Raw genomic sequence first — 50,261 nt, 5'->3', positions numbered from 1 at the left:
CGGCCATCGCGCCGACCAGCGCCGGCTCCGGCGCGGCGACGACCTCGACCACGCGGCGCGCGACGACGACCCCGGGCGTGCGGCGCTCGGCGTCCCGGCGGCGTCGCCAGCCGAAGCCGGCGACCGCGCAGGCGAGGAGCAGCAGCCAGGCCACGGCGAACGCCGGCGGGGTGAGCAGCCGCAGCGCGCCCAGCAGTTCCACCGTGAGCACCGCGTACGCGCCGGTGACCAGAGCCGCCCGGACCAGCGCGAGGCGGAGCGCCGCCGTCGTCCCGGCCGCGACCGGGCGGAACGTGACCGCGAGCAGTCCGATCGCGGCGACCGGCGCCAGGGCGAACGGGTAGCCGACTGCCGACATGGCGGCAGTAAACACCATGAACCTGAGGCCGCCGCGCCCAATGCCCGCAGTGCTGAGCAACGCGTCGCTGGCAGCCAGGTTAGGCTAGGACCGACATGCCGTCGCCACCGTGGAGATTCCCGTGAAGCTCTCGATCCTCATGCCGGTCTACAACGAGGAAGAACGCATCGCGGATGCCCTCAAGCAGGCATTGGCAGTCGACTATCCGTGCGAGATCGAGCTGGTCGTGGTCGACGACGGCAGCCGGGACGGCACCGGCGAGATCCTCGGCCGGGCCGACGACGCGCGCCTGCGGGTCATCACCCACCAGCGCAACGCCGGCAAGGGTGCCGCCATCAAGACGGCGGTCGACAACGCCGAGGGTGACTACATGGTCATTCTCGACGCCGACCTGGAGTACGACCCGCAGGACATCCCCAAGCTGCTCGACCCGGTGCTCGACGGGCGGGCCACGGTGGTCTACGGCAACCGCACCTTCGGCAGCCACAGCGCCTACAGCTTCTGGTACGTGATGGGCAACAAGGGCGTCACGATGGCCGCGAACGTCCTGTTCAACTCCTACATCGGCGACCTGGAGACCTGCTTCAAGCTGATGCCGGTCGCGCTCTACCGCTCGCTCGAGATCCGCTCGCGCGGCTTCGGCATGGAGGCCGAGGTGACCGGCAAGCTGCTGCGCCAGCGCATCCGCCCCTACGAGGTGCCGATCAGCTACCGCGCGCGGGGCCGCGAAGAGGGCAAGAAGATCACCTGGAAGGACGGCGTCGAGGCGATCTGGATCCTCGGCCGCGAGCGCACCCGCCGCCGGACCGGCGCCCCGACCCGCTGACCCTCCCGCGTCGCCCGCCGGCGCGGCCCCTCGCCGCCGGCGGGCGTCGACGTCCGGCGTGCCTCAGCGGCCGGCCGGCACCAGCGCCGGGTCCAGGAACCCGGCGACCGAGCGGCGCAGCCCGGCGGCGTCCAGCCCGTGCCAGCGGGTGTGGTCCTCGGCCGAGCCGTAGCGGCGCAGCTCCTCGCGTCCCACGCCGAGCGCCAGCAGCCGGTGCGGCCGGTCGGCCAGGGCCGCCGCCACCACCCGGGCCGACGTGCCAACCAGGTAGGGCTCCACCAGGATCACCGCGTCGCCGGCCAGCGCCCGCAGCCCCGCCGTGTCGAACGGCCGCGGCCGGTGGGTGTAGGCCACCGTGACCCCCAGGCCGGCGACCGCCGCCAGCGCCGCGTCCAGCACCGGCCCCACCGCGACCAGCAGCGGCGCACCCGGCCCCGCGTCCCGGACCACCCGCAGCGCCCCGTCGCCGCCGTACGGCCGGGCGTTGTGCAGGGTGGACAGCCGCAGGTACGCCGAGCGTTCGCCGGCCACCGCGTCCCGCAGCAGCGCCGGCACCTCGTCGGGGTGGCCGGGAACGTGCACGGTCCAGCCGTGCAGGGAGTCGATCAGGGAGACGTCGGCCGGGGACAGGTGGGTCCGGCCGGCGGCCGCCCGGTCGTACGACGCGCCGATGCTGACCAGCACCGCGCTCGCGCCCTGGTGGTCCAGGTCGAGCTTGAGCTGCTCGTACGCCCGCTCGACGAGGAACGGGGCGTAGCTGTGCACGATCGGCCGGAGCCCGGTCAGGGCGAGCCCACCGGCCACGCCCACCATGAGCTGCTCCCGGATCCCGACGTTGAGCACCCGGTCCGGGTGCCGGTACGCGGCCGGCGCGAACGCGGCGGCGGAGATGTCGGCCAGCACCAGGGCCGTACGCGGATCCTCCGCCAGCAGCGCGGTGGTGGTGTCGATGAAGCGGTCCCGCACGGTCACTCCCCCTGGTCGACGACCGCGACGACGACGTGCGGCCGGTGGTTGTCGTGCCCGGTCAGGGCGGTGTGCAGGGCCTCGTGGTCGTGCCCGTCGACGGTGGTGGCGGTCCAGCCGTTGACGGTGAACCGCGCCGCGGCGCCCCCCGGCCAGCCGTGCGTGGCGGAGCCGTTGTCGATCACGATCGCGGTCAGGCTGCCCAGCCCGGTCGCCCCCGCGTACGCGATCGCCTCGTGGTTGGAGCCCTCGTCCAGCTCGGCGTCGCCGAGCAGCACGTGGACCCGGGGCGTCAGCAGGCCCTGTGCGCGCAGCCCGAGCGCGGTGCCCACGCCGAGCCCGAGCCCGTGGCCCAGCGAGCCGGAGCCGATCTCGACCCCGGGCACCAGCAGTCGGTCGGGGTGGTCGCCGAGCCGGCTGTCAGGCCCGCCCTGGTCGTCCAGCCAGTCGGCGGGGACGAACCCCTTCGCGGCGAGCACGGCGTAGTAGCCGGCGACGGCGTGCCCCTTGGAGAGCAGGAAACGGTCCCGCCCGGGGTCGTCGACGGTCTCCGGGGTGACCCGGAGGACCCGGTCGTAGAGCACCCAGAGCACGTCGACGGTGGAGCGGACGTTCGCGCCGAACTCCCGACCCGCGCGGATCCGCTCGTACGGCGGCGCGACGGGTCCCGGCAGCGGCGGGGCGGTCGGGTCACGGGGCGGCGGGGCGCTCGGGTCGCGGGGCGGCGGGGCGCTCGGGTCGCGGGGTGGCGCGGCGACCGGGCCCGCGCTGGCGGTGGTCGTGGTCATGCCGCTAGCCTGCAAGTTGAAGTCCACTTCAACTCAAGGCGACGTGATGCACGAGTCTCTGACCATCGGCCAGCTCTCCAGCCGCAGCGGCGTGGCGCCCTCGGCGTTGCGCTACTACGAGCGGCTCGGGCTGATCCGGGCGGAGCGGACGGGCGGCAACCAGCGCCGCTACGCCCGCACGGAGCTGCGCCGGGTGGCGTTCGTCCGGATCTCCCAGCAGGTCGGCATCTCGCTGGAGGAGATCCGGGAGGCGCTGGACTCCCTGCCGGCGTCCCGCACGCCCAACGCGGAGGACTGGGCGCGGCTCTCGGCCACCTGGCGGGAGCGGCTGAACGAGAAGATCCGGCTGATGACCAAGCTCCGCGACGACCTCGACGGCTGCATCGGCTGCGGCTGCCTGTCCCTGCAACGTTGCACCCTCTACAACCCCGACGACTCGCTCTCCGGCGAGGGCCCCGGCGCCCGCCTCGTGCTCCCCCGCGCGGCCGAGGAGCCGACGCCGACGCCCTGACCAGGGCATCTCCCGTCGGGGAGAGCCCGCCCACGGGCGGACCTGCCTCAGCCGGTGGTGAGCAGCACCTTGCCGACGTGGTCGCTCGACTCGACCAGGCGGTGCGCCCGCGCCGCCTCGGTCATCGGCACCCGCCGGTCCACGACCGGCCGGACCGCCCCCGACTCGACCAGCGGCCACACCTGTTCGCGGACGCCGCGGACGATCTCCGCCTTCTCGTCCAGCGGCCGGGACCGTAGCGCGGTGGCCGCGATCGTGCCCCGCTTGGCCAGCAGCGCCCCGAGATCGAGCTCGCCCTTGCGGCCGCCCTGCATGCCGATCACCACCAGCCGGCCGCCCGTGGCCAGCGCCGCCACGTTCCGGGGCAGGTAGGCGGCACCCATGATGTCGAGGATGACGTCGGCGCCCCGGCCGCCGGTGACCCGCCGGACCTCCTCGACGAAGTCCTGCTCCCGGTAGTCGATGGTGTGCGTCGCGCCCAGCTCACGCAGTCGTTCGTGCTTGCCGGACCGGGCGGTGACCGCCACGGTGGCGCCGAGCGCGACCGCGAGCTGGACCGCGAAGGTGCCGATCCCGCTGCCGCCGCCGTGCAGCAACAGCGTCTCGCCCTTGCCGAGCCGACCCACCTGCACGACGTTGGACCAGACCGTGCAGGCGACCTCGGGCAGCGCCGCCGCGTCGACCAGGTCGACGCCGGCCGGCACCGGCAGCAGTTGCCCGGCCGGCACCGCCACCCGCTCCGCGTAACCGCCGCCGGCCAGCAGCGCGCAGACCTCCCGGCCCACCTCCCAGCCGGTCACGTCGGGGCCGATCGCGCTGATCACCCCGGAGCACTCCAGCCCGGGGTACGCGGGCGCGCCCGGCGGCGGCGGATAGTGCCCCTGCCGCTGCAGCAGGTCGGCCCGGTTGACCGCGCTGGCCCGCACGTCGACGACCACCTCGCCCGGCCCGGGCTCGGGATCGGGCACCTCGCTCCAGACCAGTGCGTCGGGTCCGCCGGGCTCCGGGATCGTCATCGCGCGCATGTTCCGTGTCTACCCCACCCGTCCGTCGGTCCACGCCCGGGCCAGGATCTCGTCCACCGTCTGCGCCGGGGTCAGTGCGGAGGTGTCCAGCCAGAGCCCGATCCGGGGCGTCTCCGCCCGGAAGTCCGCGTCCAGCGCGGCGACCGGCCAGTCCCCGTACCCCTTCTTCTCCCGCGCGTCCTCGCGGGCGGCGACGACCTCGGGGCTCGGCGCGAGCACCACGACCGCCAGCGGCCGGTGCCGGATCCGGTCGACCATCGCCGGCAGGTCCGCGCCGAGGATCACGTCCTGCAACACCACGGTGAAGCCGGCGGCGGCGTACCGGTCCGCCGCCGACGCGGCGAGGTCGTAGCGCAGCCGCAGCTGCCGCCACGCCTCCGCCGACGGCTCGGCGGTCATCTCCTCCCGGCCGCTGACCACCATCCGCCGGAACACGTCGCCGCGCAGGTGCACCGCGCGGGGCAGCCGCCGGGCCAGCGCCTCGGCCACAGTGGACTTTCCGGCGGCCATGATTCCGCTGATCAGCACCACCGACGGGATCTCCCACACGCCGCCGATCATGCCAGCGCGGGTGCGGTGCCCGCTCGCCCGGCGCGGGTCCGTGGCAGACTAGGCACGGTCGCGCACCCCACGGGGGCGTGGTCCGGGAGGGTTCGCCTAGTGGCCGATGGCGCTGGTCTTGAAAACCGGTAAGGCAGCGATGTCTTCGTGGGTTCGAATCCCACACCCTCCGCCACAGTCGGGAACGCTTCCCGGCCACCGCGAATGCCGCGCCTTTCCGGTCACCGTGGTTCGTGTGGCGTGGCGAGGGGGGCTGTCAGCAGCGGAGGTAGGTGCCGCACAGCGGCGGGGCGTCGACGCGACAGACCTTCCAGCCGCCGCTGATGCCCCGCTCCTCCGTCGTCTGGAAGCGCCACCTGTGAGTGGCGCCGGTAAAGGTGACGCCTCCCGTCTGCGGGTCGATCACCGTGAACCGGAGGTCCACCATCGCGGAGACCGTGCCGTCCGAGTCGTCGGTGTGCCAGTCCGTCGTCTCGACCTTGACGCCGAAGGTGGCATGTGGCTCGACCTGTTTGCGTAGGTCACGAGCTTCCCGAAACAACTCGTCTCGATTGTCGCTGCACAGGCACCGGTTGATGTCGGGGTTGTCGTCCGGTTCGAAGACAGCCAGAAGGTAGGACTCGACCGCCGCAGCCGGCGTCTTCTCGCCTCGCCCCGCCTCGACCGCCCCGATCACCGCCTGCCTGATCGGCGCGCCTATGCAGGCCACCGCGAAGGCGACGGCAGCGACAACCGCCGCCCGGCGACGCCATTGCCGAGCGGTCAGAGGCATCTCGATCACCGGGCGAGACTACGTGCCCGAGCGACGACGGGCGGTAAGCGGCTACGGTGTCGGCGGCGAAGTCGTGATCTTCCGGAGGTGTCGATGACCGCGATGGAGGAGTGGGGACCGATCTTCCGCCGGGTCGTCGACGGCGGCGGCGACATCACGGACATTGCGCGCGCCATGAGGGCCGGCGCGGGATCCGGGTCCCTCATCTGGGCCGGCAGGGCCCTGCGACAGGAGTTCGGCCTGACCGTCAGGGAAGTGGTGGACGTCATCGCCTGGGCCGAGGCGCCGGAGAGCGACGGGGACGAGGAAGTCCTGGCCCGGTTGCGATCCGAGGTGCGTACGCCGTTGAGGTAGGCGTCGGGGTGGACGGTCGGGACGGGACGCGCGGCGCTGCCGGTTCGATCGCGGGCGTCGACGGGGTAAGAAGGGGCGAGGGAACAACCGCTCACCGGAAGGACCGCCCCGATGACCTTGGAACGACCGATCGCCCCGGACCCGTACGAGCTGCTGCCGACCGTTCCGTCGTTCACCCTGACCAGCGAGGACGTGCAGAACGGCGAGCCGATGGACGCCGCGTACGCCCACGGCAGCGTCGGGGGCGGCAACGTCTCGCCGCAGCTCGCCTGGTCCGGCTTCCCGGCCGAGACCAAGGGTTTCGTGGTGACCTGCTTCGACCCGGACGCGCCGACGGGCAGCGGCTTCTGGCACTGGGTGCTGGTCAACGTACCGGCCGACGTGACGCGGCTGCCGCGCGGCGCGGCCGGGGACGATCTCGGCGGCGCCTTCACGGTCCGCAACGACTACGGCGACCAGGGCTACGGCGGCGCCGCCCCACCGGCCGGCGACCGGCCGCACCGCTACGTCTTCGCGGTGCACGCCCTGGACGTGGAGGGCCTCGACGTGACCCCCGACGCCACCCCCGCCTACGTCGGCTTCAACCTGGCCTTCCACACCCTGGCCCGCGCCGTGATCCGCCCGACCTACCAGGTCAAGGAGTAACTCGGAACCCGTCCGACCTCTCCGCGATCTTGCACTTGTCGCCCCGGCGGAAGCGGTGACCGCCGCAGCACGGGGGCCGAGAGTGCAAGATCGCGGATGGGACGGGGCCTGAAGGGTCAGGAGGGGACGCGGGCCACCGCGAAGACCGACTGGCCGAACGGGGGGAGGACGCGCTGTTCCGCCGCCTTGGTGGCGGGAAGCACGAGGGTGTCGTAGACCTTGACCATCGGGCCCTCCTTCGGCATCAGCCGGAAGACCTTGGTCGCCATGAAGTAGCCGATCAGGCCGAGCGCGTTCGCGTAGTGGATCTTCTCCACCGTCAGGCCCGCGTCGGTCATCGCGGCGCCCAGGGTCTTCTTCGTGTAGCGGCGTACGTGGCCGGTGGCGATGTCCGCCGGGCTCATCGCGAACTGGAACGCCGGCACGATGATGATGACGTTGCCGCCCGGCCGGACCAGGTCGCGCATGCTGCGCAGCGCGCCCACGTGGTCCTCGATGTGCTCCAGCACGTTGTACGACACGGCGGCGCTGTAGTCGCCCCGGTCGGAGTGCGGCAGCAGCATCTGCCGGACCTCGATGCGCGGCTGGTCGGCCAGCCGCTCCTTCAGCGAGACGAGCCGGTCCGGGTCGGCCTCGGTGGCGGTGAAGCGGGGCAGGTGCTCCGCCCACTCCAGCGCATAGTCGCCGAGCCCGCTGCCGATCTCGATCGGGTTGTCACCGAGGTACGGCAGGGCCAGCTCGACGAACCAGCGACGGTGGTTCACCGCCGTCGCGAGGCCCTCCAGGACCTCGGACTGCACGCGCTGATCCCCAGTGATTTCTGCCATGCGTCGATTCCTCACGATATGAACTCGACCCGCGCCTGGACCGACAGAGTGAATCATCCGCACTGGCGGCAGAAGAATCGGGGCACCCGTGGTGGCCGAAATGCGGTCGGGGGTGGGCACGTGATCGGCGGTCGGCGAACCCGGCACATGGTACGCCAGTACCCCGAAACATGTCACGGCGGCGTCATAGCCTGACTACTCTACGAATCGTCATGACTACTCCTGAATCGGGCCTCCCCGCCGGCGACTCGGGGCCCGGGGCGTCGGTGGGCGGGCCCGACCGGGGCGTACGGCCCTGGAAGGGGTGGTGGACGGACGTCGCCGCGGTGGCGAGTTTCGTCGCGCTGGGCTTCTGGGTGACCGCGCGGCTCTGGCTGCGCCCGTCGCACGGCATCCGCGACAACCGGACGGACCAGTCGCAGTTCGAGTGGATGATGGCGCACGGCGCGCGCGTGGTGACCGATTTTGTTGATCCATTCACGTCGGACCGGATGAACGTGCCGGAGACCGTCAATCTCATGGCAAATACGTCCGTATTATCCGTATCTCTGCCAATGACGCCCGTCACGCTCCTGCTCGGTACCCGCGCCTCGTTTCTGCTCTTTCTCACCCTGGGCATGATCGCCACGGCGACGGCCTGGTACCTCCTGCTGTCCCGGGTGGTCGTCGGGGCCCGCGGGCCCGCCTGGCTCGGCGCGGCGTTCTGCGCGTACGCCCCGGCGATGGTGTCGCACGCCAACGCGCACCCCAACATCGTCTCGCAGTACGTGGTGCCCCTGATCGTCTGGCGCACCCTGCGGCTCGCCGAGCCGGGACGCTGGCAGCGCAACGGGTTGCTGCTCGCGCTGGTCATCGTCTGGCAGGCCTTCATCAACCTCGAGGTGCTGCTGATGACCGCCATCGGGCTGGGCGTGGTGGTCGGGGCGCTCGCCCTCGGCCGGCCCGAGCTGCGCCGCCGGGCCCGGCCGTTCCTCGCGGGCCTGGCGGTGGCCGCCGCCGTGGCGCTGGTGGTGCTCGCGTACCCGCTTCACGTCCAGTTCTTCGGCCCGGGCGCCTACAACGGCCTGTCCTGGCTGATCCGGGGCTACTCGACGGACCTCGCGTCGTTCGTGGCGTACTCGCGCGAGTCCCTGGCCGGCGACGCCCGCAGCGCGCAGGGGCTGGCGAAGAACCCCACCGAGGAGAACGCCTTCTTCGGCTGGCCGCTGGTGGTGCTCGTCGTCGCCCTGGTCTGGTGGCTGCGCCGGCACGTCGTCGTACGCGGCCTCGCCGTCCTCGCGCTCCTCTTCGGCCTGCTCTCCCTCGGGCGGGAGGTGCAGCTCAACGGCAGGGGGACCGGGATACCCGGCCCGTGGGCGGCGTTGGAGAGCCTGCCCGTCCTGCACTCGGTGGTGCCGACCCGGTGGGCCCTGGCGATCACCCCGATCGTCGGGGTGCTGCTCGCCTACGGGGCGGACCACGTGCGCGCCCTGGCCGCGCGGCACCCGCGGGCGCGTCCGCAGATCCGCTTCGCCACCGCCACGGTGCTGGCCATGGCCCTGCTGCCGATCCTGCCGACCCCGCTGCCCACCACCCGGCTGGACCCCGTGCCCGCCTTCGTCACGTCGGGCGCCTGGCGGGCGTACGCGGACGGCGGGCGGAGCATCGTGACCCTGCCGCTGCCCGACACCCACTACGCCGATCCGCTGCGCTGGTCGGCGCGGACCGGCCTGGACATGCCCATCGCCCGCGGCTACTTCCTCGGGCCGGACACCCGCCCCGGCCGGGACCGGGTCGCCCTGTTCTCCGCGCCGCCCCGCCCCACCAGCGAGTTCTTCGCCGAGATCCGGCGGACCGGCGCGGTGCCGCCGATCACCCCGCAGGCGCGGGTCGACGCGGTCGGGGACCTGCGGTACTGGCGGGCGGGCGCGGTCGTCCTCGGGCCGCACCGGCAGGCCGACGCGCTGCGCCGGGGCATGACCGAGCTGACCGGCATCCGCCCCACGTACACCGGAGGGGTCTGGCTCTGGGACGTCCGCCCGTTCACCGACTGACGGCCGCGGCCCGCAGGCCGGGGCCGGTCAGGCCTGGCGGACGCAGCAGCCCTGGCAGATCTTGGGCTTGGGGAGGGTGAACGCGAGGCAGCAGGTGCGCCGCTGCACGGTCGGCTCGCCGTTCGGGCCCGGGACCAGCTCCACCAGGTCGGCGAGGTCGAGCGCGCCGAGCAGCGTCTCGATCGTCTCGACCGACGAGCCGGGCAGGCCGTCGGCGGCCCGGAGGATGCCGTGGGCGATGCCCGAGGCCACCGAACCGAGCAGGGTGCGCGCGCCGATCCGGACCTCGGCCTGGATCGCGGCGACCATCGGGGCCAGGTGGGCGTCGAGCAGCGAGGCCCGGAGCGCCTGGAGCAGTTCCGCCTCGTCCGCGACGACCCGCACCTCGGGCAGCCCGGCGAGCGCCAGCGGGTCGCTCGGCAGCACCGCGACGGTGGTCGAGCGGCGCAGGCCCATGGTGAGCAGCGGTCGGTGGTCCTCGAAGTGGATCAGCACGTCGGCCGGGTCGAGCAGCGGCACCCGTCGGGCCGAGGCCCAGCCGAGCGCCACGGGCAGCGCCGTCCAGTAGCTGTACGACTTCCAGGCCAACGCGGCGCAGGCGTGCGGGGTGCCGCCCCAGCGCGAGCTGGCCGAGCGCAGGAACTCCGGCAGGAGGGTGCCGTGGACCAGGGTGGTCGCGGGGCGCCAGCCGAACTCGTCGCGCACCAGCAGGCCGGGCGCGAGGCCGGGCACGTCGTCGGTGCCGAACATCGCGCGCAGGGCGGCGGTGACCGGCGCCAGCGGCGCGGCGACGACGTTCCGCTTCGGCAGCACCGCTGTCACTGGACCCACCCCGCTCCGTCATCGCCGTCGGCGGGCCGCACGCCCGTCCTAGAGTAAGGCTAGCCTAACCACAGCTTGCGGGATAAGGGAAGCCTCACCTGTGTCGGATCCGGAGGGGTCGGTCACTCTGTCGCGTCGGCGTACTACCCGGAGCCCGGGGCGGGAAACGGGCGACCAGTATCGACAATCATCTCTTTCTGTCAAGATTCGTGTCGGCAAGGTGCCAGTTCCGTGTGTGCGTCGCCACAGAACGTGAAACTGATACTCCCGGCCACGAGGAAGCTGATGACCTCACCGCTCGATCGGGCTGCCGAATCCTTCGCCGCCGAGATCGCCCGGCACCGCACGGGGCGGGGGCTGTCCAAGAAACAGCTCGCCACCCTGATGGGGTTCGACCCGTCGTACGTCAGCCACGTCGAGGGGCGGCGGCACCGCCCCACCGAGGACTTCGCGCGCCGTGCCGAGGCCGTGCTGGAGGCCGGCGGCGCCATCTGGCAGCGCTTCAAGGAGTACGACGAGCTGCGCCACGCCCGCTCCGAGCGGGCACACCGGGACCCGCCCGTGCCCGGGCAGTGGATGCCGCCCGGCACCGGCCTGATCGTCGAGCGGGAACTCGCCACCCTCACCCACCTGGACGACGCCTACCGCTGCGTCATCCGGCGCGAGCTGTACAACGCCGGCACCGAGCCGGTCACCCGCTACCTGGTGCGCGTCGCCGTCGACCGCTACCCCAACGACCCGGGCCGCTCCAACCTGCACCACCGGGAACACCCGCTCACCTTCGCCGAACTGCGGCTGCGGGCGTACCGGGAGGAGGGGGGCGAGCGGGAGGCGATGCACTGGCGGGCCAAGCACGACCGGGACGCCTTCAAGGAGCTGTGGCTGCTCTTCGAGAACGCCGACCGGCGCTTCCCGCTCTACCCGGGAGACCGGGCCACCATCGAGTACGCGTACTGCGTCGGGCACGACAAGTGGGGCCCCTGGTTCCAGCGGGCGGTCCGGCTGCCCACCCGGCAGATGGCCGTACGCCTGGACCTTCCGGCGGCCCTCGACCCGCAGGTATGGGGCGCGGAGACCTCGCTCTCTGCGGAGGAGGGGCCGCTGCGCACGCCCGTGACCAGGCACGAGGACGGCGACCGGGTGCTCTTCGACTGGGCGACCGAGGGCCCCCCGCTCAACGCGCGGTACCGGTTGCAGTGGCGCTACCGCAGCCGGCCGGAGGCCGAGCCGGAGGAGGCCGGGCGGGTCCGGCCCAGCGCCCGGATGCGCGGCATCGGCATCGTGCAGCGCGGCGCCGACCTGCTCCGCCAGCCGGCGCGCCCGTTCGACCTGCCCCGCGAGGAACGGGCGGCCCGGGACGTGGCCGACCGCCTCGCCGCGACCCTGGTCCGCCTCGACGAGCTGCACCCGTTCCGCAAGGGGGTGGGCATCGCCGCCCCGCAGCTCGGCCTCAACCGGGCGGTGGCGGTGGTCCGGCCCCCCGACCGGTCGGCCGACCCCGTCGTGCTGCTCAACCCCCGCGTCGTCGACGCCTCCCCCGACAGCGACGAGCAGTACGAGGGATGCCTCTCCTTCTTCGACCACCGTGGCCTGGTGCCCCGCCCGCTCCGGCTCGACGTGGAGCACGCCCAGTACGACGGCAGCCGGATCATCACCTCGTTCGAGTTCGGCATGGCCCGGCTCGTCGCCCACGAGATCGACCACCTGGAAGGGCGGCTCTACGTCGACCGGATGGCGCCGGGGGTGCCGCTGGTCCCGGTCGAGGAGTACCGCGAGACCGGCCGTCCCTGGCGCTACTGACCTCCACCCACCGTGCCCGACGGCACGACCACGTCCGCGCGGGTGGGAAGGACGGCCGGGCGGACGTGGTCGTGCGGGGCGGTGCCGGTCCGCCCGTCGGGGGGACCGGGGCGCGTGCCCCAGGGGGCAGGGGCACGCGCCCCGGTTCGGGGGGAGGAACGCTTCTAGAGGTTGCCGAAGGTGTCGTAGCGGGTGTGCTCCGGCGGAACGCCGTCCTCGGCGAGGACCCGGAGGGTGGCCCGGACCATGCGGGCGGAACCGGAGACGTAGCAGTCGTGCGCCGTCCACGGGCCGTACCGGCTGACCACGTCGGAGACGTCACCCAGCTCGCCGTCGAAGTCGGGGTCCTCGCTGCACGCCGCAGTGACCGACAGCCACGGGTGGGCGGCCACCAGCTCCTGGAGCCCGGGCAGGCCGTACAGGTCCGCCGCCGTGCGGGCGCCGTAGAAGACGTGCACCCAGCGGGTCCGGTTGTAGCTGGCCAGCTCCTCCACCAGCGCCTTGATCGGGGCCAGCCCGACGCCACCCGCCACGCAGAGGATGTCCCGCTCCGAGGAACGGTCCAGCGTCATCGACCCCATCGGCGCCGCCACCCGCAGCAGGTCGCCGGGCTTCACCCGGCGGACCAGCGCCCCGGACACCCAGCCGGCGCCCTCGGGCGTACGGACGTGGAACTCCAGCAGGTTGTCGTCGTTCGGGGCGTTCGCCACCGAGTAGGTGCGCCACACCCGGGGAAGGTGGCGGGGCACCTCCACGCTCACGTACTGGCCGGCCCGCCACGGCAGCGGGTGCTGCAACGCCCGGCAGGTCAGCACCGCCGTGTCCCTGCCGTACCGCTCGTGGGTCAGCACCTCCGCGTGCCAGAACGGCGGGTTGTCGTCGGCCGCCGCGCCGGCCAGCATCTTCTCGGAGATCGCCGCGTACGCGTCCCGCCACGCCTGGTCGTACTCCAGGTTCCAGCCGTCGCCGGCGACGCTGCGCAGCGCGTCCAGCAGGGCGACGCCCATGGTCTCGTAGTGCGCCGCCTCGACGTGGTACTTCCGGTGGTCCCGGCCCAGCGAGCGCAGGTACTCGTCGAAGCTCTCCGGGTCGCCCACCGTCTGGGCGGCGGTGACGATCGCCTCCAGGAGCCGGTCGCCCTGCCCGGTCATCTCCACCGGGAAGAGCTTGCGCAGCTCGGGATCGAGGAGGAAGAGCCGGGCGTAGAAGTGACCGCTCAGCCGCTCCCGGTGCTCCTCGACCAGGGTCCAGCTCTCCTTCAGCAGCCTTGCGAAGTCGTCCACGGGGCGCGCTCCTTCTCCTGACGGCGGATCGGGCACCCATAGAATGTCCACGGAGCGTGCCGACCGGTCGCACAGAATGTGCGATCGGCTCGTGAGGCTCGTTCGGGCGGTGCCGGCGACCGTCGCCGTCGGGCAGAGTGGTGCGGTGACCGTTGAGCTGGAACGCCCGGCGACCCGCCGGATGCTCGGCACCGAGACACTGCTCGTGCTCGGCCTCTCGCTCGGCCAGTCCGCCGTCTACGCGACGGTGTCGATCGTGGCGAAGCTGACCGCCGACGGGCCGCTGTCGAAGCAGACCGCCGCGCTCAACACCTCGGCGTCACCCCGGCCGTGGCTGGACCTGACGTACCAGCTGCTCGGCATCGTCTTCGCGCTGCTGCCGGTGCTGCTCGCCGTACACCTGCTGGCGCGGGACCCCGGCGACCCGGCACGGGCGCTCGGCCTGGACGCCCGGCGGCCCGGTCAGGACCTGGCCCGCGGCGCCGGCCTGGCCGCGCTGATCGGCCTGCCCGGCCTGGCGCTGTTCTGGGCGGCGGCCCAGCTCGGCGTCAACGCCACGCTGGTGCCGGCCGCGCTGCCCGAGCTCTGGTGGACGGTGCCGGTGCTGATCCTCGCCGCCGTGCAGAACTCGGTGCTGGAGGAGGTGATCGTCGTCGGCTACCTGGTCACCCGGCTGCGCCAGCTCCAGTGGCGGATCGGCGCGATCGTCGCCACGAGCGCCCTGCTGCGCGGCTCCTACCATCTCTACCAGGGCTTCGGCGCCTTCCTCGGCAACGTGGTGATGGGCGTCGTGTTCAGCCTCTTCTACCTGCGCACCCGCCGGATCATGCCGCTGGTCGTCGCGCACACGCTGCTCGACCTCGTCGCCTTCGTCGGCTACGCCCTGCTGCCGAAGGAGTGGTTCGACTGGCTGTGAGCCGAGAGGTCCGCCGAAGGGCTCCTCGGCCGCCGGCCGCCGGTCCCGCCCCGCCGGTCACTCCCGGTTAGTCGGCCGCCGGTCCCGCCCCGCCGGTCGCTCCCGCTCGGTCGGTCGGCGGCTGCCGGTAGGCGGCGACCGCGCGGGCGGCGAGCCGCTCGGCCGCCGCCGCGTCGCCGGACGCCGCCACGAGGACCGCCGCGCCCGGCAGCAGCCGGGACGCCAGCCGCAGCGCCAACCAGCCGCCCGCCTGGGCGACCAGCGGCGCCGCCAGCCGCCACGCGGCCTCCGCCGCCCGGGGCCAGCCCGCCGCACCGGGCTCCTCCGCCGACCGGGCCGCCGCCAACGCGGCCCGCGCGCTCTCGGCGTCCGGGTGCACGCGGGTCAGCACCAGCAGCTCCACCGCCCGGTCCGGATGGGCCGGGTCCCGGCCGTACGCCGCCGCCAGGTGCAGCACCAGGTTGGCCTGCGCCCACAGCACGGCCGCCAGCTCGGCCAGCGGCGCGAAGAGCCCTGCCAGCGCGGCGGTCGCCCCGCCTGCCCCGGCCTGCCGGACGAACCGCCGGGTCGCGAGCCGCGCCAACCCGTCGGCGCCCGCGTCGGGGTACGCGTCGCGGAGCCGCTGCGCCCAGTCGCGGGCACGCGGCCCGATCGCCTCGACGGCGGCCAGGGCCAGCAGCTCCGGCGCGAACGCGGGATGCTCCAGCAACCGCGCGGCGGCCAGCCGAAGGACCGTTTCCGGCGTACGCGCCAGCGGGGCGCCCGCCGCCTCGACGCCGACGCCGGTGCCGGTGTCGAGGGGTGCGGCCTGAGCCGGGGCCTGAGCCGGGGCCGGGGCCGGGGCCGGGGTGAGCGTCGCCGGGGTGGCCTTCTTCGCGGGCGCCTCCTTCCGGGCGGGAGTGGTCCTCCCTGCGGGCGCGGTCCTCGCTGCGGGCGTGGCCTTTCGGGCGGGCTCGGTCCTGGCGGCCGGGGTGGCCTTCTTCGCGACCGCCCGCTTTCCGGGCCCCTTGCGGGCGGGGGTGGCGTCCCCGCCGGAGCTTCCGGTGTCCGGGGATGGCCGGCCCTTGGCCGCCTTCCGCACCGCGGGAACCTTCCGCGCGGCGGCGGCGCTCCCTCCGGAGGTCTCCGTGTCCGGGGCGGGCGGGTCCCCAGCGGAGGCGGACGCCGGCTGGTCCCCGGCCGCCGCGGGCGCGCCGCCCTCGGTGTGCGGCACGTCACGTCCGCCGGTCTCCGCCGGCTGCCCGGGCCGCTTCCGCGGCCCCGGTTCGGCCGCGCGGTCGGCCTGGCGGGGCAGCGGCGAATCGGCCGAGGGCGGCTGGAAGAGCACCGCAGGCGCCGGCCTCGCCCGCCGGGGTCGCTTCCCGGAATCCTCCGGCTCGGCCGGCTCCGGCGGCGCGGGAGGCGGGCTGAAGGTCGCCTTCGGGGAGCGCCGGCGCGCTCCCTCAGCAGGCTCTCGGCGGGTCGGCTCGCGCGGCGGCTGCTCCTGCATATCGATGGAGCGTAGTCCTGATCACGCCGGCGCACAGCAGAGAAAGGCGAGGCCGGGGCGAGGACGGGCCCTCTCCGGGACGGCTCGGCGCGCGGGTGCGCCAGGCGGCGGCCGGTCGCTCCCGACCAGACGGTGGGGGCGGACCCGGGGAAGTCGCTTTGCTCCCGATGGGTGAGGCCCTGTATCCTCGGGCGCGGTGGTCTGCAGGGCCACCAGGGAGACTTCGCCTAGTCTGGTCTATGGCGCCGCACTGCTAATGCGGTTGGGGTCTTAAAGCCCCTCCCGGGTTCGAATCCCGGAGTCTCCGCGCGAAAGCCGGGTGTGTAGACTGGCCAAGCACCGAGCGCCCGTAGCTCAATGGATAGAGCATCTGACTACGGATCAGAAGGTTAGGGGTTCGAGTCCCTTCGGGCGCACAACTGATCAAGGCCGCTACCAGCCAAAAAGCTGGTAGCGGCCTTCATCTTTCCCGGGATGTGCCGTGATCTTCCCCGAGGTGGGAGGTTGGTTGCTCGCCGGACCGGCTGCCGCGCCGCAACTCGTATCGTTCCCTTCCGGCGAATCCATCGTGATCCAGCCCTCGTTTGACCGGCTTATCGGTGGCGTTGCTGCAACGATGCAAGACGTGGGAACTGCGAAAACTACGACGCCTGCCATCTCGCCCCTTGCTGGCGAGCCGATCAAGCGCGCCGACGCCGAGCGGCTCGCGGGAGTGCTGAAGGCATTCGCCGACCCGGCCCGGCTGCGACTGCTCAGCCTGATCCAGTCGTCGCCGGAGGGCGAGGCGTCGGTGACTGACCTCACCGCGCCGCTCGGTCTCTCCCAGCCCACCGTGAGTCACCACCTTCGGATCCTCACCGAGGCCGGCCTGCTCGAGCGTGAGAAGCGGGGCGTCTGGGCGTACTACCGCCTGGTGCCGTCCGCGATCGCCGCGATCGCCGACGTGTTGACGCCACCCCGCAAGCGGGCGACGAAGAAGGCGCGCTGACTGGCACCGTCGAAGACCGGCGCCATGCCGGCTGACCCGACACCGACCCCGCGCACCTCGACCGGCTCGGGTGACGGCGTTCGTCCACGAGGGATGAACTGCTGACGCTGTAGCCGCATCTCCCGACCGCGATGAGGCAGATGGGTGGTTCCAGGTGATCGGCCGCCCCTGATCCGCGGGGAGAGTCCGGGCGAGCGGCGATCACTCGCCGGCCGTCATGGCGGCCCAGGTCCTCCGCAGCTCGGCCAGGTGACCCAGCCCCGCCAGGGCTGCGTCGGTGTCGTCGACGAAGTCGATGAGGCACGCCACCTCGTCCACCCCGATGTCGATCAGCCGCTCCAGCATCCGGGTCCCGTCCGCCACCGTCCCGAACAGCCCGCTGGTGTCGAAGTACCGGTCGAACGACATCTTCACCATCGAATCGACGCGGGCGCTCGGTCGTGACGTCCGGGCGATCCGATGGGATAGCATGGGAGCGCAAGGCGCAGATGGGGACGAGTACCGCCGCACGCAGCCGGTAGCGACCTGGGGATGGTGTGAGCCCGGGGGTGTGCGCGACGGGAAGATCACCCCGGAGCCGTCGGAGGAAAGGCCGCGAGGCCGAGTAGAACCGACCGCGAACCCTAATGAGGGGGCCGTACGCGGCCAAGAAGGGTGGTACCGCGGGGCCCGCGACGGCCTCGTCCCTTCGCCGGAGCAAGACACCGTCCGACGGAGGAGCCATGTACCGTCCCGTTGCCAACCAGGTCGACCTGACCGCCCTCGACCACGAGGTGCTGCGGTTCTGGAACGACGAGGGCATCTTCGCGCGCAGCATGGCGCAGTCCCAGGGACGCCCCGAATGGGTGTTCTACGAGGGCCCGCCCACCGCGAACGGCATGCCCGGTGCCCATCACATCGAGGCGCGGGTCTTCAAGGACATGTTCCCGCGGTACCGGACGATGAAGGGCTTCCACGTCGCACGCAAGGCCGGCTGGGACTGCCACGGCCTGCCGGTGGAGCTGGCCGTCGAGAAGGAACTCGGGCTCAACGGCAAGCAGGACATCGAGCGCTACGGCATCGCCGAGTTCAACGCCCGGTGCCGCGAGTCGGTGACCCGGCACACCGACGCCTTCGCCGAGCTCACCCGACGGATGGGCTACTGGGTCGACCTGGGCGACGCCTACCGGACCATGGACTCGGAGTACATCGAGTCGGTGTGGTGGTCGCTGAAGCAGATCTTCGACAAGGGCCTGCTGGTCGAGGACTTCCGGGTGGCGCCGTGGTGCCCGAAGGACCAGACCACCCTCTCCGACCACGAGCTGGCCCAGGGCTACGAGACCGTCGTCGACCCGTCGGTGTACGTGCGTTTCCCGCTGACCTCGGGGCCACTGGCCGGGCGGGCGTCGCTGCTGGTCTGGACCACCACCCCGTGGACGCTGGTCTCCAACGTGGCGGTCGCCGTGCATCCGGAGGTGACCTACGTGGTCGCCACCGACGGCACCGAGCAGCTGGTGGTCGCCGAGCCGCTGCTGGCCCCGTTGCTCGGCGACGGGTGGAAGGCCACGGGGGAGTCCTTCACCGGCCGTGAGCTGGAGCGGTGGACCTACCAGGCGCCGTTCGACCTGGTCGACGTACCGGACGCGCACATCGTGATCCTGGCGGACTACGTCACCACCGACAGCGGTTCCGGTCTGGTGCACCAGTCGCCGGCCTTCGGCGCGGACGACCTTGCGAGCTGCCGGGCGTACGGACTGCCGATGATCAACCCGGTGCGCCGCGACGGCACCTTCGAGGCGGACCTGCCGCTCGTCGGCGGGCTGTTCTTCAAGGCCGCCAACGCACCGCTGGTCGCCGACCTGACCGCCCGTGGGCTGCTGTTCCGCGAGACCGCCTACGAGCACAGCTATCCGCACTGCTGGCGCTGCCACACCGCGCTGATCTACTACGCGCAGCCCTCCTGGTACATCAGGACCACTGCGGTGCGTGACGCCCTGCTGCGCGAGAACGAGCGCACCACCTGGCACCCCGCCACAATCAAGCACGGCCGGTACGGCGACTGGCTCGTCAACAACATCGACTGGGCGCTGTCGCGGCAACGCTACTGGGGCACGCCGCTGCCTGTCTGGCGCTGCACCGAGGGCCACCTGACCTGCGTCGGCTCGCTGGCCGAGCTGGGTGAGAAGGCAGGCCGGGACCTGTCCGAGCTCGATCCGCACCGGCCCTTCATCGACGACGTGACGTTCGCCTGCCACTGCGGCGCCGACGCGACCCGGGTACCCGAGGTGATCGACGCCTGGTACGACTCCGGCGCCATGCCGTTCGCCCAGTTCGGCTACCCGTACCGCAACCGGGAGCTGTTCGAGAGCCGCTACCCGGCGCAGTTCATCTCCGAGGCGATCGACCAGACCCGGGGCTGGTTCTACACGCTGATGGCGATCGGCGTGCTGGTGTTCGACCGGTCGGCGTACGAGAACGTGGTCTGCCTGGGCCACATCCTGGCCGAGGACGGCCGCAAGATGTCCAAGCACCTGGGCAACATCCTCGAGCCGATCCCGCTGATGGAACAGCACGGTGCCGACGCGGTGCGCTGGTTCATGGCCGCGGTCGGATCGCCCTGGTCGGCGCGTCGGGTGGGGCACGGCGCTCTGCAGGAGGTGGTGCGCAAGACCCTCCTGACCTACTGGAACACGGTGGCCTTCCAGTCGCTGTACGGCCGTACCGCCGGCTGGTCCCCCTCGGCGGCGGACCCGCGCCCGGCCGACCGCCCGCTCCTGGACCGGTGGCTGCTGTCCGAGACGCACAGCCTGATCCAGCGGGTGGACGCGGCGATGGCGGCGTTCGACACGCACGAGGCGGGCAAGCTGCTCGCCGCCTTCGTCGACGACCTGTCCAACTGGTACGTGCGGCGCAGCCGCCGCCGGTTCTGGCGTGGGGACCGGGCGGCGCTGGCGACCCTGCACGAGGCGCTCACGGCGGTGACGCTGCTGATGGCGCCGATCACGCCGTTCATCACCGAGCGGGTCTGGCAGGACATGGTCGTGCCGGTGACACCGGACGCGCCGACGTCCGTCCACCTCGCCGCGTACCCGGTCGCCGACGACTCCCTGGTCCACCCGGAACTGGCGGTGCAGATGGCGCTCGCCCGGCGGCTGGTCGAGCTGGGCCGGGCGGCCCGCGCCGAATCGGGGATGAAGGTCCGCCAGCCCCTGTCGCGCGCGCTGGCCTCTGCCTCGGGCTTCGACGACCTGCCTCCGGAACTGCTCGCCGAGGTTGCCGCCGAGCTCAACGTCGGGTCGGTGTCGTCGGTCGTCACGGCCGGCGGATCGCTCGTCGACACCACCGCCAAGGCCAACTTCCGGTCGTTGGGCAGGCGGTTCGGCAAGGAGGTGCAGGCCGTCGCCAAGGCGATCGCGGGCGCCGACGCCGCGGCGCTGAAGGACGAGTTGCGCAGCACCGGCACGGCCACGGTCGTCGTCGGTGGCGAGAGCGTCACGCTGGGCCCGGACGAGGTGATCATCACGGAGAACCCGCGCGAGGGCTGGGCGGTGGCCTCCGACAGCGGGGCCACCGTGGCACTCGACCTACAGCTCACGCCCGAGCTGCGGCGCGCCGGGGTGGCGCGCGACGCGATCCGGCAGATCCAGGAGGCCCGTAAGACCAGCGGCCTCGACGTCGCGGACCGCATCGTGCTGCGCTACCAGGCGTCGGTGGACGACACCGCGACGGCGCTCGCCGAGCACGGCGAGCTGGTCGCCGACGAGGTGCTCGCCACGGACTACGCCGCCGGTACGCCCACGTGGGCGGACGCCGAGGCGTTCAGCGACGAATCGCTGGGTCTGACGTTCTGGCTCCACAAGGCCTGAGGGATCGTCGCGGCGGGACAGGTCGAGCCTCGCTGCCCCCGGTGGCGGCCCGTCATCGAGCGCTGGACCGCGAACTGCGGAAGGTGCGGCGGTAGGTTTCCGGGGGCACGCCGACGGTGCGGTTGAAGTGTCGGCGTAGCGTCGCGGCGGTGCCCATGCCGGTGGCCGCCGCGATGGCGTCGATGCTGTCGCCGGTGGTCTCCAGCAGCTCCTGGGCGTGCCGGATCCGCTGGGTCAGCAGCCATCGCAGCGGGGTCGTGCCGGCCACCGACCTGAAGTGGCGACCCAGGTTGCGCGAGCTCATGTTCGCCTGGCGGGCCAGGTCCTCCACGGTCAGCGGGTGGTCGAGCCGTTCGATCGCCCAGGCGAACAGCGCGGCGAGCGGATGGTCGTCCCGGGCGGGCACCGGGGCGGTGACGAACTGGGCCTGGCCGCCGGCCCGGTGCGGGGGCACGACCAGGCGGCGGGCGAGCGTGTTGGCGATCGCCGCGCCGTGGTCGAGGCGGACCAGATGCAGGCACAGGTCCATCGCGGCGGCCTTGCCGGCGGAGGTGAGCACGTCGCCGTCGTCCACGTAGAGCACGTCCGGATCGACCTCCACCCGGGGATGGCGGGCCGCCAGGGCCTCGGTGTGCGCCCAGTGCGTGGTCGCCCGTCGGCCGTCCAGCAGGCCGGCGGCGGCCAGCACGAACGCGCCCGTGCACAGGGAGGCCACCCGCGCGCCCGCCTCGTGGGCCGCGCGCACCGCGTCGACCAGGTCGGCGGGCGGGTCCTCGTCGACGTCGACCCAGCCGGGGACGATCACCGTGTCGGCGTACGCGAGCTGGTCGAGCCCGCAGTCGGGCTCCAGCCGGAACCGGCCCACCCGCACCGCGGCCGGTCCACACACGGTGAGGCGGTACCAGGGGTCGGCCAGGCCGGTCAGGTCGGATCCGAAGACCTCGTACGCCAGGGACAGCTCGAAGTGCAGCATCCCGTCGGTGACGGCCAGCGCGACGGTGCCCATGTCCGAAACTGTACGGGGCATGGCGTTCCAGACACTCGCGTCGGTGCGCCACCACGGCCAGGATGGTCACAGTTGATCAATCGGGCACGGGGCTGGGAGAGCTGATGGGATCGGATCGGACGGTGGCGGTCTTCGGCGCCTACGGGCACACCGGGCGCTTCGTGGTGGCGGAGTTGCGCGCTCGCGGGTTCGTCCCGCTGCTCTCGGGACGCGACGCGGACAAGCTGCGGGCGCTCGCGGGGCTTCATCCGGGGCTCGACACCCGGCCGGCCTCGGTCGACGACCCGGCCTCGCTCGACCGCGCGCTGGCCGGCGCGGCTGCGGTGGTCAACTGTGCCGGGCCCTTCGCCGTGACCGCCGCTCCCGTGATCGAGGCGGCACTGCGCGCCGGCATCCCGTACGTGGACGTGGCCGCCGAGATCGAGGCCAATCTCGACACCTTCACGCACTTCGCGGAGCGCGCCCGCGCCGCGGGGACCGTGGTGGTTCCCGCGATGGCCTTCTTCGGCGGCCTCGGCGACCTGCTGGTCACCGCGGCGATGGGCGACTGGACGGCGGCCGACGAGGCGCATGTCGCGTACGGGCTGAGCGGTTGGCACCCCACGCCCGGGACCCGCGCGGCGGGCACGGTCTCCCGGCAGCGCAGGGACGGCCGGCGCGTCCGCTACCGCGACGGGCGGCTGGAGTACCGCGACGACGCCCCGCCCACCCTGACGTGGCCCTTCCCGGACCCGATGGGGACCCGGGCCGTGATCGGCGAATTCAGCATGGCCGACGTCGTCACCGTCCCCAGCCACCTGGCCATCCCCGAGGTCCGCACCTACATGACGGTCGAGGCGGCCGGCGACCTGGCGGCTCCGGACACACCGGCACCGGCCGCCGCCGACGATCGCGGGCGGTCCGCGCAGACCTTCCTCGTCGACGTCGTCGTGCGCTCCGGCGGCGCGGAACGGCGCGCCGTGGCGGGCGGCCGGGACATCTACGCCGTCAGCGCGCCGCTCGCGGTGGAGGCCGTCCACCGCATCCTCACGGGACGGACCAGGACCGTCGGTGTCGCGTCCGCCGGTGCCGTCTTCGACGCGCCCGCCTTCCTCCGCGCCCTGTCCGCGCAGATGTCGCTCGAACTGCGTCAGTAGGCCCTGAGCTCCCCTCTCGGACTCCCACCCACCGGGCCCCGAGCGCCCGGGCGACGACGGAGATGCCACCGTGCCCCCTGCGGAGCCTCGGGACGACCTGACGTCGGGCGGTGCTGCGTGCCCTCGCGGCAGTGACCGCGCCCGGCGGGCCTCGGGGCGGTCCCGGCCGCAAGCTTCTCGGACGACGGCGGGCTCGTCACACCCCACGGGCAAGGTGTGCACCGGCTACGGCGGACACGGCGTCCGCCGCGGAACTGGAGGAAACAGTGGCGGTCACCGCCGATGATCTCGATGTCGCAGTGTCCTGCGTTGTCGCCAGCCTGCGACCGGCGACCGGCCTGGACTGGTCCGCGCGGGCAGGCGGCCTGGAGTGGGACTGCTGGCACGCCGCCGAGCACGTCGGTGACTGCCTGATGTCGTTCGCGGGCCAGCTCGTCGCCCGGCCCGAGAAGCGGTTCGTGTGCTTCGTGGCGAACGCCGACAAGGACGCCTCACCGGCGGAGGTTCTGGAGTTCGTCGAGGTGGCTGGCCGTCTTCTGGCGGCCACGGTACGCACGTCCGGCCCGGATGTCCGGGCCTACCATCCCACCGGCCAGGCTGACCCGGAGGGCTTCGCCGCGATGGGCTGCGCGGAGACGTTGCTGCACGGCGACGACATCGCGCAGGGCCTCGGCCTGGCCCTCCGTCCACCACGTGACGTGTGTGCCCGGGTCCTCGCCCGGCTGTTTCCGGAATCGGCGCGGGAACTGGCCGGGGTGGACCCGTGGGCGGCGTTGCGGTGGTCCACCGGCCGGATCGAGCTGCCGGGACGCCCCCGGTCGCCGGAATGGCGCTGGCGCGGTGCTCCGCTGGGCGAATGATCCCGGCGGACTCGACGGCGCCCTCACGTCGTAGGCGTCGCGCGTTCCGCGGTCAGTTCGCTGGGGCTCGTTGCTGGACGTCCGACGGGCGTGGCGATCGCGAGGCTCCGTCGAGTGTCCGGTTTCCGACGCCGGGCCGCCTCGGGGCGCTCCGGCGGCTGCGGGAGCCTCCGGAAGTGGGCCGATCCCGACGTCGACCGAGGCGGCCCGGCGCCCGGCCGCCCTGCCCCGGCGGGTGTCCCCGCCCAGGTGAGGACGCGATTCGGTCGGCCGGACGACCACCGGACGGGACACGCCCCAACCACCTCTTGCTCGGACATCCGACGCGGTCCGCGTCGTATGTCGCGGACCGGGACAAGTGGAATTCCCACAAACTCCGGTATGCGCGTTCCTATCTGTCCACGCCAATGGAAAAGCGCAATCCGAAAGAAGATGACAGCGGAACTCCCATTGAGGATCATGGTCTTCGATCAGACCGAAGGGCAGGTCCTATGTCGTTGGGAACCGAGCATCTCGAGACCTCTCAACCCGGCCGGACGAGCGGTGGAGAGCTGGTCAGCCGCGTGGCGCGGGAGGGCGGGACTGTGCATGACCGGTGGTCCGCCGCCCTCGTCGTCGACCCGCACGACCCCTACTTCTTCGACCATCCGCTCGACCATCTGCCCGGCATGGCACTCGTCTGCGGTCTGTTCGAGCTGCTCAGGTCCGCCGACGGCATCGAAGGGACCCGGCGGCAGATGCTCGTCTCGCTGCGCTTCCCCCTCTTCTGCGAGCTGGGCGAGCCGGTCGGCCTCGAGGCGGTCGTTCCGGCACCCGCGCGCTCGGTGGCGTTCGTGGGTCACCTGGCGGCGAGCGGTGGCGACGGCGCCAGCACCGCCGGCGACATCGGATTGCGGGCGTTCCAGGGCGAGACCACCGTCTGCGAGGGGACGGTCGGTTTCCGGACCGGAGAGCCGCCCCGACCCGAGGTCCCCCGTACGCGGGTGTCCTCCCCGGTGCCCCCGGCGGACCCGGCGTTGGTCCACCGCCAGCACCCCGAGAACGTGCTCATCTCCGGGATGGACGCCAACCACTCCGTCGCCGTCCGCCGGCCGCCGATGGGACATCCGCTCGCCAGTCCCCCTGGTGCGCCGGCCCGGATCGAACTCGTCATCGACGCCGCCCGCCAGTTCGCCACCATGATCAACCATGTGGCTGGCCGGTCCCGCCCGGGCGCGACGTTCGTCCTCCTCGACCTGGACGCGGACCTGCCCGGCGACCTGTCCGGCGACATCGAGCTGAACTGGACGCCGGAACCGCCCGCCCGGGGCCGGCTCAGCCTGACCATCAGGGTCCTGGTCGACGGCGCCCCCCGTGGGCACGTGGGCTTCCGCTACTACGTGGCGACCCCCGCCGTCTACGACCGGCTCCGGCGTCCGACCGCGAGCACCGGGGGGCAGGCGTGACCCGGCCCGAAGCCACCACCAGTCCCCGCGCCGGGATCGACCCGGTCACCGTGCTGACCCGGCTGCTCTTCGTGGTCGCGTTCACCGTGCTCGTCGTCCGGGGCGTCTGGTACCTCAGCTCGGCAGGGGAGCCGTCCCACCTGATCTCCGGGCTGCTCGCGGTCGGATACCTGATCTGGCTGAGCGTCGAGATCCCGGTGACCTTCCGCAAGCCCGCGCAGCCCGCGGCGGAGATCCGCACCCTGGCGGTCTACGCCTGCGCCCGCCTGACACTGGTCGTGGTCGCGATGGTGCCGGCCGCGCCATGGTCCCGGTTCTCGTGGTGGATGATCCCCCCGATCGTGCTCTTCGTCGCCGGGATCGCCCTGCGGCTGACCGCGATCCGGGCCCTCGGGGCCCTCTACACCCACCACGTGCTGCGCCGGGACCGGCACCCCATCGTGACCGGCGGGCCGTACCGGCTGGTCAGGCACCCGGCGTACGCCGGAATGCTGCTGGCCAACCTCGGCTTCGTGCTCTACTTCCTCAGCCCGGTCAGCGTGCTGGCGCTGCTGGCGTTGCTGGGCGGCCTGATCTGGCGGATCCGCACCGAGGAACGGGTGCTCTGGTCGGCGCCGGGCTACCCGGAGTTCGCCACCGGGCGTGCCCGGCTCGTGCCGGGGGTGTGGTGATGTCGATCATCCACGCCGGGGACCCGCGGCTGTCCGATCCGACGCTGGTCGGGCACAAGTTCGCCCGGCAGGAGCAGCTCCGCGCGGCCGGCTTCCCGGTGCCCGGGTTCTGCTGCCTGTCGGTGCTCGCCTTCGACGAGGCCACGGCCGCGCTGATGGCGACCGCGCCGGACGCGGACGCGGATCCGGACCAGCTGCTGGACTGGGCGAAGCGGACCGCCGACGAGCTCCGGGCGGTCACCCTGCCGGCGGAGGTCACCGCCGAACTCGACGCGGCGGTGGCCGCGCTCGCCGCCCCGGACCACCTGCTGGCGGTACGGGCGTGCGTGGTGGCCGACGCGGACGGCAACGGCGAGGACGGGGTGAACGACGCCTTCGCGGGCCTGACCGACTCGTTCCTGTACGTCGCGCCGGCCGACGTCCGGCGGCGGGTCCTCGACTGCTGGGCGTCCGGCCTGAACCCGGAGTCGATCCTGTACCGGGCCCGGCGTGGCCTTCCTCCCGTGTCGGCCCGGGTGGCGGTGGGCGTGCAACGGATGATCCCCGGCACCCGCTCGTTCGTGGCGTTCAGCCGCGATCCCCGTACCGGGGCGGACTCCTGCGTGGTCGCCGCCGCCCACGGCATCGGCGAGGGGGTCGTGCAGGAACGCGCCGACGTGGACCACTTCTTCGTCGACAACGCCACCGGGGCCGTGCGCGCCGAGACCGTGGTCAAGAGGGACATGGTCGTTCCCGCCGCGGACGGTACGGGACCGATGGTCCAGCCAGTGCCGGCGGAACTCGCCACCGCGCCCGTGCTCACCGACGAGCAGGCCCGTCAGGTCGCGGACCTGGCCGCGCGGGTGCAGGGGTTCTTCGGCCCGCCGCAGGACATCGAGGGCACCATCACCCCCGACGGCACCGTGCACCTGCTCCAGGCCCGGCCGGTGGTCTTCGCGAGTTCCTCGCCCGAGCGCCCCGGGTTGGCCGACGCGGCCGACGACGACGCCGTGCCCTGGAGCAACCACAACATCACCGAGAGCTATCCGGGGGTGTCCGGCGCCCTGACGTACTCCCAGGCGCGGGTGTTCTACCGACTGATCTTCCGGGACGTGTACCGGCGGATGGGCGTGCCGGAACACCGCCTGCGGGCCAACGAACACCACCTCAGCCGCATGGTGGGGCTGTTGGGCGGGCGGGTCTACTACCGGCTGGACGCCTGGTTCGTCCTGCACCACCAGATCCCCGGCTTCGTGCTGGTCCGCCCCTGGTGGGAGCGGTCGATGGGGCTGGCCGGGGACTACCGTCCGTCGCGCGCCGAGGTGCTGCGGGCGCTGCCCAGCGTGCCCGGGCTGGCGCTGCGGCTGGCCCGGCTGCCCGGCTCCGTGCGGCGGTTCCTCCGGTGGTGGGACGCGCTGGTCGACGACTCCCGCGGCATCGACGAGTGGACGCCGGAGGAGCTGATCGCCTGCTACCGCCGGCTCTGGAGCGAGGTCGGCCACCGGTGGGGGGTGACCCTGGTCAACACCTTCTTCATGCTCGGCACGGCGACCCTCGCCTCGGCGCTGGTGCGCCGCTGGGTGGACGGCGACGAGCAGCGGACCCTCGGGGGCCTGCTGACGGGCGGGCGGGAGAACCGCTCGGTGCTCGGCGTGCGGTCGGGAATCGCCCTCGCCCAGCTGTTCGGCGAGAACCCGGAACTCGCCGAACGGGTGCGGCACTGCGACGACGACGCGGCCGACGCGCTCTGGCGCGAGGTGACCGACGGGCGGTACGGCACGGAGGTGGCCGACGCCGCGCGTGAGCATCTGCGCCGGTACGGCGACCGCGCGCCGCACGACCTCAAGCTGGAGGAGGCCTCACCCCGCCAGCGACCCGGAATGATCATCACGATGCTGCGGCCCCTGGTGCAGAGCGGCCTGACCGTCGCCGAGAGCCGGGCCCGGGAGCTGGGGAGCCGGGCCGAGGCGGAGCGGGAGCTGCGGCAGAACTGCCGCTCGGCGGGTCGCCGGCTGGTCATCCGGACCCTCGCGGCGGGGCTGCGCTTCTTCGTCCGGACCCGGGAGGACACCCGCTACTGCCGCAGCCAGCTCTACGGGCTGACCCGGCACGTCATGTGGCGGCTCGGGGCGCTGCTCACCGAGGCGGGACAGCTCGACGACCGACTGGACGTGCTCGACCTCACCGTCGAGGAAGTGCTTGGAGCGTACGACGGGACGGTGGTCGACACCGACCTGCGCGCGATCGTCCGGCGCCGCCGCGCGGAGCGACTGGCCGCGGCTGACGGCCCGGATCTCGGCATCCGCCCCGCGACCCCGTACAACCGGCCGATGCCGGCCTCTCAGGCCGCGCCCGTCGCCAGCGCCGCGGTCGGCGCCGGCGGGCCGGTCCGGTTGCAGGGGCTGCCGTCGAGCAAGGGAGTGGTGCAAGGGCAGGCGCGGGTCGTGCTGGACCCGTCGACACCGGCGGAGACCTGCCGTGACCGGATCATCGTAGCTAAGGAGACCGACCCCGGATGGTTGATGTTGATGATGGTGGCGCGCGGCATGGTGGTGGAGCGGGGCACCCTGCTCTCGCACACCGCGATCACGGGCCGACTGTTGGGCATCCCGACGGTGGTCGCGGTGCCGGACGCCACCACCCTGATCGAGGACGGCTCGTGGATCGAGGTGGACGGGGCGAACGGTACGGTCCGCAGCGTCCCGGCCACCAGCCCGGCGACGGTCTGATCCGGCGGCTGTCGCGCTACGTCGCCGGCAGCTACCCGCCGAAGGCGTACGTGCCGTACGCGGTGCTCTGGGCGCTCGGCGGCGCGGCGGTGTGCGCGATCGCCGACGTGCGGATCGACGGCTGGCTGCCCGACGTCGGCACGCTGGTCAGCGCGCTCACCCTGCTGGTGAACCTGCTGATGATGCGCGCCATCGACGACATCCGGGACCTCGACTACGACCGGACGCACAATCCGGACCGGCCGCTGGCGCGGGGCGTGGTGGGGGTCCGGGACCTGGGCGTCATGATCGCCGCCGGCACGGTCCTGGTCCTGGCCCTGAACGCCTGGCGGTGGCCGGTGCTGTGCGTGCTCGCCGCCCAGCTCGGGTACGCCTTCGCGCTGCTCTGGGCGGACCAGCGGCTGCGCTGGCCGGCCGGCGACGCGCTGCTGGTCGGCTTCGTGGTGAGCTTCCCGGTCCAGCTTCTGATCAACGCGTTCCTCTACGCCGGCGTGCTGCACTCGACGGGGCTGGCGCCGTCCTGGTCGGGCGCGGTCGGCATTGTGGTCTCCGCGCTGGCGTTCCTGCACCTGGAGTTCGGCCGCAAGACGACCCGGCAGCCCCGGCCGGGCGAGCGCACGTACTCCCAGGCGCTCGGCGCCCCCGCCACGGCGGCCCTGGCGGTCGGTGCGGCGCTGGCGTCGGTCGTGCTGCTGCTGGTCACCACCGCGCGGGACGACGCGCCGTACTGGCCGGTCTGGCTGGTGGTGCTGCCGCTGGCGCTGCCGGCCCTCGGCGCGCGGCGGTTCTGGGCCGACCGGCAACCCCGTTGGCCGTACGCGTCGGCGGCGATGTTCCTGCTCGGCACGTTCGCCACCTATCAGCTCGTCAGCATCCTGCAGGAGGTGGCAAGCGCATGAGCGACCTGCCCTCGTTTCCCTTCGCGGTCGACCCCTCGGTGGAACCACCGGCCGAGTACGCCGCGATGCGCGCCCGGCCACGGCCGGGGCGGGTCCGGTTGCCGAACGGCCGGGAGGCGCTCCTCATCACCCGGTACCCGGACGTCCGGCTGGTGCTCTCCGACCGCAGGTTCAGCCGTTCGGCCTACACCGCCGGGACGCTCTTCGCCCGCAGCGCCGACTCGCTGCCCCTGATCACCACCGACGCGCCCGTGCACACCCGGCGACGGGGCACGGTGGCGCCGGCCTTCACCGCGCACCAGGTGGGCCGGCTGCGGCCGATGGTCGAGGACCTGGCCCGGCGGCAGCTCACCGAGTTCGCGGCCGGGCCGCGTCCGGCCGACGTGGTGGGTCGCTTCACGGAGCCGTTCACGCTGCGGGTGATGTGCCGGCTGATGGGCGTGCCCGAGGCGGACATGCCGCGCTTCGGCCCGTGGGTCGACTCGATGATGTCGATCAACCGGTTTCCGGGCGAGGAGGTGGACCGCTGCCACCGGGAGATGCACGGGTACTTCGCGGACCTGGTGGACACGCTGCGGACCCGGCTCGACCGGGGCGAGGCGCCGTCCGGGCTGATCGTGCGGATGCTGACCCAGCAGCGGCCCGACCGGCAGTTGAGCCGCGCCGAGGTGGTCGTCCTCTCCGCCGGGGTGCTGATGGCCGGGTACGAGACGACCAGCAACATGCTGGCCGTCGTGCTGTACCACATCCTGCGTCGACCCGATCTGGTCGAACGGGCCCGGGGCGGTCCCGCCTCGCTCGAACCGCTGCTGGAGGAGCTCCTGCGCCACGTCTGCGCCAACGGCAGCGGCGGCGTGCCCCACGTGGCGACCACCGACGTGACGCTCTCCGACGGCTCGGTGGTGGCCGAGGGCGAGGTCGTGGTGCCGGTCCCGGACGCGGCGAACCGCGACCCCGACGTCTTCGCCGACCCGGACCGGATCGACCCGGACCGGGCGGAGAACCCGCACGTCGCCTTCGGGTTCGGCGCGCACCACTGCCTGGGCGCGGAGCTGGCCCGCCTGGAGCTGCGGATGGGCGTCGCCATGCTGCTGGAGAAGCTGCCCGGGCTGCGCCTCGCGGTGCCGGAAGAGGAGCTGCGGTGGCGTACGGACATGTACGTCCGTGGCCTGTGGGAGCTGCCGTTGGAGTGGGACGGTGCCGTAGGTGGCTGACCCGCTGACCCCGGACGCCCTGCTGACGACCACGCGCGCCGTGCGCCGGCGCCTGGACCTGAACCGGCCGGTGCCCCGGTCGCTGGTCGAGGAGTGCCTGCGCGTCGCCCAGCAGGCGCCCTGCGGCTCCGGTCGCAACGCCCTGCACTGGATCACGGTCACCGACCCGGGCACCCGAGACCGGCTCGGGACCATCTACCGGGCCGCCTTCGAGGAGCAACTCGCGGCGGCCGGTGGAGGGGCGGACCGGCAGCCGCCGGACGGGAACCGGTCGCTGGCCAGCGCCGTCCACCTGGCCGGGAACATGGGCTCGGTACCCGTCCTGGTGCTGGCCTGCGTGGTGACCCCCGACCCGCTGCCCGCCGGCAACCAGGCCGGGCTGTGGGGGTCGGTGATGCCCGGCGTCTGGAGCTACATGCTGGCCGCCCGCAGCCGCGGGCTCGGCACCGTCTGGACCACCGCCCACCTGCGTCGGGAGGCCGAGGTGGCCCGGCTGCTCGGCATTCCTGCCGGGGTGCACCAGGTGGCGCTGGTGCCGACGGCCTGGTACACGGGCAGCACCTTCCGGCCGGCCGCCCGACCGCCACTGTCCACCGTGCTGCACGACGAGCGTTGGTGACCCGGGCGGCCGACCGCGCCGGGGGACGACCGGGCCGGGGTCGGGGCGGAGCCCCGGCCCCGGCCGTCACCTCAGCCGCTGGTACATGACGTGCAGGCCGACGAGGCCGTCCTGGGGGTGGTCGAACGCCTCGGGGACCGTGCCGATCACGTCGAAACCGAGGGAACGCCACAGGTGCACGGCTGGGTGGTTCGACTCGACCACCGCGTTGAACTGGATGCCGTGGAATCCCTCGGCGCGGCACCAGTCGAGCGTGTACCGACCGAGTGCCCGGCCCACGCCCCTGCCCTGGTGCGCGGGATCGACCAGGAAGGACGCCGTGGCCACGTGCGAACCCCGCCCGGGCCGGTTGGGGCCCATCTTGGCCGAGCCGATGACGACGTCGCCGTCCACCGCGACGACGGTCCTCCCCGGGGGCTGCTCCATCCACCAGGGCCGCGCCTCCTCGAGGGACTGGTCCGGCGGATAGGGATAGGCCTTCCCCTCCGCCATGATCGCGGCGTAGAAGGGGTAGATGTCCGTCCAGTCCTGCTCGGTGGCGACCCTGATGATCATCACCTCAGGCTACGGGTCGCGCCCAGCTCCGGGCGACCGCGTGCGCGGTCGAGGGAGCGTCCCTCCGACACCCCGCGGCGGCGGGGTCCGGCCGCTCGCCGGCATCCGACGCTGCGATACTGTCCGTGCTGTCTCCGTCACGCTGTCGTCGTTCGAAGGGGAACCATGGTGGGTCGTGAGCCGGTCGCGGAACCGTCCTTCGCCAGCGAAGGCTCCAAGCCGATGCCCTGGTCGCAGGCGCGTGAGCGGCTGACGGAGGCGGGAGAGTTCTTCCTGTCCACCGTCCGGCCGGACGGCAGGCCGCACGCCGTGCCGTTGCTGGCGATGTGGCTCGACGACGCCATGTACTTCTGCTCCAGCGGGTCCGCCCACAAGGTCGACAACCTGGCCACCAACCCGCACTGCGTCCTCACCGTCGGCAGTCCCGAGCTCGACCTGTCGATCGAGGGCAGGGCGTCCCGGATCACCGACCCGGCGACGCTGAAGCGCGTCGCCGAGGCCTACGGCGAGAAGTACGGCTGGGAGGTGACCCCGGTCGACGGTGGGATCGACGGAGACGGGATCGGCCCGTCGCCGTACCTCGTCTTCGAGGTGACCCCGGCCAAGGTGATCGGCATGGACAAGGGGTCCGGCTTCGCCGCCACCCGGTGGCGGTTCGACCCGGCTCGGTACGCCGGCACGTAGGTCGCGCCGGTCTCCCGCACGTCCACGGCGCGGTCCGGAGCGCCGACTCGACGCCACTCGACGCCGGGGCCCGCAGTCGTCGGTTGGTATCCTTCGCCCTGCCGGCCCACCTGGCCGGTGCGACCCCCGCTCCGCGCGTCACCGCTGCCCCGGGCGCGGCCGTCGGCGACCCGGAGCAGCTCAGGACAGTCGAGAGCCGAGGCGATGATGACCACCTTCAGTTGGTCGGAACTTCGGCGCGAGCCCGTCCACGAGGACGACCACCTGCTCGTGCTCGACAAGCCGCCGGGCATCTCCGTGATGGGCGAGCGGCACACCGAGTCCCTGACCGACCTGGCCGCCGCCGCCGGGGAGCCGGTGCACTGGGTGCACCGCATCGACAAGGTCACCTCGGGGCTGCTGCTGCTGGCCAGGACGCCGTCGGCGCACGCGTCGCTGACCCGGCAGTTCGCCAACCGGGGCGCCGACAAGCGCTATCTGGCCTGGGTCGAGGGGGCGCGGCTGCCCGAGCGGGGCACGATCGACCTGCCGCTGCGGCCGGGCCGCAAGGGGACCATCCGGATCGCGGGAGAGCGCGACGCCATCCGCTACGACGCCGACCGCTGCCGCTTCGCGCTGCCGGAGTCGGCCGTCGACCGGTCCAGGCCCTCCTACGAGTCGCGTACCGACTTCGCCACGGCGCTGGTCAGCGGCGACCGTACGCTGCTGGTGCTCAAGCCGGTCACCGGTCGGCGCCACCAGATCCGCGTCCACCTGGCGTGGCTCGGCTTCCCGATCGTCGGCGACCCGCTCTTCCACCGCGGGCAGGCGGACCAGCGGACGTACCTCCACTCCTGGGGCTGCGAGATCACCTGCGACTGGCGGGACGAGCCGCGCACCCGGTTCTGGGCCGCGCCCGGCGAGGAGTTCCTCGACGTCTTCGCCGACGGCCGGAAGCCCCAGCTCGACGACGCCCTGGAGGCGCTGGCCGCCTGACCGGCGCCCCCGCCCGCCCCGAGCCGCCGGGTCCGCCCCGACCCGCAGTGGCCCGCCGGGTCCGCCCCGACCCGCGGCGACCCGCCGGGTCCGCCCCCACCCGCGGCGGCCGGCCAGCCCGCCCCCGACCCGCCGTGGCCGGGCCGGACCCGCCCGGTGCGGACCCGCCACCGGCGTCCCGGTCGAAGGGGTCGCCGGAAGTTCCAGCCGACGTGGACCGTAGGTGTCGTTTCCGACAGATCCGGCCCGTTGTTCCCGCTCGGCATAGCGGCGCGGCGGGCCCGACCATTAGGCTCGATTGCTGAGTGGAGCCGTCAGACATCGTCTCCACTCGATGCCGGGTTGCGAGTATTGGCTGGTTGCGGCACCGAAGGGCAGGACGGAGTGACCCGAGACGGCGAGCCAGGGGCCGACTTCGCCGAACGCGAGGACAGCAGACGCGTGGCGTACGAGGTGACCGGCGCGCCCGACGGCTTCCCCGTCTTCCTGCTCCACGGCACACCCGGCAGCCGCCGTGGCCCGAAGCCCCGCGGCATCGTCCTCTACCGCATGGGCGTCCGGCTGATCGCCTACGACCGGCCCGGCTACGGCGACTCCGACCGGCGCGAGGACCGTGACGTCGCCGACGCCGCCCGCGACGTGGAGGCGATCGCCGACCACCTGGGCGTGGAGAGGTTCGCCGTCGTCGGGCGCTCCGGCGGCGGCCCGCACGCCCTCGCCTGCGCGGCCGACGCCCGGCTGCGCGGCCGGGTGACCCGGGTGGCGGTGCTGGTCAGTCTCGCCCCGTGGAACGCCGTCGAGCTGGACTGGGTCGGCGGCATGAACACCGGCAACGTGCGCGGGTTCGGCGTCGGCAGCCCCGACACCGCGGCCGTGGTCGAGGAGATCCGCCAGCGCGCCGAGCGGGCCGCCGCCGACCCGCGGCTGCTCCTGGCGGACCTGAGGACGGAGATGAGCACCGCGGACCGCCGGGCGGTCAACGACCCCGCGCTGCGCCGGCTCATCACCGACACCTACGCGGAGGCGCTCCGCGCCGGGCCGTACGGGTGGATCGACGACGTGCTGGCGTTCCGCCGCCCCTGGGCGTTCGACCTCCGGGCGATCGACACCTCGGCGACGCCGGTGCGGCTGTGGCACGGCGCCGACGACAACTTCGCCCCGGTCAGCCACGGCCGCTGGCTGGCCGCGCAGATCCCCGGCGCCGAGATGGAGGTCCGGCCCGGGGCGGCGCACTTCGACGCGGTCGAGGAGTTGCCGCGCATCCTGCGCTGGCTCGTCGACCCCGACGCGGCGCTCGACGCCACCCTGTTGATCGGCGCCCGGCCCGGTCAGTAGGGGTGCGGGTCGAGCACCCGGCGCACGTACCGCCCGTCGCGTAGCACCACGACGCTGGGGTGGTGCTGCCCGATCCGGTTGGCGAGCCGGTCGGCGATCCGCATCCGGCCGATGCTCACCCGACCGCCGGACAACGCCTGCTGGGCGGTCTCCAGGTTGCCCCGGCTGCGCAGCGTGTCCGGGTGCTCGGGTCCGAGCACCTCGGTGAGCTGCGCCACCACGGCCCGCAGCCCGTCGCGTCCCTTCTCCGGTTCCCCGGCGAGGACGGTGAAGACCGCGACGTTGTTGGCCGCCGCCATGGCGAACGGGTGCCGGTCGCCGAGCGTGGCGAGCATCGTCCGCGTCGTCGCCTCGGTGAGCGACCGGCCGGTGCCCGTGTCGCCGGCGTCCCACAGGGCCACGCCCAGGTTGATCCGGCAGACCAGCGTGTACGGGTGCTCGGCGCCGAACACCCGGACGAACATCTGCTCCACCTCGCCCAGCTCCGTCAGGGCCTGCGCGCTCTGCCCCTGCAGCATCAGGTTCGCCGTCCGGCTGAGCCAGCTGAACAGGGTGTCCGGGCTGGCCGGCCCGAGGGTGGCCAGCAGCCGCTGGTAGGTCTCGTCGAGCAGCTGGGCCGCCTCGGCGATCTCGCCGGTGCTGCGCAGCGACACGGCCAGGTTGGCCTGCGCGGTGAGCAGGTCGCGGGAGTGCTCGCCGAAGAGGTTCTGGTAACCCGTCACCGCCTCCCGCAGCAGCGCCACGGAACCCTCGTAGTCGCCGGTCTCCCGCAGGTCGCGGGCGAGGTTGTTGGCCGACGCCAGGGTGTTCGGGTGCTCCGGCCCGAGGACTACCCGCAGCCGACGGTAGGTGGCCTCGTCGCCGTCGACGGCCTTGTCGAACATCCCCATCAGCCGGTAGGACGCGGCCAGGTTGTTCGCCGCGGTCAGGGTGCGCCGGTGGTCCTCGCCGAAGACGTCGACCGACGCGGCGTACGTCCGCAGGTCGCGCTCCAGCGCCTCCCGGTAGCGGCCCAGGGTGCGCAGGTCGGCCCCGTAGCCACCGGCGGTCATCAGCGTGTGCGGGTGGCTGTCGCCGATCAGCTCCTCCTGCTGGCGCAGGGTGTCCTCGTCCAGCCGGTGGGCCTCCTCGAAGCGGCCGAGGCTGCGCAGCACGTTGGCCCAGTTGAACCGCAGGTGCAGCAGTTGGACGCGCAGCCTGCGGTGTTCCGGCCCGTCCGGTGCCAACTCCGTCAGCAGCGCCGACCAGACGGCCTCGGTCTCCCGCGCGTACCGCTCGCCCTGCTCGTAGCCGCCGTTGACGTAGATGTAGCGGACCCGGTCGATGACCAGCTGCCGGACGTTGTCGTCCCGGCAGGAGATCGCGTCGGAGCCGTCGAGGTGCGGCCAGAGCATCCGGAACCGCTGCCGGTTCGCCGGGTCCTCCACCTCGCCCGGCGGTCGCGACCCGGCGAGGATGCGGTGCACCTCGTGCTTGGCCGTGACCAGTTCGTCGTCGGACATGCGGGCGCGCAGGGCCGTCTGCAACAGCCGGTGCACCTGCACCCGGTGGGCGTGCGGGTCGAGCTTGATCAGCGCGAGCTTGTTCATCCGCTGCACCAGCGCGGCCGCGATGTCGCGTTCGGACACCCGGTCGGCGACCCGGGCGGCGACCACCGGGTCGTGCGGGGCGATGACCTGGGCCACCTCGTCGCCGTAGAGCAGGTCGAGGGAGATCTCCGGGGCGAGCACCGACGCGAGCTGGAGCAGCCGGTACGCCCCCGGCGAGCCCTCCCTGAGCCGTTGCAGCGGGAGGTCCCAGACCTCCGTCTCCAGCCCGGTGCGGCGGAGCCCGGCCAGGTACTCGTCGACCGGCGTCCGGGTGTCGGCCAGCCACGCCCCGACCGTGGCGACGAAGATCGGCACGTTCTCCACGGCGTCGGCGACCTGCTCGGCCTCGGCGACGCTCATCAGGTGCTCGCCCAGGCGGGCGCGCAGGTGCGCCACGCTCTCACCCCGCTCGAACGCCTCCACGTCCACCGCCCGCGCCAGGTCGCCCCAGTCCGGATTGCGGGTGGTGACCAGCACGTGGCCGTTGCCCTGCGGCAGGTAGGGCCGGACGTCCTCGTACTGGTCGGCGTTGTCGAAGATGAGCAGCCAGTGCGGCGGCGGGCTGCCGTCGGCGCGGCGTTCGGTCTGGCCCAGCCGCTGCCGCAGGGCGCGGTTGGTCTCCGGGATCGTCGTCTGGCTCGGCAGGCCCAGCTCCTCGCTGAGCTCCGTCATGATCACGTCGACGAACTGCGGCGGGTCGGCGGCGACCCACCAGATGATGTCGTACGCGCCCCGGAACCGGTGCGCGTACTCGATGGCGAGCTGCGTCTTGCCGAGACCGGGACCGCCCCGCAGCGCGACCGGGGTGCCGCCGCCGCCCGACGCCTTCAGCTCCTCCCGGAGCCGGCGCAGCAGGTCCTCGCGCCCGGTGAAGCGGGCGTTGCGGGCCGGCGCGTTGAAGACCGTCGCGCGTACGCCCGGGAAGCGGGCGGGACGCAGGCCGGCCGCGCCCACCGTGCGCCCCACCAGCTTCAGCAGGTGGTTCGCCGCGTCCTCGGCGGTGAGGTCGTGCACGGCCGTCCAGCTGCCGACCGGGACGTCCGGCACGGGCGGGGTGTCGTCGACGTGCACGGCCAGCCAGCTCGGCGCGCCCCGGTCTCCGTCGGTGTCGGGGCGGGCGCGCCGGGCCGCCAGGTATGCCCGGGAGACCAGCCGGACCTCGCGGAAGGCCGCGTCCGTCGGCTCGGGCGCCGGCCCGTCCAGGGCGGCGGTGACCACCCGCAGGTCGGCCGAGTTCAACACGGCCTGCGCCCACTCCGCCCAGACCTGGTCCTCGGGCACGTGCCGCAGCACGATCAGCTCGTCCACGACCGTCGGCTTGCGCTCGAAGCGCTGCACCGTCCGGCGGCGCAACTGGTCGTCCATCCGGGGCAGGCCCGTGATCCTGCCGTTGGTGATGTGGCTGGTCAGCGTCTCGTACGCGGACAGCAGCGTGGTCCGGCCGCCCGGTTCGTCGCCGAACGTCGCCAGCGTCTCCTCGTAGGCGTAGTACGCGCGGTAGGGCACCTCGACGGTCAGCCAGTAGGCCTGCCGCTCGCTGTCGGTCATACCCCCCGGCAGGCCGGCGAACCGCTGCATGGCCAACGACCGGCCGGCGTCGCGCTTGCCCTTCTCCCCGTCGTCGACCCGCATCGGCACGGGCAGCACCCGCCGCGCCCGCCGCCCCTCGTAGTCGCGCACCCGGGCGGCCACCGCGGCGGCTCCGTCGATGCCCTGGTCGCTGAGGGTGAAGCAGTCGACCAGGACGTCGGGCAGGTGGATGGTGCAGATCTCGGCGACGTCGCTGATCCCGGTGCGGCTGTCGATCAGGGCGTAGTCGTAGTGCCGCTTCATGTCCTCGCGCAGCGCGTCGAAGAACTGCGCGCCGCCGAGCCGGTTGTAGAAGTTGTCCCAGTTGAGGCCCGTCACGCTGGTGGCGTAGTCGGGGTTGTGCCGGCCGGCCAGCAGCAGGTCGAGGCTGCCGCCGCCGGGGAACTCCCAACCCACCGAGAACGCGTACCGGTGGACCCGGGCGTACTCCCGGTGCCAGTCGCCGGGCCGGGGGTCGGCGCCGGCCTCCTCGCGCCGGCGGGCGTTCTCCCATTCGTAGTCCAGGATCAGGTCCATCACGCCCCCGGTGGTGGCGACCTGCTCGGGGTCGAGGAACGGGGCGTAGAACCGGTGCAGGCCGGGAGACTCCAGGTCCCAGTCGGCGACGAGCACCCGCTGGCCGTTCGCGGCGAGGATCCAGGCGGTGTTGGCCAGCGCCATGGTGCGGCCCGTACCGCCCTTGTAGGAGTAGAAGGTGACGACCTGGCCCTCGCGCGATGGCGTCATCGCTCGTCCTTCCCTCGCGTCGTGTCGAACGGCCGCACCGGCGGCAGGCCCGGACCGGTGCCCGGCGGGTCGTCGGACGGCCGGGACGGCCGCAGGCTCGGCTTCGGGGTGGCCGGGCCGTCGGGCGGGTCCACCGGACCGTGCCGGAGGAACTGCTTGCGGGCCTCGGTCACCAGCAGCGGCGCGTAACGCTCGAACTCCTCGATCGCGCGCGCCGGCAGGACCCGGGGGAATCCGGCGTCCTGCAACGTACCGGCGATGGACTCGGGCGCCGACTCGCCACGCTCGTGGTCGGCGGCGATGACCAACGGGACGACCCAGCGGGGCAGGCCGGCCAGCGCGGCCCGGGCGGCGGCGGCACCGGCCGCGGCGTCCACCAGCACGACGGTGGGGCTCTCCGGCGCCAGGGCGCGGGCCGCCGGCAGGTCGACGACCCGGGTGGGCAGGCCGAGCCGCTCGGCGGTCGCGGCGACGTAGTCGGCCACCGCCAGCTCGTGCTGCCCGGCGTACGGTCGCCACCGCGCGTGGTTGGTGAGGGTGGTGACCACCAGCGCCGGGCCGCCGCCGTCGGTCACCGGGTGGCTGGACAAGGTCGCCGCCCGGGACCGGGCCAGCGGCTGCGTCTCGGTCACCGTGACGATCCGCGCCGCCAGCGCCGCGAGGACGCTCTCGTACTGCCGGCGGTAGGCGCTGAGCTTGCAGAGGGCGCGCAGCCCGTTCTCGGCGTAGTCGGCCCGGTCGTCGGCGTCGGGGACCAGGTCGAGGGCCTGCGTCGTCTCCGGCCGGTCGCCCCAGGACGGCAGCGGCAGCCACAGCACCGGCAACAGGTGCCGCTCGGCCCGCGCCGGGGCGAGCCGGGTGAGGCGGCTGCGGAACGACTCGCGTTCGCCCAGCGCCCACGCGTTGCGGAAGTAGTTCGGCGAGTGCAGCGGCACGAAGACGTGGGCGAGGCTGAGCGCCTCGGTGAGCGTCTGCCTGAGGTCGGCCCCGGGGCTGACCTGGCCGTCGAAGAAGCCGGCGTCGAGGTCGCCGCTCCTCGTGGCGCCGCGCCGCACGGCCGCGGCCAGGTCGTGGAAGAACCGGCTGACCCAGTAGTCGGTGTCCGGCCGGGACGCGGCCGACAGCGGCACCGAGTGCGCGTAGCTGAGGAAGAAGTAGGTCTCCCGGCGGGGGACGGCGCGGACCCCCGGGAGGTCAGACCACGTCATGTCCGACCTCCTCGAACGTCTCGCGCAACTGCCGCACGTCGGTCGGGACGTCCGCCCGCACCCAGTGCGTCTGGTAGGCCCGGGCGATGCGCTGCGCCAGCCGCCAGACCACGGCGTCGTAGGCGTCCTTGCCGTTCTTGCCGAGGCTGAGCAGGCCGTAGATGCCCTCGTCGTGGTACTGCGGGGCGATGTCCGAGGGCAGCCGGGTCGGGGTGAACATCTGCCGCCGCGACACGACCTCCGGCACCCGTCGACGGTCCACCACCGACCAGTTGACCGGGATGACCGGTGTCTCGCCGGCGGACGGCTCGGCGCCCGGCCGGTGCAGGACCTGCCGCCGGGTGAACGCGTCCCACTCCTTCGCGCACCAGGTGCTGTTCAGGTACTGCGGCGAGATCAGCGGGATGAAGACCTGGCAGTGGCCGGCGGCGAAGGCGAGGTCCTCGGTCCACACCTGCCCGCCGTCGAGCATCCGGTCCATGAATCCGGCCGTCCGTCCCGGGCCGAGGCCGAGCAGCTCGACGACGTGGTCGGACAGGTCGACGAAGAGCTGAAAGACCTTCTGGTTGGTGTCGCGCGGGGGCGCCGCCACCCGGTTCTTCGTGCGGGCGTAGCTGAGGAAGAACACGGGGGCGCTCTCGTCCTCCCCGTACGTTTCCTCTGCCACCTACCGCTCCCGACCGGTGCAGCGACTTCCGGCCGTCCACAGTATCGACAGCCGCCAACCCGTCGCTGCCCCGTCCGTCACCGGCGGTGCTCATCCATCCACCCTCGGGCGAAGTCGACGGCCGTCCGGAGGCCCACGAGCCGGCAGTAGGCGCCGCCGACCCGCCCGGCACGCACCGGCCCGGCGTCCGTCAGGGCGTGGCCGATCAGCGGGAAGTCGGTGTCGTGCAGGTCCGGGGCCCGGAAGTCGCGCCGGACCCGCTGCCCGGCGGCGTCGCGCACGTAGCACCGGTACGCCCGCTCGGCCGGCGGCCGGCGCAGCCGGTACTCGGCCAGGTGGAACGCCGTGCAGGCGGACCAGTCGACGCCGAGCAGCAGCACCACGGCGTCGGCGGCGTAGAGCGCGCCGAGGGGCGAGCGTTCGCCGAGGTGGCAGTCGAGGTCGTGGACGGCGGTCAGCCGGGCCGCGTCGGGGCCGAGGGCGGCGAAGGAGGTCTGCGGGTGCCGGCTCCGCGACGCCCCCGGCTGCCGGCGTACGTGCTCGGCGAAGATCCCCATGCCCTCGGTGGGGCTGTGCTCCGGGTCGAACGGCACGATGGCCGCCTCCGCCGCCGCGACCCCGGCGTCGGTCATGCCGGCGGTCGCCACCCGGAACCGCCGCGACGTGGTGGAGTTGCCGGCTGTCTGCGCCGGTACGACCACCGTGCCCGACCCGCCCAGCACGTCCCGCAGGGCGGCCAGCAGCGCGGCGGGGCCGCCCGCCACCCGACCGACGCGGGACAGGGCGCAGTGCACCAGCACGGTGGCTCCCGGCGGCAGGCCCAGCGCGCGCAGGTCCGCCGTCAGCGTGCCCCGCCGGAGCAGGCTGGCGGTCACGGCCATCCGTCCACCGTGGCGCGCATCCCCCGGACGAACCGCTCACCGGCGGGGGTCAGGGCGCCGAGGTCGAGCAGGGCGTCGAGGGCCCCGGCGGTCCAGTCCCGGTAGCGGCGGAAGTGGCCCTCGGCGGCCGGCCCGGGGCGGCGGCGCCACACGTCGGCGACCGCCAGGTGGGCGTAGACGCCGTGCAGCACGCCCTCCACCGGGCGCGGGTCGTCCCGCCACGGCACGCGCAGCGTCCGGCTGTCGTCGCGGTCGAACAGGTCGCAGACGTCCAGCACCGCGCCGAGCTTGAGGTGCTGCACCTCGTGCACCAGCAGCACGGCGAGGGTGGCGTCGTCGGGTACGGCGGTGACGGCCACCGCGCCGAAGGCGGCGCCGGCGGCGGCGCTGCGGAACCTGCCGGTCGGCTCCCCGCGCAGCGGCACGACGGCCCGCAGCAGGGTGCGGACCCCCGCCGCGTAGCCGGTGGCCTCGGCGTCGATCCGTCGCACCGCCCGCTCCAACTGCCGCGTCCACCGCTGCGCGGCGGCGCCCGACAGCCGCGGTTGCACCGGCAGGTCGTAGCAGTCCCGGTGCGGGTCGGTGTCCTCCAGCAGCAGCCGGCCCCCGACGAGCCCGACGGAACGCACCGGCAGCCAGCCGTCCGGCCCGTCCTCCCGGGCCGGGCCGCCTGCCCGGCCCGCGTCGGCGGTGACCCGCCGGCCGGCGAGCCGGACGTCCCCGTCGTCGGTGACGAGTCGGACGACGCCCCGCTCGACCCCGACGGCGAGCGCGCCGAGCGTCGGCAGGCTGACCAGCCCGTCGCGCACCGGGACGGGCAGGTCGGCCCGGACCCGGGCGCGGACGGCGGCGGCAGCCGCCACACAGGCCAGGTAGGAGAGTTCGGCCGCCCCGTCCCGGCACCGCCGGGCCCAGCGGCGCACGAACGGGTGGGCCAGCACGGCGCGGACGGCGTCGGGGTGCGCGTCGTCCAGGTGGACCAGCAGCCGCCACCCGTCGGCCGCCACCGGGTCGCCCGCGGCCCGCTCGCTGAGCGCGACCAGCAGGGCGCGCACCAGCGCCAGGTGGACGGCGGCGAGCTGCTCCGCCGAGCCCGCCGTGCCCGGGCCGGAGGCGAGATCGTCGAGGACGCGCGGGCTGAGCGAGTCGGTCGGACGGGTGGGCTCGTCGGCGACCGGGGCCGCCGTCACCACCTGGACGAGTCTCAGCAGGTCCGGGCAGTAGACGGACGGGTTGTCGAAGCCGTTGCCGGCGCGGTACCGGTGGGCGTAGAGACCGCCGCCGCAGTGCCCGACCACCGGGCAGGCGCGGCAGGCCGCGCAGAGCCCGGCGAGACCGGTCTGCCGTACGGCGATCGCCGGGTGGGCCGCGGCGTCGTCCACCCGGTGGCGGAAGACGTCCAGGCCGGTGGCGGCGGCGCCGTCGAAGGCGGACTTGAGCGAGTCGACCTGCTCGAAGGTGCCGTCGGTCTCGACGACGACCAGGTCGGCCGGGCCGAGCCCGACCGCCTCGCTGTGGCTGCCGTGCCCGGACGCGGTGGAGAGCAGGGACTCCAGCAGGCGGATCGGCACCGGACGCCCGTCGGCCAGCCAGCGCCGGTGGACGGCCAGCAGCCAGTCGGCGTACGGCGTGGCGAGGCCGTCGGGCCGGGCGGGCGGGTTGTCCCAGTTGGCGTGCGGCAGCAGGAAGTCGACGTGCGGCGGCCCCTCGGCCAGCAGCGCCTCGTACACCCGGATCGGGTCGTTGGCGAGGTCGACGGTGCAGAGGATGCCCGCGTAGCTGGCGCGGTACGCGGGGCTGCGCAGCAGCGACAGCGCCCGCAGCACCTGGTGGTGGCTGCTCGACCCGTTGGCGTGGCGGCGGTGCCGGTCGTTGGCGGCCCGGTCGCCGTCGAGCGAGATCCCCACCTTGACGTCGTGGGCGACCAGCACGTCGCAGGTCGCCGGGGTGAGCAGCACACCGTTGGACTGCATCCGCAGGTCGAGCCGGGCCACCGGGCCGATGACGCGCCGCAGGGTGGCCGCGGTGGCGCCGAGCCGGGCAGCGCCGGCGAGCAGGGGCTCACCGCCGTGCAGGACCACCCGCACGACGTCGAGCCGGTGCGCCGCCGCGTGCTCCGCGATCCGCTCCGCGACGGCCTGAACGGTGGCGGGGTCCATCACCCGGGGCTGGCGCCGCCAGGACTGGTCGGGGTGTTCGTAGACGTAGCAGTGGTCGCAGGCGAGGTCGCAGCGGCTGACCAGCTTGAGCACGTACTGCGTCAGCGGGGCGCCGGTCGGCCCGGCCGGCTCAGATCGCAGAGATGAAGGCCGCGACATCGACACGGGCCGGGCGATCCTCCCTGCGGCTGGTCACGTGGGCGACGGACCGGGCCCGGTCGAGCGGGATCCGGCCGAGCGGGGTGCGCCGGAGGTCGTCCAGTGGCGGCGGGGTCGGATCGGGCTGGCGTACGGTGCGATCCACGTCGGTTCCCCCATGTCTGTCGGGAGTGGACGGACGGCCGCCCACGTCGACGGTCAAACGGCACTATCGACGATGCTATATGCCACAACCTGTGATGTCACGGCTGCGCAGCGCCATCCTGCTCGATCATCTTGGCCATCCAGCCCTCGTTGGAGAGCGAGATGATCCGCTCCGCCTCGGCGACGAACGCGTCGTCCTCGGCCCAGCCCAGCCCGGCCTCGCGGGCCGTGCGCAACCGGGTCAGCTGGTCGGCGGTGCGGGCGTACTCGATCTGGTGGTGCTCGTACTGCTGGGCGGAGCCGTAGCCGACCAGCGCCGTGGTCACGGCCGCCGCGACACCGATCCAGGCGGTCAGCCCGAGGTTGTCGCCGAGCACCCCGACCGTCGCGGAGACCAGGGCGGCGGCGATCGTGAGCCCCGTCGCCGCGTACCGGATCCGCCTCGCGGCGTGCGCCATCCGGCGGGCCGCCGGCAGGTAGTAGCCGTCGATCTGCCGCTGCATCCGTTCCGTCACGTACGTGGCCACGTCGGAGACCGCAGGCAGCGGCCGGGCGGCCGGCGGCGCGTCCAGGGTGCGGCCGACCAGGTCGCCGGCGTCGTCCATGAGCGCGTCGAGCCGGCCGAGCAGGACGGCGTCCCGGTCCGTACCCCGGAACGGGGCGACCCCGGCGAGGTAGCGGTAGGTGTCCGCCTTCAGCGCCTCGGAGACCGAGCGGAGCCGGGTCCACGCGTGCACCGCGTCCCGGGAGGACCACCGGGCCGCCAGCGGCACCACGAGCAGCGCCGCCGCCGCGACGATCGCGAGCGCCCGGCCCGCGCCGGGGTGGGCCTGCCCGAGCTGGTTGGCGAGGGTGCCGCAGACGGCGGCGCCCACGGTGAGCGCGGCGATGCTCAGGCGCGCGCGGGTGATCGCACGCTTGGCCTCGCCGGACGCCCGCGACCAGGCCGCCTGCCGCTGCCAGACCGTCGCGACCGCCGCCGGGACATCGAAGCTAGCCACGATCTGAATGGTAGGACGGCCGCGCCCGTGCCATGGGGACCCGAGATGGCCGAGCCGACCCGACGGCCGCGGCGGCCGGCGCGTCAGCGGGGCAGGACGCTGGTCGGTGTGCTGCCGCCAGCCCCGGTCAGTCTCCCGCCGACCCCAGCTGCCGGGCTTCGGCGATCGCCGTCTCGACCGTCGGCCGGGCGGTGGCGGTGCGCTGGGCGACCAGCGTCAGGACCTGCTTGATGTGCTCCAACGACTGCAGCAGTGGTCCCGGCTGGCCGCCGTGCAGGACGGTGGTGACGAGTTGTCGGGTCTGGTCGACCTGGGCGACGGTGGCGACGGCGGCGTCGCGGATGCCGTCGATCGCGTTCTGCACGGGCGTCAGGCCGGCGACCGTCTCGTGCGGGCTGGCTTCCTGCGGGACGGCCGCGGTCGCCTTCGTGGCCTCGCCGATCGTGGTGGCGAGGCTGCCCAGGCCGCCCCGGACGGCCGAGATGCCGTCGCGTACCCGCGTCACGCCCGCCGCCACGGCGGCGAAGCCGGCGGCGGCGGCGCGCAGGGCCACCTCCTGCGCCTGGTTGTCGGCGGCGGACGCCAGTGCCTGCGCCCTGTCGACGCCGGTCGTCAACGCGCGCAGTTCCCCGGTGATCTTCTCGATGTGCGACACGCGGCCGACTTCCCCGATCGACGACGGTGAGGTGCTCGAAGCTGCAACCTAGCGACATGTGCCCCGGGCCGCCAGACCGCTGGGAACGGGGGCCGGGCCGCGCCGGGCGGGTCGGTCACCCCCATCCTGGCTGGTCCCCCCCGTCGTGGGCGGATCAGTCGGCCCGGTGCAGCGGTCCCCACTCGGTCGACGCCTGCGCCTCGACCACGCGGTCCGCCTCCCGCAGCGCCCGCTCCGACACCCACGCGACCGGCCGGTGGCACCGCACCAGCGGCTCGTTGTCCGGTCCCCGGCCGCGCTGCTCGCCGACGAGCACCCAGGGCCGTACGCCCGGGCCGCGTAGCCGGCGCAGGTGGCAGTAGTCGTAGAGCCGCCGCGCCACCCAGAGCCGCAGCGGCCGATCGCCCCACCACGACTCGACCGCGAGCGGATTCGCGGAGAGGCCGGGCAGGTCGATTCCGGTCAGCGCGTCCTTGCTGGACTGCTCGGACCCGTGCCCGCCGGACAGGTCCACGCCGGGACCGCGGGACCACCGGATGTACAACTGCTCACCCGGGGGCGCATTCCGCAGCAGGTCGACGAGCTGATCGAGCCCGTCGACGACCGGCATCACCGCCTCGTACCGGACCACGCCCATGGTGTTCCAGTTGCCCCGCCCGGAGCCACTCATTCATCCCGTCGCGATCTCGCCCCGCCAGATCCGGCCCGGTGCCGGAGCAACCCCGGTCCCGGGCCGGACGTCGGTCGTACGACCGCTCAGGCCGGCGTGGCCGTGGCCCTGCGGTGCCGCTCGGCCCGGCGGCGCACCTGCGTGTACGCGGCGGTCAGCCCCATGGCCCGGCGGACCTCGACGAGCGTCTGCCGCACCTCGCGGCGGGTCCGTTCCGTGCCCTCGAAGATCAGCTGGTCGACCAGCCCGGGTTCGGCCTCGATCCGGGCCCGGCGCTCCCGGATCGGGTCCAGGAACCGGTCGAGCGCGACGGCCAGTTTCTCCTTCACCTCCACGTCGCCGACCCGCCCGGCCCGGTAGCGCTCCTTCAGGTCGTCGACCTGCGCCCGATCGGGGTTGAAGACGTCGTGGTACGCGAAGACCGGGTTCCCCTCGACGGTGCCGGGCACGTCGGCGCGGATCCGGTTCGGGTCGGTGTACATGCCCATCACCGCGCGGCGGACCGTCGCCGAGTCGGCGGAGAGCGCGATCGCGTTGCCCAGGCTCTTGCTCATCTTCGCCCGACCGTCCGTGCCGACCAGGGTCGGCGTCTCGGACGCGATCGTCTCGGGCACGGGGAACACCTCCCCGTAGAGGTGGTTGAACCGCCGGGCGATCTCCCGCGTGACCTCCACGTGCGCCGCGTTGTCCTTGCCGACCGGAACGACCTGCCCCTTGACGCAGAGGATGTCGGCGGCCTGGAGCACCGGATACCCGAGCAGGCCGTAGGGCATCTCCTCCTTGCCGGCGTCGCGGGCCATGTCCTTGAGCGAGGGCACGCGTTCCAGCCGGGGCACCGTGACCAGGTTCTGGAAGAGGGTGTTCAGGTCGCCGACCTCCGGGATGGCCGACTGGAGGTAGAAGGTGGCACGCTCCGGGTCGACGCCGGCGGCCAGGATGTCGGTGACCATCTCCCGGGCGTTGACCGCGACCCGCTCGATGTCCTCGCGGGTGTTCCGGGTGGTGAGCATGTGCAGGTCGGCGATGATGAAGAAGCTCTCGTGGCGTTGGTGCAGCCGCACCCGGTTGGCGATGCTGCCGACGTAGTGGCCGAGGTGCAGCCGCCCGGTGGGACGGTCGCCGGTGAGCATCCGTGGAACGGACATGGTGGTACGCCTTTCGTGCCTGGTGGACGAGGTGTGCGCGGGCGCGCGCCGACCGGGGATGTCACCCCGGGACCGGTCAGGGTCGGCTCAGCGAGCCGAACGCCATCGCGCGCCGTCGCGGAACCGCAGTCCACCGGCACGAAGTACGTCGATCATCCGCTCGCGGCCGTCGCCGGAGCGGGTGGGAGAGGTGGTCACGACGCCGAGCGGGAGGCCGTCGACCGGGTCGACGACCTCCGGCGCGTAGCTGATCGGCCGGACCATGCCCCCACGTTAGCCGGTCCGGCCGTGTCCGCGCCCGCCCTCAGCCCTGCCGGTAGGTCTCCCGGTAGTAGTCGCCGATCCGGTCCCGGTAGCCGGGCTCGCCGTACGCGTCGGGGTCAAAGGCCGGCGACTCCTTGACCTGCTCGCGGGTGCGGTCCACGTGCACCGTGCGGTCCAGGTGGTCCACCCGCGTCACGGTGCCGGCCGGCAGCAGGACCTTGTGACCGAAGATCCACGGCCCGGTGTCCACCACCAGCCAGCGGGCGTCGGTGTCGTCGCTGGCCTCGTCGACCGAGCCGATCCGCCCGTCGGTGGCCTCCACCCGGTAGCCGACCAGGTCGAGGGGGGTGCCGGGGCCGGGGGCGTGCGGTCCGTCGCCGCCGGGCGTCGGCCCGTCCGGCGGGGCGGAGTCGGGGGCGGCCCCGGAGTATCCGCCGGCGAGGGCGGACGGGTCGCGCCAGGCCCAGGGATTGATCGTCGACGGCTGCACGGGTCACCTCCGATGACGGTATGTGCCGGTCCAGGAATGCAGTGCCCCGCCCGCGCCGCCGGGAAACAACATGGCAATTTCCGGTTCGCTGGAATGTCTCGGTGCGAAGTACGTCATAGTCGTCGGCTGTCGATGAACGGCGTGGCTGTGCCGCAGGTGGGGGCGGTGGCACCTGGGCGAACGCACATTCGACGGCAATGCGGAGTGTCCATCCGGCACATTCGTTCCGTGCCCCCGAGCCGACCATTCTGGTCCCGCATCTGTCGCAGAGAAAAAGGGGGACACGGATGTACCGCACCATTCGTCGGATCGGGGTCGTGCTCGCCGTCGCGCTCGGACTGGTCGCCGGGACCGGCGCCGTCGGGCAGGCCGCCGTCGTCAATCCGGTCACGCCGCAGTCGCTCTGCGGGCTCGGCTACACGGTCCTGGACCAGGACCCGATCCGGCACGCCGAGACCGGCGCCCGGCTCGGCACCGTGTACCTGATGTACCACCCGATGGCCGGCTACGGCTGCTCGGTCACCGTCAAGTCCGCCTACGTGGGTGCGCTGACCCGCACCCAGGTCTACCTGGCCGCCCAGTACCTGCCCACCCAGACCGACGACGGCGACAAGCTGTGGGCGGCCGGGCCGACCCGGGCGTACGTCAAGGGTGGTTGCATCATCTGGGGCGGGTTCATGGCCGACCCGAGCGGCACGATCCACCGCCACGACCGGGCGAACCCCGCGATCGGTGGCATCGGCACCTGCTTCTGACGGAGCGGCCCGGGACGCCCGTGATCATGCGGGTCTCCCCGTTCCGGGCCACGCGCCCGGACCCGCCCGCGGCGGTGCCCGAATGGCGGGGCGGAGATCCGGATGCCGCACAGGTCCCCTGACCTGCGCCTCGGGTGCCGGCGGCCGACCGGCCCGCCCGGTCACGCTGGCATACTCGGCAGCCATGGTGCTGTCGCGAGGCTGGTCGCTCTTCCTCATCGGGGTCGGGATCTGGACCTGGGTGATCTGGCCGAGGTTCGCGGTCGCGATCTGGAAGGACCCGCGGTCCTGGTCCACCGGCACGATCGGCGAGTTCCCGGCCACCGGCTTCCTCTGGATCCACGCATTGCTGATCGCGGCGTCCCTGCTCATCGGCACCACCGTCGGTGTGCTCGGCGTCCGAGCCTGGCGGGCGGCCGGCCGGCGCGCCGACGGCCAGGCGCCCTGACCGCCTGACCCGACGCGTCACGTACGCGCGGAACAGCGGCGGCCTCCAGCGCGCTGACACCTTCGTCGGCGGGTCGCCCCACCCCTTCGGGCAGGCGTCGCGGGCTGGCACGACTGCGGCGGGTGCGGGGGTCCGCGCTCCCCGGACCGGAGCCTGGGCTGCGGGGCGGAAGCGCCGCACCGGCGCTGAGCAGGGAAGATAGCGGGCCGGGAATGATGTGACCGGGGACGCTACCCCCGGATTTGACGTTCAAACCCGCAGACGCGTAACTTTCTCTCTGCCAGCGCGGAACGGGGCAAACAGGGGCGAAAGTCCTGAGGCCCCGAACCGGACTGGCACCGGGTCGGACAGGGTCGACACCTTGGACGACACGGCCCCGGGCGGGGCGCACCGGATCTGCCGCGAGGCGGATTTGGCGCAGCGAAGCCGACCGGGTAAGGTTCACGGCCGGCAGGGAACCGGGCGAGCTCGCGGGAAACCGCAGAGCGGCCGGTCTGCCAAATCCGATGATCAACCGTAGCGGTCCGCCGCTGCGCGCGCTCGTCGGAGCCAACCCGTACGAAGCACGACAGACCGGGACGAACGGTTTGACACGGCGGAGACGGCGAGGTAACGTAGTAAAAGTGCCCGGCGCGAGAGCGGCGGGGATGTGAACGAAATGCCCCGGGTCGGGGGCTCCACGGTGTGGGGTTTCCGGGCGGTGTGTGGTTGTTCTTTGAGAACTCAACAGGGTGCTTGATAAGCCAGTGCCAAATTGATTTATACCCCGGGCTGGCAAGCCTTTATGGTTTGTT

General features: G+C 73.3%; 45 protein-coding genes, 3 tRNA genes and 1 pseudogene. 25 read left to right on the top strand and 24 right to left on the bottom strand.

Going from position 1 to position 50,261, the window contains the following annotated elements; all coding sequences use genetic code 11:
• A pseudogene (locus AB0G13_RS16530) lies at positions 1–358 on the bottom strand (hypothetical protein); the annotation flags it as partial.
• A 121-nt stretch (positions 359–479) separates the two neighbouring features.
• Between AB0G13_RS16530 and AB0G13_RS16525 the strand changes: the two are divergent.
• Positions 480–1,184 (top strand): glycosyltransferase family 2 protein, encoded by a 705-nt coding sequence (locus AB0G13_RS16525; protein WP_357874839.1) that lies wholly within the window; start codon positions 480–482, stop codon positions 1,182–1,184.
• 63 nt (positions 1,185–1,247) lie between these two features.
• On the opposite strand, the gene AB0G13_RS16520 is transcribed toward AB0G13_RS16525, so the two are convergent.
• Together AB0G13_RS16520 and AB0G13_RS16515 are read right to left on the bottom strand one after the other, a co-directional pair.
• Positions 1,248–2,150 carry a transketolase gene (locus tag AB0G13_RS16520; RefSeq protein ID WP_357874825.1) on the bottom strand — a complete coding sequence of 301 codons (903 nt, stop codon included), beginning with the start codon at positions 2,148–2,150 and terminating at the stop codon, positions 1,248–1,250.
• A gap of 2 nt (positions 2,151–2,152) precedes the next feature.
• Positions 2,153–2,938 (bottom strand): transketolase, encoded by a 786-nt coding sequence (locus tag AB0G13_RS16515; RefSeq protein ID WP_357874822.1) that lies wholly within the window; start codon positions 2,936–2,938, stop codon positions 2,153–2,155.
• Between the two features lie 46 nt (positions 2,939–2,984).
• Here AB0G13_RS16515 and soxR point away from each other — a divergent pair, with 46 nt between their 5' ends.
• Positions 2,985–3,449 (top strand): redox-sensitive transcriptional activator SoxR, encoded by a 465-nt coding sequence (gene soxR / locus AB0G13_RS16510; protein WP_357874819.1) that lies wholly within the window; start codon positions 2,985–2,987, stop codon positions 3,447–3,449.
• A gap of 47 nt (positions 3,450–3,496) precedes the next feature.
• Here soxR and AB0G13_RS16505 read toward each other — a convergent pair whose 3' ends face one another.
• Both AB0G13_RS16505 and AB0G13_RS16500 read right to left on the bottom strand, forming a co-directional pair.
• Positions 3,497–4,474 carry an NAD(P)H-quinone oxidoreductase gene (locus tag AB0G13_RS16505; RefSeq protein WP_357874816.1) on the bottom strand — a complete coding sequence of 326 codons (978 nt, stop codon included), beginning with the start codon at positions 4,472–4,474 and terminating at the stop codon, positions 3,497–3,499.
• 9 nt (positions 4,475–4,483) lie between these two features.
• Positions 4,484–5,035: an AAA family ATPase gene (locus tag AB0G13_RS16500; protein ID WP_357874813.1), complete on the bottom strand. Its 552-nt coding sequence runs from the start codon at positions 5,033–5,035 to the stop codon at positions 4,484–4,486.
• An 85-nt stretch (positions 5,036–5,120) separates the two neighbouring features.
• Here AB0G13_RS16500 and AB0G13_RS16495 point away from each other — a divergent pair.
• Positions 5,121–5,210, top strand: a tRNA-Ser gene (locus tag AB0G13_RS16495).
• Between the two features lie 81 nt (positions 5,211–5,291).
• Here AB0G13_RS16495 and AB0G13_RS16490 read toward each other — a convergent pair.
• The gene (locus AB0G13_RS16490) at positions 5,292–5,816 is read right to left on the bottom strand and encodes a hypothetical protein (protein WP_357874810.1); all 525 of its coding nucleotides are present in this window, start codon (positions 5,814–5,816) and stop codon (positions 5,292–5,294) included.
• Positions 5,817–5,900: 84 nt separating this feature from the next.
• Between AB0G13_RS16490 and AB0G13_RS16485 the strand changes: the two genes are divergently transcribed.
• Both AB0G13_RS16485 and AB0G13_RS16480 read left to right on the top strand, forming a co-directional pair.
• A complete protein-coding gene (locus AB0G13_RS16485; protein ID WP_357874807.1) occupies positions 5,901–6,161 on the top strand; it encodes a hypothetical protein in 261 nt (86 codons plus the stop codon).
• A gap of 111 nt (positions 6,162–6,272) precedes the next feature.
• Positions 6,273–6,806, top strand: coding sequence for a YbhB/YbcL family Raf kinase inhibitor-like protein (locus tag AB0G13_RS16480; protein ID WP_357874804.1), 534 nt, complete (start codon positions 6,273–6,275; stop codon positions 6,804–6,806).
• A gap of 116 nt (positions 6,807–6,922) precedes the next feature.
• Here the strand turns inward: AB0G13_RS16480 and AB0G13_RS16475 are convergent, their stop codons facing one another.
• A complete protein-coding gene (locus tag AB0G13_RS16475) occupies positions 6,923–7,633 on the bottom strand; it encodes a class I SAM-dependent methyltransferase (RefSeq protein ID WP_357874801.1) in 711 nt (236 codons plus the stop codon).
• Positions 7,634–7,845: 212 nt separating this feature from the next.
• Here AB0G13_RS16475 and AB0G13_RS16470 point away from each other — a divergent pair, with 212 nt between their 5' ends.
• Entirely contained in the window at positions 7,846–9,666 is a 1,821-nt protein-coding gene (locus AB0G13_RS16470) for a hypothetical protein (RefSeq protein WP_357874798.1), read from the top strand.
• A gap of 27 nt (positions 9,667–9,693) precedes the next feature.
• On the opposite strand, the gene AB0G13_RS16465 is transcribed toward AB0G13_RS16470, so the two are convergent.
• Positions 9,694–10,416 carry an IucA/IucC family C-terminal-domain containing protein gene (locus tag AB0G13_RS16465; protein WP_357874835.1) on the bottom strand — a complete coding sequence of 241 codons (723 nt, stop codon included), beginning with the start codon at positions 10,414–10,416 and terminating at the stop codon, positions 9,694–9,696.
• A gap of 354 nt (positions 10,417–10,770) precedes the next feature.
• On the opposite strand from AB0G13_RS16465, the gene AB0G13_RS16460 reads away from it, so the two are divergent.
• Positions 10,771–12,288 carry a peptide deformylase gene (locus AB0G13_RS16460; RefSeq protein ID WP_357874832.1) on the top strand — a complete coding sequence of 506 codons (1,518 nt, stop codon included), beginning with the start codon at positions 10,771–10,773 and terminating at the stop codon, positions 12,286–12,288.
• Positions 12,289–12,452: 164 nt separating this feature from the next.
• Here the strand turns inward: AB0G13_RS16460 and AB0G13_RS16455 are convergent, their stop codons facing one another.
• Positions 12,453–13,571, bottom strand: a complete 1,119-nt coding sequence (locus AB0G13_RS16455) for a globin domain-containing protein (protein WP_357874795.1) — start codon at positions 13,569–13,571, stop codon at positions 12,453–12,455.
• A gap of 145 nt (positions 13,572–13,716) precedes the next feature.
• On the opposite strand from AB0G13_RS16455, the gene AB0G13_RS16450 reads away from it, so the two are divergent.
• Positions 13,717–14,487, top strand: a complete 771-nt coding sequence (locus AB0G13_RS16450; RefSeq protein ID WP_357874791.1) for a CPBP family intramembrane glutamic endopeptidase — start codon at positions 13,717–13,719, stop codon at positions 14,485–14,487.
• 67 nt (positions 14,488–14,554) lie between these two features.
• Here AB0G13_RS16450 and AB0G13_RS16445 read toward each other — a convergent pair whose 3' ends face one another.
• Positions 14,555–15,568 carry a hypothetical protein gene (locus AB0G13_RS16445; RefSeq protein WP_357874788.1) on the bottom strand — a complete coding sequence of 338 codons (1,014 nt, stop codon included), beginning with the start codon at positions 15,566–15,568 and terminating at the stop codon, positions 14,555–14,557.
• A 624-nt stretch (positions 15,569–16,192) separates the two neighbouring features.
• Between AB0G13_RS16445 and AB0G13_RS16440 the strand changes: the two genes are divergently transcribed.
• The 3 genes from AB0G13_RS16440 (at position 16,193) to AB0G13_RS16430 (ending at position 16,964) form a co-directional block, all read left to right on the top strand.
• A tRNA-Ser gene (locus AB0G13_RS16440) sits at positions 16,193–16,283 on the top strand.
• A 36-nt stretch (positions 16,284–16,319) separates the two neighbouring features.
• Positions 16,320–16,392 (top strand) — tRNA-Arg (locus AB0G13_RS16435).
• 200 nt (positions 16,393–16,592) lie between these two features.
• Positions 16,593–16,964 (top strand): metalloregulator ArsR/SmtB family transcription factor, encoded by a 372-nt coding sequence (locus AB0G13_RS16430; RefSeq protein WP_357874829.1) that lies wholly within the window; start codon positions 16,593–16,595, stop codon positions 16,962–16,964.
• A 201-nt stretch (positions 16,965–17,165) separates the two neighbouring features.
• On the opposite strand, the gene AB0G13_RS16425 is transcribed toward AB0G13_RS16430, so the two are convergent.
• Entirely contained in the window at positions 17,166–17,372 is a 207-nt protein-coding gene (locus tag AB0G13_RS16425; RefSeq protein WP_357874785.1) for a hypothetical protein, read from the bottom strand.
• Positions 17,373–17,686: 314 nt separating this feature from the next.
• On the opposite strand from AB0G13_RS16425, the gene ileS reads away from it, so the two are divergent.
• Entirely contained in the window at positions 17,687–20,809 is a 3,123-nt protein-coding gene (gene ileS, locus AB0G13_RS16420) for an isoleucine--tRNA ligase (protein ID WP_357874782.1), read from the top strand.
• A gap of 52 nt (positions 20,810–20,861) precedes the next feature.
• Here ileS and AB0G13_RS16415 read toward each other — a convergent pair whose 3' ends face one another.
• The gene (locus AB0G13_RS16415; protein ID WP_357874779.1) at positions 20,862–21,815 is read right to left on the bottom strand and encodes a helix-turn-helix domain-containing protein; all 954 of its coding nucleotides are present in this window, start codon (positions 21,813–21,815) and stop codon (positions 20,862–20,864) included.
• Positions 21,816–21,919: 104 nt separating this feature from the next.
• Between AB0G13_RS16415 and AB0G13_RS16410 the strand changes: the two genes are divergently transcribed.
• The 8 genes from AB0G13_RS16410 to AB0G13_RS16375 all read left to right on the top strand — a co-directional run bounded on the left by AB0G13_RS16410 (position 21,920) and on the right by AB0G13_RS16375 (position 31,367).
• On the top strand, positions 21,920–22,951 hold the full coding sequence (locus tag AB0G13_RS16410) for a saccharopine dehydrogenase NADP-binding domain-containing protein (protein WP_357874776.1): 1,032 nt from the start codon (positions 21,920–21,922) through the stop codon (positions 22,949–22,951).
• Positions 22,952–23,250: 299 nt separating this feature from the next.
• Complete coding sequence (locus tag AB0G13_RS16405; RefSeq protein WP_357874773.1) at positions 23,251–23,811, top strand: hypothetical protein; 561 nt, start codon at positions 23,251–23,253, stop codon at positions 23,809–23,811.
• A 584-nt stretch (positions 23,812–24,395) separates the two neighbouring features.
• Positions 24,396–25,256, top strand: a complete 861-nt coding sequence (locus AB0G13_RS16400) for a hypothetical protein (RefSeq protein WP_357874770.1) — start codon at positions 24,396–24,398, stop codon at positions 25,254–25,256.
• Positions 25,253–25,927 (top strand): isoprenylcysteine carboxylmethyltransferase family protein, encoded by a 675-nt coding sequence (locus tag AB0G13_RS16395; RefSeq protein WP_357874767.1) that lies wholly within the window; start codon positions 25,253–25,255, stop codon positions 25,925–25,927. The genes AB0G13_RS16400 and AB0G13_RS16395 overlap by 4 nt, the downstream gene beginning before the upstream one ends.
• The gene (locus tag AB0G13_RS16390; protein ID WP_357874764.1) at positions 25,927–28,635 is read left to right on the top strand and encodes a PEP/pyruvate-binding domain-containing protein; all 2,709 of its coding nucleotides are present in this window, start codon (positions 25,927–25,929) and stop codon (positions 28,633–28,635) included. The genes AB0G13_RS16395 and AB0G13_RS16390 overlap by 1 nt, the downstream gene beginning before the upstream one ends.
• Entirely contained in the window at positions 28,566–29,534 is a 969-nt protein-coding gene (locus AB0G13_RS16385) for a hypothetical protein (protein ID WP_357874761.1), read from the top strand. The genes AB0G13_RS16390 and AB0G13_RS16385 overlap by 70 nt, the downstream gene beginning before the upstream one ends.
• A complete protein-coding gene (locus tag AB0G13_RS16380) occupies positions 29,531–30,748 on the top strand; it encodes a cytochrome P450 (protein WP_357874758.1) in 1,218 nt (405 codons plus the stop codon). The genes AB0G13_RS16385 and AB0G13_RS16380 overlap by 4 nt, the downstream gene beginning before the upstream one ends.
• On the top strand, positions 30,741–31,367 hold the full coding sequence (locus AB0G13_RS16375; RefSeq protein WP_357874755.1) for a nitroreductase family protein: 627 nt from the start codon (positions 30,741–30,743) through the stop codon (positions 31,365–31,367). The genes AB0G13_RS16380 and AB0G13_RS16375 overlap by 8 nt, the downstream gene beginning before the upstream one ends.
• Positions 31,368–31,433: 66 nt before the next feature.
• Here AB0G13_RS16375 and AB0G13_RS16370 read toward each other — a convergent pair whose 3' ends face one another.
• Positions 31,434–31,922 carry a GNAT family N-acetyltransferase gene (locus tag AB0G13_RS16370; RefSeq protein WP_357874752.1) on the bottom strand — a complete coding sequence of 163 codons (489 nt, stop codon included), beginning with the start codon at positions 31,920–31,922 and terminating at the stop codon, positions 31,434–31,436.
• 165 nt (positions 31,923–32,087) lie between these two features.
• Here AB0G13_RS16370 and AB0G13_RS16365 point away from each other — a divergent pair, with 165 nt between their 5' ends.
• The 3 genes from AB0G13_RS16365 (at position 32,088) to AB0G13_RS16355 (ending at position 34,916) form a co-directional block, all read left to right on the top strand.
• On the top strand, positions 32,088–32,606 hold the full coding sequence (locus AB0G13_RS16365) for a pyridoxamine 5'-phosphate oxidase family protein (RefSeq protein WP_357874748.1): 519 nt from the start codon (positions 32,088–32,090) through the stop codon (positions 32,604–32,606).
• A 207-nt stretch (positions 32,607–32,813) separates the two neighbouring features.
• Positions 32,814–33,581 (top strand): RNA pseudouridine synthase, encoded by a 768-nt coding sequence (locus tag AB0G13_RS16360; protein WP_357874745.1) that lies wholly within the window; start codon positions 32,814–32,816, stop codon positions 33,579–33,581.
• A 384-nt stretch (positions 33,582–33,965) separates the two neighbouring features.
• Positions 33,966–34,916, top strand: coding sequence for an alpha/beta fold hydrolase (locus AB0G13_RS16355; RefSeq protein ID WP_357874742.1), 951 nt, complete (start codon positions 33,966–33,968; stop codon positions 34,914–34,916).
• On the opposite strand, the gene fxsT is transcribed toward AB0G13_RS16355, so the two are convergent.
• The 11 genes from fxsT to AB0G13_RS16300 form a co-directional block, all read right to left on the bottom strand.
• Positions 34,910–38,821, bottom strand: coding sequence for an FxSxx-COOH system tetratricopeptide repeat protein (gene fxsT, locus AB0G13_RS16350; RefSeq protein WP_357874739.1), 3,912 nt, complete (start codon positions 38,819–38,821; stop codon positions 34,910–34,912). The genes AB0G13_RS16355 and fxsT overlap by 7 nt on opposite strands.
• A complete protein-coding gene (locus AB0G13_RS16345; RefSeq protein WP_357874737.1) occupies positions 38,818–40,029 on the bottom strand; it encodes a TIR-like protein FxsC in 1,212 nt (403 codons plus the stop codon). The genes fxsT and AB0G13_RS16345 overlap by 4 nt, the downstream gene beginning before the upstream one ends.
• On the bottom strand, positions 40,016–40,696 hold the full coding sequence (locus AB0G13_RS16340) for a TIR-like protein FxsC (protein ID WP_357874734.1): 681 nt from the start codon (positions 40,694–40,696) through the stop codon (positions 40,016–40,018). Before AB0G13_RS16340 ends, AB0G13_RS16345 begins: the two co-directional genes overlap by 14 nt.
• 77 nt (positions 40,697–40,773) lie before the next feature.
• Positions 40,774–41,577: an AAC(3) family N-acetyltransferase gene (locus AB0G13_RS16335; RefSeq protein ID WP_357874731.1), complete on the bottom strand. Its 804-nt coding sequence runs from the start codon at positions 41,575–41,577 to the stop codon at positions 40,774–40,776.
• Complete coding sequence (locus tag AB0G13_RS16330) at positions 41,568–43,895, bottom strand: FxsB family cyclophane-forming radical SAM/SPASM peptide maturase (protein ID WP_357874728.1); 2,328 nt, start codon at positions 43,893–43,895, stop codon at positions 41,568–41,570. The genes AB0G13_RS16335 and AB0G13_RS16330 overlap by 10 nt, the downstream gene beginning before the upstream one ends.
• Before the next feature lie 242 nt (positions 43,896–44,137).
• On the bottom strand, positions 44,138–45,040 hold the full coding sequence (locus AB0G13_RS16325) for a DUF4231 domain-containing protein (RefSeq protein WP_357874725.1): 903 nt from the start codon (positions 45,038–45,040) through the stop codon (positions 44,138–44,140).
• Positions 45,041–45,167: 127 nt separating this feature from the next.
• Positions 45,168–45,695, bottom strand: coding sequence for a DUF6244 family protein (locus AB0G13_RS16320; protein WP_357874722.1), 528 nt, complete (start codon positions 45,693–45,695; stop codon positions 45,168–45,170).
• 154 nt (positions 45,696–45,849) lie between these two features.
• The gene (locus AB0G13_RS16315; protein WP_357874720.1) at positions 45,850–46,365 is read right to left on the bottom strand and encodes a DUF6098 family protein; all 516 of its coding nucleotides are present in this window, start codon (positions 46,363–46,365) and stop codon (positions 45,850–45,852) included.
• A gap of 86 nt (positions 46,366–46,451) precedes the next feature.
• Entirely contained in the window at positions 46,452–47,510 is a 1,059-nt protein-coding gene (gene trpS / locus AB0G13_RS16310; protein WP_357874717.1) for a tryptophan--tRNA ligase, read from the bottom strand.
• Between the two features lie 87 nt (positions 47,511–47,597).
• Positions 47,598–47,774: a hypothetical protein gene (locus AB0G13_RS16305; protein WP_357874714.1), complete on the bottom strand. Its 177-nt coding sequence runs from the start codon at positions 47,772–47,774 to the stop codon at positions 47,598–47,600.
• 40 nt (positions 47,775–47,814) lie between these two features.
• On the bottom strand, positions 47,815–48,264 hold the full coding sequence (locus tag AB0G13_RS16300; protein WP_357874711.1) for a PRC-barrel domain-containing protein: 450 nt from the start codon (positions 48,262–48,264) through the stop codon (positions 47,815–47,817).
• 287 nt (positions 48,265–48,551) lie between these two features.
• Between AB0G13_RS16300 and AB0G13_RS16295 the strand changes: the two genes are divergently transcribed.
• Together AB0G13_RS16295 and AB0G13_RS16290 are read left to right on the top strand one after the other, a co-directional pair.
• Positions 48,552–49,019, top strand: a complete 468-nt coding sequence (locus tag AB0G13_RS16295) for a hypothetical protein (protein WP_357874709.1) — start codon at positions 48,552–48,554, stop codon at positions 49,017–49,019.
• A gap of 184 nt (positions 49,020–49,203) precedes the next feature.
• Positions 49,204–49,467 (top strand): hypothetical protein, encoded by a 264-nt coding sequence (locus AB0G13_RS16290; RefSeq protein ID WP_357874706.1) that lies wholly within the window; start codon positions 49,204–49,206, stop codon positions 49,465–49,467.
• Positions 49,468–50,261 lie beyond the last annotated feature (794 nt).

This window comes from Micromonospora sp. NPDC023633 (genome assembly GCF_040640035.1).
Lineage (GTDB): Bacteria > Actinomycetota > Actinomycetes > Mycobacteriales > Micromonosporaceae > Micromonospora.
This window is presented reverse-complemented; position numbering and strand designations above follow the sequence as displayed.

What these genes read in the sequence shown, in the direction of transcription:
- AB0G13_RS16515 (WP_357874822.1), bottom strand. Translation starts at nt 2,938, where the DNA reads ATGACCACGACCACCGCCAGCGCGGGCCCGGTCGCCGCGCCACCCCGC.
- soxR (WP_357874819.1), top strand. Translation starts at nt 2,985, where the DNA reads ATGCACGAGTCTCTGACCATCGGCCAGCTCTCCAGCCGCAGCGGCGTG.
- AB0G13_RS16505 (WP_357874816.1), bottom strand. Translation starts at nt 4,474, where the DNA reads ATGCGCGCGATGACGATCCCGGAGCCCGGCGGACCCGACGCACTGGTC.
- AB0G13_RS16500 (WP_357874813.1), bottom strand. Translation starts at nt 5,035, where the DNA reads ATGATCGGCGGCGTGTGGGAGATCCCGTCGGTGGTGCTGATCAGCGGA.
- AB0G13_RS16485 (WP_357874807.1), top strand. Translation starts at nt 5,901, where the DNA reads ATGACCGCGATGGAGGAGTGGGGACCGATCTTCCGCCGGGTCGTCGAC.
- AB0G13_RS16480 (WP_357874804.1), top strand. Translation starts at nt 6,273, where the DNA reads ATGACCTTGGAACGACCGATCGCCCCGGACCCGTACGAGCTGCTGCCG.
- AB0G13_RS16475 (WP_357874801.1), bottom strand. Translation starts at nt 7,633, where the DNA reads ATGGCAGAAATCACTGGGGATCAGCGCGTGCAGTCCGAGGTCCTGGAG.
- AB0G13_RS16470 (WP_357874798.1), top strand. Translation starts at nt 7,846, where the DNA reads ATGACTACTCCTGAATCGGGCCTCCCCGCCGGCGACTCGGGGCCCGGG.
- AB0G13_RS16465 (WP_357874835.1), bottom strand. Translation starts at nt 10,416, where the DNA reads ATGTTCGGCACCGACGACGTGCCCGGCCTCGCGCCCGGCCTGCTGGTG.
- AB0G13_RS16430 (WP_357874829.1), top strand. Translation starts at nt 16,593, where the DNA reads ATGCAAGACGTGGGAACTGCGAAAACTACGACGCCTGCCATCTCGCCC.
- AB0G13_RS16425 (WP_357874785.1), bottom strand. Translation starts at nt 17,372, where the DNA reads ATGTCGTTCGACCGGTACTTCGACACCAGCGGGCTGTTCGGGACGGTG.
- ileS (WP_357874782.1), top strand. Translation starts at nt 17,687, where the DNA reads ATGTACCGTCCCGTTGCCAACCAGGTCGACCTGACCGCCCTCGACCAC.
- AB0G13_RS16415 (WP_357874779.1), bottom strand. Translation starts at nt 21,815, where the DNA reads ATGGGCACCGTCGCGCTGGCCGTCACCGACGGGATGCTGCACTTCGAG.
- AB0G13_RS16410 (WP_357874776.1), top strand. Translation starts at nt 21,920, where the DNA reads ATGGGATCGGATCGGACGGTGGCGGTCTTCGGCGCCTACGGGCACACC.
- AB0G13_RS16390 (WP_357874764.1), top strand. Translation starts at nt 25,927, where the DNA reads ATGTCGATCATCCACGCCGGGGACCCGCGGCTGTCCGATCCGACGCTG.
- AB0G13_RS16380 (WP_357874758.1), top strand. Translation starts at nt 29,531, where the DNA reads ATGAGCGACCTGCCCTCGTTTCCCTTCGCGGTCGACCCCTCGGTGGAA.
- AB0G13_RS16370 (WP_357874752.1), bottom strand. Translation starts at nt 31,922, where the DNA reads ATGATCATCAGGGTCGCCACCGAGCAGGACTGGACGGACATCTACCCC.
- AB0G13_RS16365 (WP_357874748.1), top strand. Translation starts at nt 32,088, where the DNA reads ATGGTGGGTCGTGAGCCGGTCGCGGAACCGTCCTTCGCCAGCGAAGGC.
- AB0G13_RS16360 (WP_357874745.1), top strand. Translation starts at nt 32,814, where the DNA reads ATGACCACCTTCAGTTGGTCGGAACTTCGGCGCGAGCCCGTCCACGAG.
- fxsT (WP_357874739.1), bottom strand. Translation starts at nt 38,821, where the DNA reads ATGACGCCATCGCGCGAGGGCCAGGTCGTCACCTTCTACTCCTACAAG.
- AB0G13_RS16345 (WP_357874737.1), bottom strand. Translation starts at nt 40,029, where the DNA reads ATGACGTGGTCTGACCTCCCGGGGGTCCGCGCCGTCCCCCGCCGGGAG.
- AB0G13_RS16335 (WP_357874731.1), bottom strand. Translation starts at nt 41,577, where the DNA reads ATGGCCGTGACCGCCAGCCTGCTCCGGCGGGGCACGCTGACGGCGGAC.
- AB0G13_RS16330 (WP_357874728.1), bottom strand. Translation starts at nt 43,895, where the DNA reads ATGTCGCGGCCTTCATCTCTGCGATCTGAGCCGGCCGGGCCGACCGGC.
- AB0G13_RS16315 (WP_357874720.1), bottom strand. Translation starts at nt 46,365, where the DNA reads ATGAGTGGCTCCGGGCGGGGCAACTGGAACACCATGGGCGTGGTCCGG.
- trpS (WP_357874717.1), bottom strand. Translation starts at nt 47,510, where the DNA reads ATGTCCGTTCCACGGATGCTCACCGGCGACCGTCCCACCGGGCGGCTG.
- AB0G13_RS16305 (WP_357874714.1), bottom strand. Translation starts at nt 47,774, where the DNA reads ATGGTCCGGCCGATCAGCTACGCGCCGGAGGTCGTCGACCCGGTCGAC.
- AB0G13_RS16295 (WP_357874709.1), top strand. Translation starts at nt 48,552, where the DNA reads ATGTACCGCACCATTCGTCGGATCGGGGTCGTGCTCGCCGTCGCGCTC.
- AB0G13_RS16290 (WP_357874706.1), top strand. Translation starts at nt 49,204, where the DNA reads ATGGTGCTGTCGCGAGGCTGGTCGCTCTTCCTCATCGGGGTCGGGATC.